This is a genomic window from Pseudomonas sp. NPDC089918 (genome assembly GCF_050280605.1).
GTDB lineage: Bacteria > Pseudomonadota > Gammaproteobacteria > Pseudomonadales > Pseudomonadaceae > Aquipseudomonas.
Map to the genome: position 1 here is coordinate 1 of NZ_JBNNVP010000033.1, position 56,249 is coordinate 56,249.

Below are 56,249 nucleotides of genomic sequence, written 5' to 3' on the forward strand. Positions count from 1 at the left end.
AACACCCGCATCCCTTCCTCGGCCATTCGCGGCGTGATCTGCCCATGCTGTTGCACCGAGCGTGCATACACTCGGTCCCCCAGCTCCATGGCCAGTGCAAACACATCGACATCACTCGGCAGGGTCGGCAATTCGAAGTGGTGGTCGAACAGCTTGTGCATCAGGTCGCCGAGTTCGATGTCGTGCTGGCGGTCGGCCTGGGTGACTTCGGTCAGGCCGTGCTGGGCGAGGATCAGTTGGCGGGCGGCGGCGTCTTCGTCGTAGATGGCGAGCATGCGTTGTTCCACCAGGCGCGACAGATCACGCCAGCCGTTGAGGGCATGGTGATCGATGGGCGCTTGCAGGCAGGCGCGGAATGCGGCGTGGACGTCGGCGGTCAGGGCTTCAAGCAGGGCCGGGACGCTGGCGAAAAAATGGTAGACGGAGGAGGGCGGGATCTCCGCGCGTTCGGCGACGCTGTAGATCGACAGGCTTGCCACGCCCTCGGCGGCCAGCAGCGTGCGGGCGGCATCGAGTATCGAATCGATCCGGGCCTGACTGCGGGCGCGGGGTTTGCGAATGGTGGCGGTGCGCGTCATTGAAGTCTCCTGCGGGGGCAGCGGGCATTGTACGAGCAGGGTTTGATGTTGTCTGCCCGGACGCCTTCGCTAGCAGGCTAGCTCCCACAGGGATTTCCGGTGTACACCGAATGTATGTTCACTGGAGATCAACTGTGGGAGCTAGCCTGCTGGCGATCCGCCGAAGGCGGCCATAAAAAAACGCCGCTGGCTGCGAGAGCCAACGGCGTTTTTTCAGATCGGCAATCCGCTTACACGGTATGCAGGTACCAGTTGTACTCGAGGTCGGAGATGGAGTGTTCGAACTCCTCCAGCTCGCTCTCTTTACAGGCGACAAAAATGTCGATGTATTTCGGGTCGATGTACTTGGCCATGACTTCGCTGTCGTCCAGCTCGCGCAATGCATCACGCAGGTTGTTCGGCAGGCTTTGCTCGTTCTGCTCGTAGGAGTTGCCTTCCACGGGTGCGCCCGGCTCGATTTTGTTGGTCAGGCCGTGGTGTACGCCCGCCAAAACAGAAGCCATCAACAGATACGGGTTGGCGTCGGCGCCGGCGACACGGTGTTCGATGCGCACGGCATCGGAGGAACCGGTCGGTACGCGGATGGCCACGGTACGGTTGTCCAGGCCCCAGCACGGCGAATTCGGCACGTAGAACTGTGCGCCGAAACGACGGTAGGAGTTGACGTTCGGGCAGAGGAAAGCCATCTGCGCCGGCAGGGTCTCGAGCACACCGCCGATCGCGTGACGCAGTGCGGCGTTCTGCTCGGGATCCTCGCTGGCAAAAATGTTTTTGCCATCTTTATCAAGAATCGAGATGTGGACATGCAGACCGTTACCCGCCTGGCCAGGGTAAGGCTTGGCCATGAAGGTGGTGTCCATCTCATGGTCATAGGCGATGTTTTTGATCAGGCGCTTGAGCAGGACCGCATAGTCGCAGGCCTTGATCGGGTCGGCCACGTGATGCAGGTTCACTTCGAACTGTGCCGGGGCACTTTCCTTGACGATCGCGTCGGCAGGGATGCCTTGCTCTTTCGCACCTTCCAGAATGTCCTGGAGGCAGTCGACGTATTCGTCGAGGTCGTCGATCAGGTAGACCTGTGTCGAATGCGGGCGTTTGCCGGAGATCGGCGAGCGCGGTGGTTGTGGGCGGCCGTTCACGTTCTCCTGGTCGATCAGGTAGAACTCCAGTTCGAACGCAGCGCAGATGGTCAGGCCCATCTCGTCAAACTTGGCTACGACTTGTCGCAGGACTTCGCGCGGGTCGGCGAAGAAAGGATCACCTTCGAGTTCGTGCATGGTCATCAGCAGTTGCGCGGTCGGGCGCTTCTGCCAGGGCTCATTGCACAGGGTGTCGGGGATTGGATAGCAGATTCGGTCAGCATCGCCGATGTCCAGGCCCAGGCCGGTGCTTTCCACCGTCGAGCCATTGATATCCAGAGCAAATAGAGAGGCCGGCAGGTTGATGCCTTTCTCGTAAACCTTGTGGAGGCTGGTGCGTTCAATGCGCTTGCCGCGCACCACACCATTCATATCCGCAATCAGAAGGTCAACGTACAGAACCTCAGGATGTTCCTTAAGGAACGCGTTCGCTTCGTTAAGCTGAACGGCACGCGGGGGTACCGACATGATGCAACACCTTTGTTGTTAAAAATATCAATCATTGATCTCTTCGGATTCCAGTCAACCCGAACGGCATGCCGAAGTCAAGCAAGGCCTTTTTTGCCCTAAAAAAGCACTCACGAGGCATTTTTGAGGCACTTTGGGGCGTTTTTTTGCCTTCAGTCGTCTTGGCGCCCGCGAGCTTGAGCGGGCCGTGTTGTATTTTTTACGGGGGTGTTGTGTAAAAAAATGAACAAGGCTAAGCTCGATTTAAACCCATAACAGCAATAATACCGGGGTGCTTCATGTCTCGCCTGCCGTTAATCGGCGTCACCGCCTGCTCAAAGCAGATCGGTCTGCATGCTTATCACATCAGTGGCGACAAATACGTACGCGCCGTGGCTTCAGCTGCCAAGGGCCTGCCGTTGATTCTTCCATCCCTGGCGGATCAGCTGGCGCCGTCCGAAATTCTGGACGCTCTGGACGGCATTCTCTTTACAGGCTCTCCTTCTAATATAGAACCGTTTCACTATAACGGCCCGGCCAGTGCGCCAGGTACTGCTCATGATTCTGCACGCGATGCCACCACTCTCCCGCTGATCCGCGCTGCTGTCGAGGCCGGTGTTCCCGTGCTCGGCATTTGCCGCGGCTTCCAGGAAATGAATGTGGCGTTCGGCGGCAGTTTGCATCAGAAGGTTCACGAGGCCGGTCCATTCATGGATCACCGTGAAGACGACAGCCTGCCGCTGGAAGGGCAGTACGCGCCAAGTCACCCGGTGCACGTTCAGCCGTGTGGTGTACTGGCCGGGCTGGGCCTGGCGAGCGAGATTCAAGTCAATTCGATTCATGGCCAGGGTATCGAGCGTCTGGCGCCGGGCCTTCGTGTGGAAGCCGTGGCGCCCGACGGGTTGATCGAAGCCGTCTCTGTTACCGAAGGCAAGGCTTTTGCTTTAGGTGTGCAATGGCATCCCGAATGGCAGGTAAGCTTGAATCCTGACTACCTTGCGATTTTCCAGGCATTTGGCGATGCCTGCCGCAAGTACGCTCTACAACGCGACGCCGATGCGTCAAACAACGCCTGACTTATAAGAGTCAGGAAACTCAGCCTAAGAGGCATTTATGAGTAACAACCTCGACCAGCTCACCGATTGGTTGAAAGACCACAAGATCACAGAAGTCGAATGCATGATTGGCGACCTGACCGGCATCACCCGGGGCAAGATTTCGCCGACCAACAAGTTCATTGCCGAAAATGGCATGCGCCTGCCCGAAAGCGTTCTGTTGCAGACCGTCACCGGCGACTACGTCGAAGACGACATCTATTACGAACTGCTCGACCCGGCCGACATCGACATGATCTGCCGCCCCGACCAGAACGCGGTGTTTCTGGTGCCCTGGGCCATCGAGCCCACCGCCCAGGTGATCCACGATACCTACGACAAGCAGGGCAATCCGATCGAGCTGTCGCCGCGCAACGTGCTCAAAAAGGTGCTGAAACTCTACGCCGACCACGGCTGGCAGCCGATCGTGGCGCCGGAAATGGAGTTCTATCTCACCAAGCGCAGTGATGACCCGGACTACCCGCTGCAACCGCCGATCGGCCGCTCTGGTCGTCCGGAAACCGGTCGTCAGTCCTTTTCGATTGAAGCCGCGAACGAATTCGATCCGTTGTTCGAAGACGTCTACGACTGGTGCGAACTGCAAGAGCTGGACCTCGACACGCTGATCCATGAGGACGGCACCGCGCAGATGGAAATCAACTTCCGTCATGGCGATGCCCTGTCCCTGGCCGACCAGATTCTGGTGTTCAAGCGCACCATGCGTGAGGCCGCGCTCAAGCACAACGTGGCGGCGACCTTCATGGCCAAGCCCATGACCGGCGAACCGGGCAGCGCCATGCACCTGCACCAGAGCATCATCGACATCGAGACTGGCAAAAACGTCTTCTCCAATGAAGACGGGACCATGAGCCAGCTGTTTCTCAACCACATCGGTGGCTTGCAGAAATTCATTCCTGAACTGCTGCCGTTGTTCGCACCCAACGTCAATTCGTTCCGCCGCTTCCTGCCGGATACCTCGGCACCGGTGAACGTGGAGTGGGGCGAGGAGAACCGCACCGTGGGCCTGCGGGTTCCGGATGCCGGGCCGCAGAATCGTCGGGTGGAAAACCGTCTGCCGGGTGCCGATGCCAACCCTTACCTGGCCATCGCCGCCAGCCTGTTGTGCGGCTTTATCGGCATGGTCGAAGGGCATAACCCGAGTGCTCCGGTCGTGGGTCGTGGTTACGAGCGGCGCAACCTGCGCCTGCCACTGACTATTGAAGATGCCCTGGATCGCATGGAAAACAGCAAGACCATCGAAAAGTACCTGGGCAAGAAATTCATCACGGGCTACATCGCGGTCAAGCGGGCCGAGCATGAAAACTTCAAGCGCGTGATCAGTTCGTGGGAGCGGGAATTCCTGCTCTTCGCCGTCTGATGCGCCGGGCGCCGCTGTTCCTGGCGGCGCCCTCCACTCGAATCTTAGGAGAATTCGCATGACCAGCAACAACCCGCAAACCCGTGAATGGCAAGCCCTGAGCAGCGATCACCACCTGGCCCCGTTCAGCGACTTCAAGCAGCTGAAAGAGAAAGGCCCGCGGATCATCACCCATGCCAAGGGCGTTTACCTCTGGGACAGCGAAGGCAACAAGATCCTCGACGGCATGGCTGGCCTGTGGTGTGTCGCGATCGGTTACGGTCGCGATGAACTGGCCGATGCCGCCAGCAAACAGATGCGCGAACTGCCTTATTACAACCTGTTCTTCCAGACGGCTCACCCGCCGGTGCTGGAGCTGGCCAAGGTGATTGCCGACGTCGCGCCTGAAGGCATGAATCACGTGTTCTTCACCGGGTCCGGGTCCGAAGGCAACGACACCATGCTGCGGATGGTTCGCCACTACTGGGCGATCAAGGGCCAGCCGAAGAAGAAAGTCATCATCAGTCGCAAGAACGGCTATCACGGTTCCACCGTGGCCGGCGCGAGCCTGGGTGGCATGACGTACATGCACGAACAGGGCGACTTGCCGATCCCGGGCATTGTCCACATTGCCCAGCCGTACTGGTTCGGCGAAGGCGGCGACATGACGCCGAACGAGTTCGGTATCTGGGCGGCCAATCAGCTGGAAGAGAAAATCCTGGAAGTCGGCGTCGACAACGTCGGCGCCTTTATTGCCGAGCCGATCCAGGGCGCCGGCGGCGTGATCATTCCGCCAGACAGCTACTGGCCGCGCATCAAGGAAATCCTCGCCAAGTACGACATTCTGTTCGTGGCCGACGAAGTGATCTGCGGTTTCGGCCGTACCGGTGAGTGGTTCGGCAGCGATTTCTACGACCTCAAACCTCACATGATGACCATCGCCAAAGGCCTGACCTCCGGCTATATCCCGATGGGTGGCCTGATCGTGCGCGACGATGTGGTCGAGGTGCTCAACGAAGGCGGTGATTTCAACCACGGTTTCACGTATTCCGGGCACCCGGTGGCCGCTGCGGTGGCGCTGGAAAACATTCGTATCCTGCGCGATGAGAAAATTGTCGAGCGCGTGCGCACAGAAACGGCACCTTATTTGCAAAAGCGTCTACGGGAACTGAGCGATCACCCGTTGGTGGGGGAAGTGCGTGGGGTCGGTCTGTTGGGGGCCATCGAACTGGTTCAGGACAAAGCCACCCGCAAACGTTACGAAGGCAAGGGTGTTGGCATGATCTGCCGCACGTTCTGCTTCGAAAACGGCCTGATCATGCGCGCCGTCGGCGACACTATGATCATTGCTCCGCCACTGGTGATTACACCGGCTGAAATCGACGAGTTGGTGACCAAGGCACGCAAGTGTCTGGACCTGACCCTGAGTGCGTTGCAGGGCTAAGTGCTAGGCTCTGAGCGAGGTGCGAAGATTGCACTTCGCTCAGTGCAAACAAAGGATGGGTCTTTCCTTGAAAGCCTGCCTTGGATCTTGCCAGACTACCGGTTGTTCGGATGCCCAGTAACAGGCCGCTGAGCACGTGGTTAAAAAGAAAAATTGGAGCATTACCCATGAAGGCATTAGGTATGAAGATAGCTGGCAAGACCCTCCTCGCCATGTCCCTGATGGGCGTGATGGCGGGCGCCGTTCAGGCCGACGACAAAGTGCTGCACGTGTACAACTGGTCCGATTACATCGCGCCGGATACCGTCAAGAAGTTCGAGGCCGAGTCGGGTATCAAAGTCGTCTACGACGTGTTCGACAGTAACGAAACCCTTGAAGCCAAGTTGCTGGCAGGCAAGTCCGGCTATGACATCGTCGTGCCGTCGAACAACTTCCTGGCCAAGCAGATCAAGGCCGGCGTTTACCAGAAGCTGGACAAGTCCAAGCTGCCTAACTGGAAAAACCTGAACACGGACCTGCTTAAAGCAGTATCGGTAAGCGACCCGGGTAACGAACACGCGTTTCCTTACATGTGGGGTTCGATCGGTATCGGTTTCAACGCCGAGAAGGTCAAGGCTGCACTGGGTGCCGATGCGCCGACCAACTCCTGGGACTTGCTGTTCAAACCTGAAAACGCTGCCAAGTTGAAGTCGTGCGGTATCAGCTTCCTCGATTCGCCAACCGAGATGATTCCGGTGGCGTTGCATTACCTGGGCTATCCAACCGACAGCCAGGACAAGAAACAACTGGCTGAAGCCGAAGCGCTGTTCCTGAAAATCCGTCCTTCGGTGGGCTACTTCCACTCGTCCAAGTACATCTCCGACCTGGCCAACGGCAACATCTGCGTCGCCGTGGGTTACTCGGGTGACATCTACCAGGCCAAGGCTCGCGCCGCTGAAGCCGGTGACAAGGTGAAAGTCAGCTACAACATTCCGAAAGAAGGTGCTGGCAGCTTCTACGACATGGTCGCCATCCCTAAAGATGCCGAAAACGTCGAAGGCGCCTACAAGTTCATGACCTTCCTGCAGAAGCCGGAAATCATGGCTGAAATCACCAACGCCGTACGTTTCCCGAACGGTAACGCGGCGTCTACCGCACTGGTTGATAAAGAAATCACCAGCGATCCAGGCATCTACCCGCCAGCGGAAGTGTTGGCCAAGCTGTACGCGATTGCCGACTTGCCGGCCGCGACCCAGCGGATCCTGACTCGCAGCTGGACCAAGATCAAATCCGGTAAATAAGTAATAAACCCTGTAGCAGCTGCCGCAGGCTGCGTTGAGGTCCGAAAGGACCTCCGCTTTTCGACGGCACAACTGCTTCGCAGTTGAACGCAGCCTTCGGCAGCTGCTACAGGATCTTCATAAAGTTTGCTGGAACGGTTTTTCGAGGGTAAGTTGCGCGCCGGTTTTGTTGCCAGGCAGCCATGGCTGTCATGTAACGCGGGGCAACTTGGGCCCAACTAATTTTAGAGGACCTCCACTTGCCTATTTTTTCTTTGTTGCGCAATGCCCTGCTGGTCGGCGCCGGGCTGACACTCGCTGTCAGTGTTCAGGCCGCTGGCACAGTGCATATTTATAATTGGTCTGACTACATCGGTGAGACCACCCTGGCCGACTTCCAGAAAGAAACCGGCATCAAGCCGGTATATGACGTATTCGATTCCAACGAAACCCTGGAAGGCAAGTTGCTGGCCGGGCGTACCGGTTATGACGTAGTCGTGCCGTCCAACCACTTCCTTGGCAAGCAGATCAAGGCCGGGGCTTTCCAGAAGCTCGATAAATCGAAGCTGACTAACTATTCCAACCTCGACCCGGTACTGCTCAAGCGCCTGGAACAGAACGATCCGGGCAATCAGTACGCCGTACCGTATCTGTGGGGCACCAACGGCATCGGTTACAACGTCGACAAGGTCAAGGCAGTGCTGGGCCTCGACAAGATCGATTCGTGGGATGTGGTGTTCGAGCCGCAGAACATCAAGAAGCTGCACAGCTGTGGCGTGGCGTTCCTCGACTCCGCCGATGAAATGATGCCCACGGTCCTCAACTACATGGGCCTGAACGCCAACAGCACCAACCCTGAAGACTATAAAAAGGCCGAAGCCAAGTTACTGGCGGTGCGCCCTTACGTGACGTACTTCCATTCGTCCAAATACATCGCGGACCTGGCCAACGGTGACATCTGCGTGGCGATCGGTTTCTCCGGCGATATGTTCCAGGCCAAGGCCCGCGCGGCTGAAGCCGGCAAAGGCATGAACATCGCCTACTCGATTCCGAAAGAGGGCGGCGCGCTCTGGTTCGACATGCTGGCGATCCCCAAGGATGCCGCCAACGCCAAGGAAGCCCATGCCTTCATCAACTATTTGCTGAAACCCGAAGTGATTGCCCAGGTCAGCAATTCCGTAGGCTACGCCAACCCGAACCCCGGGTCGGACAAACTGATGGAACAATCCATACGCACCGACGCATCGGTCTATCCACCGCAAGCGGTCCTCGACAAGACATACGTCTCCATCGAGTTGCCACCGAACATTCAACGTTTGATGACACGCAGCTGGACCAAGGTCAAGTCGGGCAAATAGCTTCAAACTATCCAGGTTCGCCACGTTGAGCGAACTGCAAATTCTGTTGGGAGTTTCGTAAATGGCAGTTGCCTCCGGCGCCTATAAGAAAGCCCTCGAGGGCGACCAGACACCTAAACAGGTGCTGGTCAAAATCGACCGGGTCACAAAAAAGTTCGACGAGACGATTGCCGTGGACGACGTGTCCCTGGAAATCAAGAAAGGCGAAATCTTCGCCCTGCTCGGCGGCTCGGGTTCGGGCAAATCCACCTTGCTGCGGATGCTGGCAGGTTTCGAACGGCCCACGGAGGGGCGCATTTACCTCGATGGCGTAGACATCACGGACATGCCGCCGTACGAGCGGCCGATCAACATGATGTTCCAGTCCTACGCCTTGTTCCCGCACATGACCGTGGCGCAGAACATCGCCTTCGGCCTCAAGCAGGACAAGCTTCCCGCCGCTGAAGTCGATGCACGTGTGGCCGACATGCTCAAGCTGGTGCAGATGAGCCAGTACGCCAAGCGCAAGCCGCATCAATTGTCCGGTGGCCAGCGTCAGCGTGTGGCGCTGGCGCGTTCTTTGGCCAAGCGACCGAAGCTGTTGCTGCTCGACGAACCGATGGGTGCGCTGGACAAGAAGCTGCGTTCGCAAATGCAGCTGGAACTGGTCGAGATCATCGAGCGGGTCGGCGTGACCTGCGTGATGGTGACCCACGACCAGGAAGAGGCCATGACCATGGCCGAGCGTATCGCGATCATGCACTTGGGCTGGATCGCCCAGATCGGCAGCCCGATCGACATCTACGAAACCCCGACCAGCCGCCTGGTCTGCGAGTTCATCGGCAACGTCAACATCTTTGACGGTGAAGTGATCGACGACGCCGAAGGCCACGCGATCATCACCTGCAAGGACCTGGACCGGCAGATTTATGTGGGCCACGGCATCAGCACTTCGGTGCAGGACAAATCCGTGACCTACGCGATCCGTCCAGAAAAACTGCTGGTGACGCCGACCATGCCGACCTGTGAATACAACTGGTCCAGCGGCAAAGTGCATGACATCGCCTACCTCGGTGGCCACTCGGTGTTCTACGTCGAGCTGCCGAGCGGCAAGATCGTCCAGTCGTTCGTCGCCAACGCCGAGCGCCGTGGCCAGCGGCCGACCTGGGGTGACCAGGTCTACGTGTATTGGGAAGACGATAGTGGCGTGGTACTTCGCTCATGAACCTGCGCAAATTCAAACGCCGCCTCAATCGAATAATTCCCGGTGGCCGTCAGCTGGTCATCGGGGTTCCGTTCATTTGGCTGTTCATGTTCTTCATGTTGCCGTTCTTCATCGTCTTGAAGATCAGCTTCGCCGAAGCCGACGTGGCCATTCCGCCGTACACCGAGATCTACAGCTTCATCGACCAGAAGCTCCAGGTGCTGCTTAACCTGAGCAACTACGCGATGCTGGGCGATGACGAGTTGTACATCGCCGCTTACCTCGGTTCGCTGAAGATGGCGCTGATCAGCACCGTTCTCTGCCTGTTGATCGGCTACCCGATGGCCTACGCCATTGCCAGTGCCCGCAAAGAACTGCAGACGGTGTTGGTGTTGCTGATCATGATGCCGACCTGGACCGCGATCCTGATCCGCGTGTATGCGTGGATGGGCATCCTCAGCAACAACGGCCTGCTTAACGGCTTTTTGATGAGCATGGGCTGGATCGACGAGCCGCTGCAGATCCTCAACACCAACCTCGCGGTTTACATCGGGGTCGTTTACTCCTATCTGCCGTTCATGATCCTGCCGCTCTACGCCAACCTGGTCAAACACGACACCAGCCTGCTGGAAGCCGCGTCGGATCTCGGTTCGAGCACCTTCAACAGTTTCTGGAAGATCACCGTGCCGCTGTCGAAAAACGGCATCATCGCCGGCTGCATGCTGGTGTTCATCCCGGTGGTGGGTGAGTTCGTGATCCCGGAACTGCTCGGCGGTCCGGAAACCCTGATGATCGGTAAAGTGCTCTGGCAAGAGTTCTTCAACAACCGTGACTGGCCGGTGGCTTCTGCCCTGGCGGTGGTGATGCTGGCGATCCTGATTGTGCCGATCATTCTGTTCAACCGTAGTCAGGCCAAAGAAATGGAGGGCAAGGAATGAAGCGCTTCCGTTTCTCAAGTTTCATGCTGGTAGCGGGTTTGCTGTTCATCTACGCGCCGATGCTGATCCTGGTGATCTACTCGTTCAACGCCTCCAAACTGGTGACGGTGTGGGGCGGTTGGTCGATCAAGTGGTACGTGGGGTTGATGGACAACACCCAACTGATGGGCTCGGTGGTGCGCTCGCTGGAAATCGCTTGCTACACCGCGATTGCAGCAGTGGCACTGGGGACGCTGGCGGCGTTCGTGCTGACCCGTATCACCCACTTCAAGGGGCGCACGCTGTTCGGTGGTCTGGTCACCGCGCCGTTGGTGATGCCGGAAGTGATCACCGGTCTGTCGCTGTTGCTGCTGTTCGTGGCCATGGCGCAGATGATCGGTTGGCCGCAGGAGCGCGGCATCGTCACCATCTGGATCGCCCACACCACGTTCTGTGCGGCGTATGTGGCGGTGGTGGTGTCGGCGCGCTTGCGTGAGCTGGACCTGTCCATCGAAGAGGCGGCCATGGACCTTGGCGCGCGGCCGTGGAAGGTGTTCTTCCTGATCACCATCCCGATGATCGCGCCATCGCTGGCGGCGGGGGGCATGATGTCGTTTGCCCTGTCGCTGGATGACCTGGTGCTGGCGAGCTTCGTGTCCGGTCCGGGTTCCACGACGCTGCCGATGGAAGTGTTCTCCGCGGTGCGCCTGGGCGTGAAGCCTGAGATCAATGCCGTGGCCAGCCTGATTTTGCTGGCGGTGTCGCTGGTGACGTTCCTGGTCTGGTACTTCAGCCGTCGTGCCGAAGAGATTCGCAAGCGAGCGATCCAGCAGGCCATCGAAGAGGGCGCCGCCGATTCCTGGAAACAACCGGACGTGCGCCGGGCCCAGGCGCCGGAAGCGGCTTGAGCTTGATGCCGGGTTGACCACGTCTGTGTGGCCAACCACAGATCCAATGTGGGAGCGAGCCTGCTCGCGATAGCATCACCTCGGTATCTTAGTTGCACCGAGTTGCCTGCATCGCGAGCAGGCTCGCTCCCACAGGATCTGTGGCAGACACAAAATTTATGTTCACTGAAGATCCCTTGTGGAAGCGAGCCCTGCTCGCGATGAGGCCCGCCGTCACACCACAAAACTAATGAGCAGCCCTGGCCGGCAACAGCTTCAACGTACTACGGGTATTGGCCGTCACTTCTTCATCATTGAAATGCGCCTGGTAGTAAACCCCTTCGATATACGCCTCGGCCTGATCGGCATAGTGACTGTCGAACGGCACTCCGCTCTGGCCGACCGGGTTGATGGTCAGGCTGTGGGCCGGGTCGGCGAAGTCGATCAGCCGCCGCGTCGACGGGCCGTAAGTCACAGGCCACGGCGCCGGGCCGATCTTGGCCGAGAGGTTGTTCGGCACTTCGTGGGTGCCGGGCGCCGCGAACGGCCCGACGTTGAAGATCCGCTCCAGCGGTTTTTGCGTCCCCAGCGGATGGCCGTGAGTCAAGGTGTGCGCCTTGCCCCACTGCCATTGTGTGGAGTCGTCGCCCAGGGTGGTTTTGAGGTGAGCCATGCTCGCTTGCCAGGCCACCTTGACCGTATCGGCGCGGGTTTCCTTGCCGGGGGTGTTGCGATTGTCCCACCACGGTGAGTCGGCGGAGGCCGCCAAACGCGGTAGTGCGGCATCGATCACCCGGGTCGGCAGCAGCGTTTCGAAGAAGTCATTGCCCAGTTCATCGCGCATCGCCGCGTCGGCAAGGTTGAACAGAAACTGGTTGAACAGCGTGGCGCTGATGGAGTCCAGCGGGTAATCGCCGCTCCACTGCGCCAGTTGTTCCACCAGTTTGAGCTCGGCGGGATCGCTCACCCCTTCACGCAGTACCGGTAGCAACGGCGCGAGTAAACGCGGACCGTATTCGGTGGTGGTGCCCAGTTGCAGCTTCTGGTTGGACTCGTTGTCCCACTTCACATTCTTGTCGCTGAGCTGGCGATTGAGCTGCTGACCGCGATCGGCGAGGTTGTAATAACCGGGAATCTCCATGCCGGTCGGCGACACCGGTTGGAAGTTGGCCGAGACGATATAGCCCCGCGCCGGGTTCTCTTCCTGTGGGTTGGCGCTGAACGGGTAAAAACCTTCCTTGTCCGCCTGAGGAGTGCTGCCGTCGAGGATGAAACCGGGCTTCACCCCGACCGGGCGCTTGGGCAGCAGCGCCGAGGCCCACCAGCCGATGTCGCCCTTGGCGTTGGCGTAGACGATGTTCAGCCCCGGTGCCTGAACCTTGGCCGAGGCGGCGCGGGCCTTGGCCAGGGTGTCGGCGCGGTTGAGCTGGTAGAAGCCGTCGAGGATCGGATTCGGGGTCTCGAGGAAGGCCCACCACATGGCGACCGGTGTCTTGCCGGCGGCAGTGCCGAGCGCATCGTTGATGATCGGGCCGTGGGGCGACTGGCGCAGGGTCAGCGTGACCGGTGACTGGCCTTTGACCGCGATCTGTTGTTCGGTGTTGACCATGTCGACCCACTGGCCGCGATACCAGACCTGGTTCGGGTTGTCCGGGTTGACCTTCTCGGCGATCAGGTCCAGATCGTCGTTCTGGAACATCGTCAGGCTCCAGCCGAAGTCCAGGTTGTGGCCCAGAAACGCAAACGGCACCAGCGCCTGATGGTAGCCATACAGCTCGAAACCCGGCGCTGACAGATGCGCTTCGTACCACACCGAAGGCACCGAGAAGCGAATGTGCGGGTCACCGGCCAGCAGTGGCTTGCCGCTTTTGCTACGGTTGCCGGAAATCACCCAGGCATTGCTGCCTTCGAATTGCGGCAGGCCATTGTCGGCCAGGGCTTGCTCACTCAAACGGGCGAGGGCGTTCAGCCCCTTCCAGTCATTGGCGGTGAGGGTCGGCGCAGGGTTGGCGCGCCCTTTGGCCAGCACGCCCTTGGGCTGCCAGTCGAGATCGAAGATGTTCAGGTACTCGGCGCCCAGTTGGTCACGCACGTAAGTCAGCAAGGGTTCGGTGCGAAACGCCGCGGCAAAGCTGTAGGCCATGTAGCCGGCGATGCTGATGCTGTCTTCGGCGGTGAAAGGGCGCTTGGGGATCCCCAGCACATCGAACTCTACCGGCGCAGCGTGGCTGTCCTGATATTGATTGATGCCGTCCAGATAAGCTTGCAGGGCCTTCCACGCCGGCGACTGACGATCCAGCGCGGCGACGTAGCTTTCAGCCCGCTCGCGGATGCGCAGGCTGCGAAACAGTTTGTCGGTGTCGACCAGTTTCGGGCCGAGGACTTCGGCCAGCTCTCCACGGGCCAGGCGCCGCATGGCTTCCATCTGGAACAGCCGGTCCTGGGCGTGCACATAGCCGAGGGCGCGGTAGAGGTCGGTTTCGTTTTCGGCACGGATATGCGGCACACCGCGCACGTCGTAGCGCACGGTCACCGAACCTTGCAGGTGCTGCAATTGCACCTGGCCCTGGCGCGTCGGTTGCTTGCTGTACACATACCAGCCGCCCCCAGCGGCGAGTACGACGATCAGCAAGGCAAGTACGGTCAGGACGCGTTTCATGGTGACTCCTTGTTCTTTCGGGATTGCCGCCCGTGGGGGCTGCAAACGTGTAGCACAGACCTCCTGTGCCGAGCATCGCGGTCCTGGAAAAGTCAGGAATGCCTTACTTCACCTCGGCAGGCCACGGACAGTAGCAACCCACCGCCAGCGTGTGGGTGGCGTTCACCGCCCGGCCTTCATTCAGCGCTTGCAGAATGGGCTCGATAAAGCTGTTGCTCGAATTGCAGGTCAGACCTTCGCTGTACGGACCGAAATACGCCAGCTTGCCACTGCGGTCCCAGATCGCCACCGCCGGGCTGGCAGGGATCTGTTCGGAACCAGGCAGGACAGTAATGGTTTTAAGGCGGCTCAATGTGCCGGGCAATTGACCGTGGCTGCCGGGCTTTTGGACCGCATAGAACTCGACGCCCTGCGGTACATACTGCTCGACCAGTTCGGTCAGGTGTTGTTGGTTGCCGACATTGCACGGGCAGGCCGGGTCCCAGAAATGCACCAGGCGAATGGCGCCGGGCCCGGCAAGTTCGTCCGGCAGGCGCAATGGGTCGCCGGAGAACACCGCAGTGTGCGAGCTGAAGGCGCGCAAGTAGCGACCCTGAAACCAGTCGTAGGCGGCCCACAGCACGCCGGCACACACAAGGGCGAGCAGGCTGGCAAGCAGTGTGGTGCGGTAGGCCGGACGCATGGGTTTCAATCCTCGAAGGTCGGCTAGCTTGCCATGCTTGCCGCGACAGATGAATATCGCAGGCCCATAAAGTCCGTTTCGCGCTCTGGAATAGCCCATGTCTGCCACTTTCGACCCCGATCATTTGCGTGCCAGCCTGCGGCCATTGGCCGAGTGGCAGCCGCTGTCGACCGAGGCCATGGCCTATCAGCATTTTTATGGGCTGGATTTCCCCCGGCGAAACCTGCGCAGTGGCCTGGGGCGTTTCGAGGTCGATGGCTATGAAGTGGTCAGCCAGCTCTGGTGGCCCGAGCAGGCGAAGGCGACGCTGTTTTTGTTTCATGGCTTCTACGATCACACCGGGCTCTATCGGCATGTGATCGAGTGGGCGCTGGAACAGGGTTTTGCGGTGATCGCCTGTGACCTGCCGGGGCATGGCTTGTCCAGTGGCGAACGGGCGAGCATCAAGGACTTCGCCGAGTATCAGAGCGCGCTGCAAGGGCTGTTGGCCGAGGCGCAATCGCTGGGCCTTCCGCAGCCTTGGCACCTGTGCGGGCAAAGCACCGGTGGGGCGATCGTGATCGATCATGTGCTCAATCAGGGCGCGAGCAGTCCGGCCCAGGGGCAGGTGATTCTGCTGTCACCCCTGGTTCGGCCGCGAGCCTGGGGCTGGTCGCAGCTCAGCTATTACCTGCTCAAACCGTTCGTAAAAGGCATCGCCCGGCGTTTCAGCGAGAACTCCAACGACCCTGACTTCCTCGCATTCCTGCAAGCCGATCCGCTGCAGCCGTTGCGTCTGCCGACGGCCTGGGTCGGTGCGCTGGGGCGGTGGATCAAGCGCATCGAAGCGGCACCAAGCAGCCCACGGCGGCCGCTGATCGTGCAGGGGCAGGCGGACATGACCGTGGATTGGAAGCACAACCTTGATGTATTGCGAGGTAAGTTCGATCGACCGCAGGTGCTGATGCTGCCTGAGGCGCGGCATCATCTGGCGAATGAGTCAGCGGGATTGCGGCAGGAGTATTTCGGGTTTTTGAGCAAGCGGATGAAGGGGCGGAATCTCTAGCGGTCGTTCGGGCCTCTTCGCGAGCAAGCCCGCTCCCACATTAGATCTCCAGCGGATACAGAATTCATGTACGCCAGAGATCAAGTGTGGGAGCGGGCTTGCTCGCGAAAGCGATCGTCCAGACGCTGCAGATTACTGAGTAAGGCTCGACGTACTCTGCCCCACCGCCAACCCCGCCCGAATCGCCGCCAAGGCCGCTTGATAGTAAGCCTTGCCTTCACTGGACTCGGCAAACGTGGCGAACTCTTCCAGCTCGTCATCCGACAGGTCGCGATAGACATACAGCAGCGTATTGTTCAGGTCGGCGCCGATCTGCTCCATCAGGCGCTGGCGCTGGCCGTTCAGCATGCCTTGTGCCTGACCGCCACCGAGCAGGCCGGGGATCATCGAGCTCAGGCTGTCGGCCGCCACGCCCGCTATTGCCAGGCTGACTTCAGCGCCGGCCTCGCGGGCAGGCAGGGCTTGGGCCAGGTGACCAATGATCAGCTGACGGGTATCGCTGGCCTGCATTTTCGGCAAGCCCTTGGCGTTTTTCGCCAATTGATCGCGACGGGTCGCCAGCAGTTCGGCGGCGACGATTTTCTTGCCCAAGGGCGATTGAAAGAAGGTCAATGCAGGTTTCGGATCGGCTAGCTTTTTGCGCAGCTGCGTTTCGGCACGCTGGTCCATGGCCTTGGGGGCGAAACGCTGATTACTGTTGTTGACCAGGGCCTGAAACACCGCCGGCGGCAGGCTGTTCTGGTAACGCTGCTGAGCGGCGGAGAGAGCATCGTTGAAATGCGCGCGTTGTTCTGGCCAACCGGCGACCTTGTACAACTGGTCGTGGCCGTCCGCCCAGGCGGGCAAAACACAGAACATCAGCAGTGAGAAAAGCAAACGGCGCATAGGGACTCCTGTCAGCAGGCGACTATTCTCCGTGCGGCATTCGCACTTGTCGAGAATTCGTATCAGGTTGCGTGCCTTATCCGACCAATACTCCGCTGCGCGGCTCTGTCGGATTTGCGGGCACAGGAATACTATGCGCGCCATGCAAATATCCTCTGATCATCCGCTGCTGTTACGTATCGTCGACGACCTGGCTGAGCGCGGCTGGTCGCAGCAGAATATTTTCCTGCCTCTGGATCTGACCCGGGCGCTGGCGGCCGAGTGCCGCAAACGTGCCGCCGAGGGTGAGCTCGCCCCGGCCGCCGTCGGGCGCGGGCCGTTTTCGGAGATCCGCGAGGGCATTCGTGGCGACCATATCCAGTGGCTCGAACCCGGTCAGGTCGAGGCCTGCGACAGTTATCTGGGGTTGATGAACAGCCTGCGTGAGGCGATGAATCGCAGTTTGTTTCTGGGCCTGGAAGATTTCGAAAGCCATTTCGCCCTCTACCCGCCTGGCGCTTTCTACCTCAAGCATGTCGACCGTTTCCGCGACGACGACCGGCGCATGGTCTCGGCGGTGATCTACCTCAATGACGGTTGGCTGCCCGAGCATGGCGGTCAGTTGCGCATGTACCTGAACGAAGGCGTCGAACACGATGTGGTGCCCACCGGCGGATGCCTGGTGGTCTTCCTGTCGGGCGAAGTCCCCCACGAAGTCCTGCCCGCAACCCGAGATCGCCTGTCGTTGACGGGCTGGTTCCGCCGTCGTGGCAACGAGCCGTTCTGATCATGCAAAAGATTCTGGTAAGCCGCTGTTTGCTCGGTCACCGCGTCCGTTACGACGGCGGCGCCAGTGGGCCATTCAATCTGCTGGAGCAGTGGATTGCCAAAGGCCGAGTGGTGCCGTTGTGCCCGGAAGTCGCCGGAGGTTTGCCGACGCCAAGGGCCGCGGCGGAGATTCCGGGCGGGCAGGGCGGTGAAGTGCTTGATGGCCTTGCGTCGGTCATCACCACCGAGGGCGAGGACGTCAGTGCCGAGTTTCTTTCGGGGGCTTATCAGGCTCTGGAGCTGGTGCAACAGCACGGCATCCGCATTGCCGTGCTCAAGGCCAACAGCCCGTCTTGCGGGAATCTGTTGACCTATGACGGGACGTTCAGTGGCGTGAAGGTCAGCGGTGAGGGTGTCACCGCGGCGTTGCTCAAGCGTCATGGCGTGCAGGTGTTCAGTGAGCTGGAGTTGGCTGAAGCGGCGCAGGCACTGGCAACCCTCGACTAACGACAAACCCAAATCCACTGTGGGAGCGAGCCTGCTCGCGATAGCGGTCTTACATTCAACATCAATGTTGACTGTTATGACCCCATCGCGAGCAGGCTCGCTCCCACAGGTTTCTCCGCGATTTCAGGGTTTCGGCGCCACACTCGCATCCGCCCCGAACCATTTCTGTTCCAGCGCCTCCAGCCGGCCATCAGCCTTGATTCGCTGCAAGGCGTTTTCCAGGCTGGCGTGAAACGCCGGGTTACCCTTCTGAAACGGAATGGCCAGGCTCACAGCCGGGGCGGCTTTCGGCTTTTCTTCCGTCAGCGACTGCACCAACAGGATTGAACGCGGCTGCTCTTCTTTCTGCGCGATCAATTGCGCATTGGTGTGAATGTAAGGTTCGGTGAAGTCGAAACGATCCTTAAGGTCCGGGGTCTGTGCTATGTGATTGATGGCGACGTCGTACTTGCCGCTTTCGACGCCGGTCAACAGATCGCCGGAATCGGTGACGACGAAGTCGGCCCGTACATCCAGCTCGCCGGCCAGCAGTTGACCCAACTCGACCTCGAAGCCGGTCAGTTTGTCGTCATCCTTGAAATTGAAGGGCGGTGTATTAGCCTCAAGGGCAATGCGCAATTCGCCGCGGTCGTTTACATCGTCCATCAGTTCGGCATGAGCCAAAGGGCTCAAAAGGGGTAGCAGGCAGATCAGGCCAGGCAAAAAGCGCATGGTCACTCCTTTGAATTCATTTATCGCGACGCGCTGTTCAGGCTCGCTTTGCTATGGTTGTCGTGTGCCTTCGACAACGAATGGCCGTGAAGTTGTCACGGTCGAGCGAATTTTACGGAAAAAGTGGAGAAGAGAATGAAAAGCTTTATGTCACGTGCAGCGTGGGCTGGCCTGTTATTGAGTGCTTCGATGCTGGCAATGGCTGCCACACCTGCTCCCAAAGGTGCACAAGCGTCCATCGTTTCTCCTGCGGACGGAGCCACGGTTCCGCAAACTGTCGTCGTCAAGTTCGCTGTCGAGAACATTGCGCTGGCGCCGGCGGGTGATATCACCAAGAACACCGGCCATCACCATTTGTTGATCGATGTCGATAAGCTGCCAGCCGCTGGCGCCCCGATTCCGAACGATGCCAACCATTTGCACTTTGGCAAGGCGCAGACCCAGGCTGAAGTTAAATTAACACCGGGCAAGCACACCTTGCAGCTCGAGCTGGGCGACAGCGGTCACATGCCGTTCGATCCGCCAATCGTTTCGAAGAAAATCACCGTGAATGTGAAATAACATTTCCACAGGGCATGAAAAAGCAGCCATGAAAAAGCGGCCATGAAAAAGGGAGCTCCGAGGAGCTCCCTTTTTTGTCGCTCAAAATGCGATCAGAACAACACGCGGCAACGAATGGTGCCGTTGATGTGCTGCAGCTTCTCTTGCGCCATTTCCGAGTATTCGGCATCGACGTCGATCACGACGTAGCCGACTTTCTCGTTGGTCTGCAGGAACTGACCGGAAATGTTGATGCCGTTTTCGGCGAAGACCTTGTTGATCTCGCTCATCACACCCGGAATGTTCTCGTGGATGTGCAGCAGACGGTGCTTGCCAGGGTGAGCCGGCAGAGCCACTTCCGGGAAGTTCACGGACGATACCGACGTACCGTTGTCGCTGTACTTGACCAGTTTTTCCGCCACTTCCAGACCAATGTTGGCCTGCGCTTCAGCGGTGGAACCACCGATGTGCGGGGTCAGGATCACGTTGTCCAGGCCGCGCAGCGGGCTTTCGAACTCTTCTTCGTTGGAGCGCGGCTCCACCGGGAATACGTCGATGGCCGCGCCGATCAGGTGCTTGTCCTTGATCGCGTCCGCCAGGGCGTCCAGTTCTACAACAGTGCCGCGAGCAGCGTTGATCAGAATGCCGCCCTTCTTGATGGCGCGGATTTCCTTCTCGCCGATCATCCACTGGGTGGCTGCGGTTTCCGGAACGTGCAGGGTGACGATGTCGGACATGCCCAGCAGCTCGTGCAGGTTGCCGACCTGGGTAGCGTTACCCAGTGGCAGCTTGGTCACGGTGTCGTAGAAGTACACCTGCATCCCCAGGCCTTCAGCCAGAACCGACAGTTGGGTGCCGATCGAGCCGTAACCGACGATGCCCAGCTTCTTGCCACGGATCTCGAAGGAGTTGGCTGCGCTCTTGATCCAGCCGCCGCGGTGGCAGGAAGCGTTCTTCTCAGGAATGCCGCGCAGCAACAGGATCGCCTCGGCCAATACCAGCTCGGCTACGGAGCGAGTGTTGGAGTACGGCGCGTTGAATACCGCGATGCCGCGTTCGCGAGCCGCGTTGAGGTCGACCTGGTTGGTGCCGATGCAGAAACAGCCGACAGCCACCAGTTTCTTCGCGTGATCGAAGATCTCTTCGGTCAGCTGAGTGCGGGAGCGAATGCCGATGAAGTGAGCATCAGCGATCTTTTCCTTGAGCTGGGCTTCCGGCAGAGAACCTGTGAGGTACTCGATGCTGGTGTAGCCCGCCGCCTTGAGGACGTCGACAGCCGATTGGTGGACGCCTTCGAGAAGAAGGAACTTGATCTTGCTCTTATCGAGAGAAGTCTTGCTCATCTGCGTAAACCTGTATCCCGGAGAAAAATGGCAGGAAATGGTCAACAGATGCTGACCCGGACGGCAAGAAAGCCGTCGCCGCAGGACAGCCGTTGGGCACTATGCTGCGGGGTCGATATGCTAGCATATGCACCCCGCTAAACACTCATTCCTGCGACGTGAAGCGTTCTCAGGATGACCATGAATTGTTCGAGAGTTCTGTCGATGACCGATCCTGCGCTGATTGATGAGCTGAAGACCCTGGTTGAGCCTGGCAAGGTCCTGACCGACGCCGACTCCCTGAATGCTTACGGTAAGGATTGGACCAAGCATTTCGCCCCGGCCCCGACGGCCATTGTGTTTCCCAAGACGACCGAGCAGGTCCAGGCCATTGTCCGTTGGGCCAATGAACACAAGGTTGCGCTGGTGCCGTCTGGCGGTCGTACCGGGCTTTCGGCTGCGGCCGTGGCAGCCAATGGCGAAGTGGTCGTGTCCTTCGACTACATGAACCAGATCCTCGACGTGAACCTGACTGATCGCACGGCCGTTTGTCAGCCGGGCGTGGTCACCGAGCAATTGCAGAACAAGGCCGAAGAGCACGGTCTGTACTACCCGGTGGATTTCGCTTCGGCAGGTTCCAGCCAGATTGGCGGCAACATCGGCACCAATGCCGGCGGGATCAAGGTGATTCGCTACGGCATGACCCGCAACTGGGTGGCCGGCATGAAAGTCGTCACCGGCAAGGGCGATCTGCTGGAGCTGAATAAAGATCTGATCAAGAACGCCACCGGCTACGACCTGCGTCAGCTGTTCATCGGCGCCGAAGGCACCCTGGGTTTTGTGGTCGAGGCCACCATGCGTCTGGACCGTGCGCCGAAAAACCTCACCGCGATGGTCCTCGGCACTGCCGATTTCGATTCGATCATGCCGGTATTGCACGCGTTCCAGAGCAAGCTTGACCTGACTGCCTTCGAATTCTTCTCCGATAAAGCCTTGGCCAAGGTTATGGCCCGCGGTGACGTACCGGCGCCGTTCGAATCCGATTGCCCGTTCTACGCGCTGCTGGAATTCGAAGCGACCACCGAAGAAGTGGCCAATCATGCCCTGGAAACCTTCGAGCACTGCGTCGAGCAGGGCTGGGTACTGGACGGCGTGATGAGCCAGAGCGAAACCCAGTTGCAGAACCTTTGGAAGTTGCGCGAGTACATCTCCGAAACCATCTCCCACTGGACGCCGTACAAGAACGACATTTCGGTCACTGTGTCGAAAGTCCCGGCGTTCCTGAAAGAAATCGACGCGATCGTCGGCGAACATTACCCGGATTTCGAAATCGTCTGGTTCGGCCACATCGGCGACGGCAATCTGCATTTGAACATCCTCAAGCCGGACAACCTGAGCAAGGACGAGTTCTTCGCCAAATGCGCGACCGTCAACAAATGGGTGTTCGAAACCGTGGAGAAGTACAACGGTTCGATTTCCGCCGAACATGGCGTGGGCATGACCAAGCGTGATTACTTGGCCTACAGTCGCTCGCCGGTTGAGATCGAGTACATGAAAGCCGTCAAAGCGGTGTTCGACCCGAACGGCATCATGAACCCCGGCAAGATTTTCGCTGTTTGACTTGGAATTTAAGAGCTACGAAACAGGAGTCGGTAATGAGCTATCAGCACCAGTATGTCGACGGTACGCGTATTCATTTCCCGTTGGGGAAAGTGGTGTGCATCGGCCGTAACTACGCCGAACACGCCAAGGAACTGGACAACCCGGTGCCTACTGAGCCACTGCTGTTTATCAAACCGGGCAGTTGCGTGGTGCCGCTGGAAGGCGGTTTCAGTATTCCGACCGAACGTGGCTCGGTGCATTACGAAGCGGAAATCGCCGTGTTGATCGGCAAGCCACTGTCGACCAAGCCGAGCCGTGAAGAAGTACTGGATGCCATCTCCGGCATCGCCCCTGCTCTGGACCTGACCCTGCGCGACAAACAGGCCGAGCTGAAAGCCAAGGGCCTGCCGTGGGAAATCGCCAAGTCCTTCGACGGCGCGGCAGTGATTGCGCCGTTCGTGGCTGGCAGCACCTTCGCCGACCTGACCGACATCGGTATCCGCCTGACCATCAATGGTGAAGTGCGCCAGGATGGCAACAGCAAGGACATGCTGAATCCGATCGTGCCGATGATCCAGTACATGGCCGGTTGCTTCTCGCTGCAGGCCGGTGACGTGATCCTCACCGGTACGCCGGTGGGTGTTGGCCCGCTGAATGTCGGTGACGAACTGGTGCTCGAACTGCCAGGCGCCAGCCGCTTCACCAGCAGCGTGCGCTAGCACACAAACACCGCAAAACCTGTGGGAGCGAGCCTGCTCGCGATGAGTCCATAACATCCAACATCTATGTTGGCTGTTACACCGCCATCGCGAGCAGGCTCGCTCCCACATTGGTTTTCGTGATCGCCCACGCAGGGCAATCCCGCCATTTCCCGTTTTTTTCACATACTGTCCGGATAATTCCGGGGCTTCTGGCGTCTGAGCCAGTCCCAATGTGCTATTACCCATAGCCTGAATTTCTGGAACACATCCCTGCATGGCCACCCAACCGCTGTCCAAGCTGAAAACTGCCCGCCGCTCGCGCTTTGTCATGCGTTGGTATTCCTGGCTTTTGCTGGTAGCGGCTGCTGTGTATGGCCTCGTGTTTGCGATGCACTGGGATGATCGCGGCGTGCTCTGGGTGATGGAGCGCTTTGAAAGCCCGGCCGAACGAAAAGAGAGTATCTGGCTGCCGGACTACCGGGCGGTGATCGACGCCAAGTTGCTGCCGGGCATGGAGAAGGATGAAGCGTCAGATGTTTCTTATGACCCGCAGACCAAAACCCTGTTTGCGGTGATGGGCAAGAAGCCGTTTCTGGTCGAGCTGACATTACAGGGCGATGTGTTGCGCAAGATGCCGCTGGTGGGTTGGGGCAACCCGGAAGCGGTAGCGGTCATGGGCAACGGTTTGCTGGCAATTACCGATGAGCGCAAACACCTGCTTTCCATCGTCAAGGTCGATGCCGATACCCGGGAACTGAATATCGCCAGTTTCCCGAAATACGACCTGGGCCCGTCGAAAAACCAGAATAAGGCCTTCGAGGCGATCGTTTGGGATGCGCGTAACCAGCAACTGCTGCTGGGCGAAGAGCGTCCGCCGGCGCTGTTCAGCTGGAAAAGCGATGGCAGCCAAATCCTCAAGGGCGACAAGCAAAAGCTGTCCAGCGACGAACTGGATATCCGCAACCTGTCGGCCTTGGCCATCGATCCGCGCACCGGCCATACCTTGGTGCTGTCCGCCGACTCTCACTTGTTGCTGGAATTGGACGAAAACGGCGAGCAGGTCAGTTTCATGACTCTGCTGGGTGGTTTCAATGGTCTGAAAAAAACCATTCCTCGTGCCGAAGGCGTGACGATGGACGAAGCGGGCACGCTGTACATTGTGAGTGAGCCGAACCTGTTCTATCGCTTCGAAAAACAACCGTAGGCGTTCGGCAATTGTCGTCAAAGGCCATTGGCCATTAAGCTTGAATTCATACTGCCGTGGTATTTCATCCACCCGTCTTGTTTCCGAGCCCGCCTGAATGCGCCGACTTGCCCGTCCCAAACCCCTGATACTGATCCTGTCGGTCATTGCGCTGATCATGCTGGTTGCCGTCGGCCAATACCTGCGCCTGTTCGAGCGCACCTGGTTCAATGTGCAGACGTTATGGCAGCCGATGAATGCCCAGTCGATTGGCCTGGATCAATATCAGGTAACGATCGAGGCGCAAGTCATTGACGGTCTGGATGACGATGTTTCGGCGCTGACCTTCGATCCCGTGCGCAAAAGCCTGTTCACGGTTACCAACAAAAATGCCGAACTGATCGAATTGTCCCTGGAAGGCAAAATCCTGCGGCGTGTGGCACTGATCGGGTTTGGCGACCCGGAGGCAGTGGAGTTCATCAGCGCTGACACTTACGTGATCACCGACGAGCGCCAGCAACGGTTGATCAAGATTCATCTGGAGGCGGACACGACGTTCCTTGATGCCGCCGACGCTGAACAGATCACCCTCGGCGTGCATATGCGTGGCAATAAGGGTTTCGAAGGGTTGGCCTATGACTCGGTGGGCAAGCGCTTGTTCGTTGCCAAGGAGCGCGATCCGATGCTGATCTACGAAGTGCAGGGCTTCCCGCACTACAACCCGGAGAAGTCCTACGCGGTGCATGTGGTGAACAACCCCAAGCGCGATGCCGGGATGTTCGTGCGAGACCTGTCGAGCCTGCAATACGATGAGCGTAGCGGCCATCTGCTGGCGCTGTCCGATGAATCGCGACTGATTCTGGAGCTGGACGTTGACGGGCGACCGCTGACCACCCTGTCACTGAGCAAGGGGCGTCAGGGATTGCAGAAAACTGTACCGCAAGCGGAAGGCATCGCCATGGACGACGACGGCACCCTGTACCTTGTCAGCGAGCCAAATCTGTTCTACGTCTTCAAAAAACCACCGCAACCCTGATGGGCACCCAACAACCAATGTGGGAGCGAGCCTGCTCGCGATAGCGGTCTATCATTCAGCATTGATGTTGAATGATATGGCCTCATCGCGAGCAGGCTCGCTCCCACAGGTTTTGTTTTGTGTATGCCTTATTGGGCGCGCAGGGTTTTCACGCCTTCGCTCGTCCCCAACAGCAGCAAATCGGCCGGGCGGGCTGCGAACAAGCCGTTGGTGACCACGCCGACGATGGCGTTGATCTGTGTTTCCAGCTCCACCGGGTTGGTGATCTGCATGTTGAACACGTCGAGGATGATGTTGCCGTTGTCGGTCAGCACGCCTTCACGGTAGACCGGGTCGCCGCCGAGCTTCACCAGTTGGCGGGCCACGTGGCTGCGGGCCATCGGGATCACTTCCACCGGCAGCGGGAAGGCGCCAAGCACCGGCACCAGTTTGCTGGCGTCGGCGATGCAGATGAAGGTCTTGGCCACGGCCGCCACGATCTTCTCGCGGGTCAGGGCCGCGCCGCCGCCCTTGATCAGGTTCAGGTGCGCGTCGCTTTCATCGGCGCCATCGACGTAGAACTCCAGGTCGCTGACGGTATTGAGCTCATACACCGGAATGCCGTGGCCTTTGAGGCGGGCGGCGGTGGCTTCGGAGCTGGCGACCGCGCCATCGAACGCGCCTTTGTGCTTGGCCAGGGCATCGATGAAGCAATTGGCGGTGGAGCCGGTGCCGACCCCGACGATGCTCTTGTCGTCGAGTTTCGGAAGGATGAAGTCGACGGCGGCCTGAGCCACTGCCTGTTTGAGTTGATCCTGGGTCATGCGGGCTCCGAAGTGCCGAAGAGGGGACGAAAGGCCGGCATTATAGGCCTCGCGATGGGGAAGGTCATTGCCCGATTGGCAGGCGGCGCGCGTTGGCTTTTGTGGCGAGGGGGCTTGCCCCCGTTGGAGTGCGAAGCGCTCCTCTGCATTCTTCCAGCCGCACCGGATTCATAGGTTTTACGACTGCTTCGCAGCCGAACGGGGGCAAGCCCCCTCGCCACAGGTATTGCGTCTGACCTTAAAACCACCTGTTTAGTGTGGTCGCCCGCCCAAAAGCCGGGTTAGACTCCTTGGCCCTGCCCAACCCGCTCAGTGATGCTTTCCGATGCTCGAACAGTACGTCAAAAAGATCCTCACCTCGCGCGTTTATGACGTTGCCGTAGAAACCCCATTGCAGACTGCCCGCCAGCTCTCCGAGCGGCTGGGCAACGATATCTGGCTCAAGCGTGAAGACTTGCAGCCGGTGTTTTCGTTCAAGATTCGCGGCGCCTATAACAAGCTGACGCAACTGAGCGATGATGAGCGCGCTCGCGGCGTGGTCACCGCGTCGGCGGGCAACCATGCGCAAGGCCTGGCCCTGGCGGCCAAGGTTCTGGGCGTGAAAGCGACCATCGTGATGCCCAAGACCACCCCGGAAATCAAGGTCGAAGGTGTGCGCTCGCGTGGCGGTAAAGTGGTGCTGCACGGGGATTCGTTCCCGGAAGCCCTGGCCTACTCGCTGAAACTGGTCGACGAAAAAGGCTACGTCTACATTCACCCTTACGATGATCCCCACACCATTGCCGGGCAGGGCACGGTGGCCATGGAGATTCTGCGCCAGCACCCGGGGCGTCTGGATGCGATCTTCGTTCCGGTGGGCGGCGGCGGGCTGATCGCCGGGATTGCGGCGTACGTGAAATACCTGCGCCCGGACATCAAAATCATCGGCGTCGAACCGGATGACTCCAACTGCCTGCAAGCCGCCATGGCGGCCGGCGAGCGCGTGGTGCTGCCGACCGTGGGGCTCTTCGCCGATGGCGTTGCCGTGGCTCAGATCGGCCAGCACACTTTCGACATCTGCAAAGACTACGTAGACGAAGTGATCACTGTCAGCACCGACGAGATCTGTGCGGCAATCAAGGATATCTACGACGATACCCGCTCGATCACTGAGCCTGCCGGCGCCTTGGGCGTGGCCGGGATCAAGAAGTATGTCGAGCAGCGCGGTGTCACCGGCCACACCTTCGTGGCCATCGATTCCGGCGCCAACGTCAACTTCGACCGCTTGCGCCACGTGGCCGAACGCGCTGAACTGGGCGAGGGTCGCGAAGCCATCATCGCCGTGACCATCCCCGAGAAACCGGGCAGTTTCAAGGCGTTCTGCGAAGCCATCGGCAAGCGCCAGATCACCGAATTCAACTACCGCTACAACACCGGCAGCGAAGCGCACATCTTTGTCGGCGTGCAGACGCATCCGGAAAACGACCCGCGCAGTGCGCTGCTCGCCAGTCTCTCCGAACAGGGTTTCCCGGTGCTCGACCTGACCGACAACGAACTGGCCAAGTTGCACATTCGCCATATGGTTGGCGGGCGTGCTGTCCATGTGGTCGATGAAGTGGTGCTGCGCTTCGAGTTCCCGGAGCGTCCGGGTGCGTTGTTCAACTTCCTCAACAAGCTCGGCGGGCGCTGGAACATTTCGATGTTCCACTACCGCAACCACGGCGCGGCCGATGGCCGTGTAGTCGCGGGCCTGCAAGTGCCGCACGACGAGCGTCATCTGGTACCGGCCGCGCTGGAAGAAATCGGCTACCCGTACTGGGACGAAAGCGACAACCCGGCCTATCAGCTGTTTCTCGGCTGAGCGGCTACGCTGATCGGCAGGCCATAAGGAAATCGAACAATGGAAACGTTAACCGCCCTCAAAATCGCTCATGGCGTGGCGACGGTATTGCTGTTGATCAGCGCACTGGGGTTGGCGATCTGGGTCTGGCGCGCCCGCCGTAACGGCGACGCGAGCGCTCACGCTCGTACTTTGCAACGACCGCTGGTGTTCATCTGGCTATTGATGGGGCTGGCACTGTTGAGCATGCCGTTCACCGGTTGGTGGATGGTGCATCTGGTGGGCTGGCCGTTGGGGCAGACCTGGCTGCTGGCTTCCAGTGTGCTCTACACCGTGGCGGCGTTGGGCTGGTTCTGGCTGGTGGTGCGGCTGAATCGGCTGCGCACTGTTCCGGGAGGCAATGGCAAGTTTACCTTCGCCCTCGCATTGTTCAGCGTTGTTTGTTTTATCGCGATTGCGGGGCTGATGGGCGCCAAGCCGGTTTAAGGTTTCCGATCGAGTCGACCCCTTCGCGAGCAAGCCCGCTCCCACACTAGATCTTCAGCGAACACAGATTTTGTGTACGACGCAGATCAAATGTGGGAGCGGGCTTGCTCGCGAAAGCGGTTTCAGTCGCGCAGGCTAATCACCGGCCAGCCACGCTTCTCGGCCTCGGCCCGCAAATTAGGATCCGGATCAACAGCAATCGGATTCGCCACCTGTTCCAGCAACGACAAGTCATTCATCGAATCACTATAGAAATAGCTGTCTTCCAGATTGTGGCCAGTCTCTTGCAGCCAACGATTCAACCGGGTCACCTTGCCTTCACGGAAGCACGGAACGTCGGTGCTGCGCCCACTGTAACGGCCGTCGATCATTTCGCATTCGGTGGCGATCAGGGTTTCAACGCCTAAACGTGCTGCAATCGGCCCGGTCACAAAGCGGTTGGTGGCGGTGATGATCACCAGTTTGTCGCCGGCCTCACGGTGCTTGGCCAGCAGTTCGATGCCTTTGGGCAGCACGATCGGTTCGATGCAGTCGCGCATGTAGTCCAGGTGCCATTGATCCAGCGTGGCCATCTCGGTGCGGCCGAGAACTTCCAGGCAGAAGTTCAGGTACGCGTCGTTATCCAGCTTGCCGGCCAGGTAATCCTGATAGAACTCGTCGTTGCGTGCCTTGTAGGCGACGGCGTCGAGGAAACCGCGTTCGCACAGATAGTCGCCCCAGGCGTGGTCACTGTCACCGCCCAGAAGCGTGTTGTCCAAGTCGAATAAAGCCAGCCGCATTACAGTTACTCGCTGAAAAGTCTGTAGAAAGGTGTCCAGAATACGGACTTTTCACAAGAGTGCACATAAGGTAGGTCGGCTCGTTGCTGCTTTCACAACCTTTGTGGAACAATGCGACGACATGCGTTTGCGAGGTTGTTGCCGTGATCGACCCCGATGGTTTCCGCCCCAATGTCGGGATCATTCTGACGAATGATGCCGGCCAGGTGCTATGGGCTCGCCGTATCAATCAAGATGCCTGGCAGTTTCCACAGGGAGGGATCAACCCCCAGGAGACGCCGGAAGACGCCTTGTACCGCGAGTTGAACGAAGAAGTGGGCCTGGAGCGCGAAGATGTTGAAATACTCGCCTGCACCCGGGGCTGGTTGCGCTATCGTTTGCCGCAACGTCTGGTCAGGACGCATAGCCAACCGCTGTGCATCGGCCAGAAGCAGAAATGGTTTCTCCTGCGCCTGATCTCCAACGAGCAGCGGGTGCGGATGGATTTGACCGGTAAACCGGAATTCGATGGCTGGCGTTGGGTCAGTTATTGGTATCCGTTGGGCCAGGTGGTGACATTCAAGCGCGAGGTTTATCGCCGCGCTCTCAAAGAGCTTGCCCCGCGCCTTTTAGCGCGCGACTGACGACGGAGTTCGACCCCGAGCCATGCTCAATACGCTGCGCAAGATCGTCCAGGAAGTTAACTCCGCCAAGGATCTCAAGGCGGCGTTGGGGATTATTGTGTTGCGCGTCAAAGAGGCCATGGGCAGCCAGGTCTGCTCGGTCTACTTGCTTGACCCCGAGACCAATCGCTTCGTGCTGATGGCCACCGAGGGCTTGAACAAGCGCTCGATCGGCAAAGTCAGCATGGCACCCAACGAAGGTCTGGTCGGCCTGGTCGGCACGCGTGAAGAACCCCTGAACCTCGAAAACGCCGCGGATCACCCGCGCTACCGTTACTTCGCCGAGACCGGTGAAGAGCGCTACGCCTCGTTCCTCGGGGCGCCGATCATTCACCACCGTCGCGTTGTCGGCGTGTTGGTCATTCAGCAAAAAGAACGCCGCCAGTTCGATGAAGGTGAAGAAGCCTTCCTCGTGACCATGAGCGCGCAACTTGCCGGCGTTATCGCCCACGCCGAGGCCACCGGTTCGATCCGTGGCCTGGGTCGGCAGGGCAAAGGTATCCAGGAAGCAAAGTTCGTCGGTGTACCGGGTTCGCCGGGCGCGGCGGTCGGAACCGCGGTTGTCATGCTGCCGCCGGCCGATCTGGATGTGGTGCCGGACAAGACCATCACCGACATCAATGCGGAACTTGGCCTGTTCAAGACCGCCATCGAAGGTGTGCGCGCCGACATGCGGGCCTTGTCCGCCAAGCTGGCGACCCAACTGCGGCCTGAAGAGCGGGCGCTGTTCGACGTTTACCTGATGATGCTCGACGATGCCTCGCTCGGCAGCGAAATCACCACGGTGATCAAGACCGGTCAGTGGGCTCAGGGCGCGTTGCGTCAGGTGGTCACCGAACACGTCAACCGATTCGAATTGATGGACGACGCCTACTTGCGTGAGCGCGCCTCGGACGTCAAGGATCTCGGGCGGCGCTTGCTGGCTTATCTGCAGGAAGAGCGGCAGCAGACCCTGGTCTACCCCGACAACACCATTCTGGTCAGCGAAGAACTGACGCCGGCGATGCTCGGCGAGGTGCCGGAAGGCAAGCTGGTGGGTCTGGTGTCGGTACTCGGCTCCGGCAACTCCCACGTGGCGATCCTGGCGCGCGCCATGGGTATTCCGACGGTGATGGGCCTGGTCGACTTGCCGTACTCCAAGGTCGACGGCATCCAGATGATCGTCGACGGCTACCACGGTGAGGTCTATACCAACCCCAGTGACGTGCTGCGCAAGCAGTTCGCCGAAGTGGTCGAGGAAGAGAAACAGCTGGCCCTCGGGCTGGATGCATTGCGGGACTTGCCGTGTGTAACGGTCGACGGCCACCGCATGCCGCTGTGGGTCAACACCGGTCTGCTGGCGGACGTGGCGCGGGCGCAGAAGCGCGGTGCCGAAGGCGTGGGTCTATACCGCACCGAAGTGCCGTTCATGATCAACCAGCGCTTCCCGAGCGAAAAGGAGCAGCTGGCAATCTATCGCGAGCAGCTCGCCGCGTTCCATCCGCAACCGGTGACCATGCGCAGCCTGGACATCGGCGGCGACAAGGCGCTGTCGTACTTCCCGATCAAGGAAGACAACCCGTTCCTCGGCTGGCGCGGCATTCGTGTGACCCTCGACCATCCGGAAATCTTCCTGGTGCAGACCCGCGCCATGCTCAAGGCCAGCGAAGGTCTGAACAACCTGCGTATTCTGCTGCCGATGATTTCCGGCATCCATGAACTGGAAGAAGCCCTGCACCTGATTCATCGGGCCTGGGGCGAAGTTCGCGACGAAGGCACCGACGTGCCGATGCCGCCGGTTGGCGTGATGATCGAGATTCCGGCGGCGGTGTATCAGACCAGGGAACTGGCGCGACAAGTGGACTTCCTGTCGGTCGGCTCCAACGACCTGACCCAGTACCTGCTGGCCGTGGACCGCAACAACCCGCGGGTGGCCGATCTCTACGACTACCTGCACCCGGCAGTGTTGCAAGCCTTGCAGAACGTGGTGCGTGATGCTCATGCCGAAGGCAAGCCCGTAAGTATCTGCGGCGAAATGGCCGGTGACCCGGCGGCGGCGGTGTTGTTGATGGCGATGGGCTTCGACAGCCTGTCGATGAACGCTACCAACTTGCCGAAAGTGAAGTGGATGCTGCGTCAGATCAACCTGAGCAAGGCCAAGGAATTGCTGGCTGAGCTGATGACCATCGACAACCCGCAAGTTATCCACAGCTCGCTGCAACTGGCGCTGAAGAACCTTGGGTTGGCGCGGATGATCAATCCGGCTTCGGTCAAAACCCTTTAAAAGGCTGAGGGCCTGTGGCGAGGGAGCTTGCTCCCGTTCGGCTGCGAAGCAGTCGTAATCCGGCCGATGCGATCTTTCTGAAAGAACGCATTGGCCGGATCGGGAGCGCTTCGCACTCCAGCGGGAGCAAGCTCCCTCGCCACAATTAATAGCCCGAGCTTCAAATCCTGATCTCTACCTCCCCCAAATGCCCCCCATACGGCCCGAAACTCCTTTCGACCATATGCCTTCCCCCATCCGCCTGAACAATCAACGCCGTGCTCGCCCGTGTCCCGTAAGTCGGGCTCTTGATAAACACGCTCGACAACAACGTCTCGGTGGCCTGTCCCACGCCAGTGTCCGGCAGTTCGGCAAGCGGTGCCGTCTGCGGGTCGCTCAGCAAGGCTAACAGCGCCTGCGGCTGCGGATCGCCCAATACTTCGCTCAATGCTGCCTTCGCCTTGAGCACTTTCGGCCACGGCGTATCAAGCCCCGCGTTCGATAACCCATAAATGCCCGGCTGGAGCATGACCGCCTCCGTCTCCCGGGCATTGAAGTGCCATAGCTCGTTGGCATTGCCAATCAACAGATTAAACCCGGCATATTCAGGCGAACGTCCGACAACGTCCTTTAAATAGTCGTCAATCGACATGTCCCCGCTGAGAAACTGCGCCACCAGTTCGCCTCGCGACTTGCGCGCCGGCGGCTGAAGGGGATCACGGATGTTGGTCAGCGCGGCGAAGCGCCCATTGGCGCCGACCCCGAGCCACGTACCGCCAGCCTCAAGGTCGCGACCGGCATACACGTGCGGGGCTTGCGGCCATTGCGCCAGGGGCAGGCTGGGCCGGGCATAGAATTCGTCGCGGTTGGCCGCCACGATCAGTGGCTGGGCATGACCCGGTCGCCAGGCAAAAACAATCAGGCACATAAGGTGGTCCTTGTGTGTTTTTTGCTCACTCTACGCAGACATCGCTCATCGATCCATCGCCATCCACAGTGGAGCCCGAGGCCATGCTTCCGTTACCATGCCGCTCCTGATTCGGGATGCTTGGGGATGCGGCCATGGAATTTCTGCTCTATCTGGCGCTGGGCGCCTGTGCGGGCGTGCTGGCCGGGCTGTTCGGGGTAGGCGGCGGGATCATCATTGTCCCGGTGCTGGTGTTCAGTTTCACCTTGCAGGGATTTGATGCGTCGATCCTGACGCATCTGGCAGTCGGCACCTCGCTGGCGACGATCATCTTTACGTCGGTCAATGCGGTTCGCGAGCACCATCGCCGCGGCGCCGTGCGTTGGCCGATTTTTGCCTGGATGACCCTTGGCATTCTGATCGGTGCCGGTTTCGGCGCGCTGACTGCCGAAGCGATTTCCGGGCCGAATTTGCAGAAGATCATTGGTGTATTTGCGCTGATCATCGCCGTTCAACTCGCTTTGGACTTCAAACCCAAGGCCAGCCGAACGGTGCCGGGCAAAGTCGGTCTGACCGTGGCCGGCAGTGTGATTGGCTGGGCTTCGGCGATTTTCGGGATTGGCGGCGGCTCGTTGACCGTGCCGTTCCTGACCTGGCGCAGCGTGCCGATGCAGCAAGCGGTGGCCACTTCGTCGGCCTGTGGCCTGCCAATCGCCTTGGCCAGTGCATTAAGTTTCATGATTCTGGGGTGGCACGATCCACTGCTGCCGGCCCATAGTCTCGGTTTTGTTTATTTGCCGGCGCTGCTGGGGATTGCCCTGACCAGCATGGTATTCGCCCGCCTCGGTGCGCGACTGGCCCACAGGCTGTCGCCGCGCTTGCTGAAAAGACTGTTTGCCGCTTTGCTGTTTTGCGTCGGCTTGAGCTTCTTGCTCTGACGCGTAGCGCAATCCTGGCTTAATCCTGGCGTGACAGCGTTGCCCGGGAATTTGAAGGTTTCAACTCTAACGAGGAGTCGCAATGCTGCCTTACCCGCAGATCGACCCGGTGGCCCTGGCCATCGGTCCGCTGAAAATCCACTGGTACGGCCTGATGTACCTGATCGGCATCGGCGGCGCGTGGTGGCTGGCATCACGCCGGCTGAACCGCTTCGACCCGACCTGGACCAAGGAGAAACTCTCCGACATGGTCTTCTGGATGTCGATGGGTGTCATCGTTGGTGGACGTTTGGGTTATGTGCTGTTTTACGATCTGAACGCCTATCTGGCCAACCCGACCCTGATCTTCGAAGTGTGGAAGGGCGGCATGTCGTTCCATGGCGGGTTTATCGGTGTAATGCTGGCGGCGCTGTGGTTCGGTAAAAAGAACGACAAGTCGTTCTTCCAGCTGATGGACTTCGTCGCGCCGATGGTGCCGATCGGCCTGGGTGCCGGGCGTATCGGTAACTTCATCAACGCCGAGTTGTGGGGCAAGGCGACCGACGTGCCGTGGGCGATGGTCTTCCCGACTGATCCGGCGCAACTGGCGCGTCACCCGTCGCAGCTGTACCAGTTCGCGCTGGAAGGTGTGGCGCTGTTCGCCATCCTCTGGCTGTTCTCGCGCAAGCCGCGGCCGACCATGGCGGTGTCCGGGATGTTCGCGCTGTTCTATGGCATCTTCCGCTTCATCGTCGAATTCGTTCGCGTGCCAGACGCGCAACTGGGTTATCTGGCCTGGAACTGGCTGACCATGGGCCAAGTGCTGTGCGTACCGATGATCGTCGGCGGGCTGTTCCTGATCTGGCTGGCTTATCGGCGCGCCCCGGCGGCCCCCGCAGCTGCTGTATAAGAAGCAGGCGCTATAAATTCGAACCCTGGGGCGATGGTCCCGGGTTCAAGGACACAGGTAATTCATGAAGCAATATCTCGAACTGGTCGCCCACGTCATCAAGAACGGCACCAAACAGGCCAACCGCACCGGCGTGAACACCATCAGCTTTCCGGGCGCGATGCTGCGCTTCGATCTGCAGGAAGGTTTCCCGGCGATCACCACTCGCAAGATGGCCTTCAAATCCGCCATCGGCGAGATGTGCGGTTTTCTGCGCGGGGTGAACAACGCCGCCGAATTCCGGGCGCTGGGCTGCAAGGTCTGGGACCAGAACGCCAACGAAAACGCGCAGTGGCTGGCCAACCCGTTCCGTCAGGGCGAAGACGACCTCGGCGAGATCTACGGCGTGCAATGGCGCAAATGGCCGGCGTACAAGCAGATTCCGGTCAGCAATCAGGCCGCCATCGAGCAGACCCTGAGCCAGGGTTATCGTCAGATTGCCGAAGGCGAAGAAGACGGTCAGGCCTATGTGGTGCTGTACAAGGCGATCGACCAGATCCGCCAGTGCGTCGACACCATCATCAAGGACCCAGGCAGCCGTCGCATCCTGTTCCACGGCTGGAACGTTGCGCAGCTCGACGAAATGGCCCTGCCACCGTGCCACTTGCTGTACCAGTTTCACCCGAATGTCGAGACCAGGGAAATCTCCCTGACCCTTTACATCCGCTCCAACGATCTGGGCCTGGGCACGCCGTTCAACCTCACCGAAGGCGCCGCGCTGCTGAGCCTGATCGGTCGCCTGACCGGTTACACACCGCGCTGGTTCACCTATTTCATCGGTGACGCCCACGTCTACGAAAACCACCTGGACATGCTCAACGAACAGCTCAAGCGCGAGCCGTTCGCCATGCCGAAGCTGAAGATATCCGACCGCGTGCCGGAGTTTGCCAAGACCGGTGTTTATCAGCCGGAATGGCTGGAGTTGATCGAGCCGAGCGATTTCTCGCTCGAAGGCTATGAGCACCACGCGCCGATGACCGCGCCGATGGCGGTTTAAGATTTAGCGCAATCCATGTGGGAGCGAGCCTGCTCGCGATGGGGTCGTCACATTCAGCATTATTGTTGACTGTCAGGCCGCCATCGCGAGCAGGCTCGCTCCCACATTTGATTTGTGGTGTTCTTAGTGGCCGTGGCTTCGGCCGACATGAGAATGCTCAACCTCCGTCGCCACAACCCCGCCGCTCACTTCCAGCCGCTGCAAAATCCCGCACTGATCGATATCCGGCCCTTCGCTGCAGCGTTGGCGCAGGTCGAGCAATTGTGTCTGCAAGGCCAGCAAGCCGTCGATTCGAGCCTTCACATGGTGAATGTGTTCGTCGATCAACGCGTTGACGTTTTCGCATTGATCCTGCGGGCTGTCGCGCAGGGCCAGCAGGCTGCGGATTTCCTCGAGGGTCATGTCGAGGGTGCGGCAGTTGCGGATGAAGGTCAGGCGCTCGGCGTGGGCCTGGGTGTAGACGCGGTAATTGCCGTCGCTGCGGGCCGGCTCCGGCAGCAGGTTTTCGCGCTCGTAGTAGCGGATGGTTTCCACGGCGCAGTCGGTGAGTTTCGCCAGTTCTCCGATTTTCATCGCGACAATCTCCAAAAGGGTGCTTGACCCTATAGTGGCTACAGGGTCTTTACTTGGCAACAGGCACCTTCATGGACGCGACCAATGAGCGATTCTCTTCACACCCACAAACCCGGGCACGATCACAGCCACAAGCTGCAGCCTGTGTCCAAGCATGACCATGGCGGCCACGGGGATTCCTGCTGTTCCTCCAAAGCAGCAGCGCCGTCGCTGATCAAGTTGAGCGAAACGCCGACCGCCGGTGCGCGGCTGAGCAGTTTCCGCATCGAGGCCATGGACTGCCCGACCGAGCAGACGCTGATCCAGAACAAACTCGGGAAGCTGTCGGGTGTGCAGCAACTGGAATTCAACCTGATCAACCGGGTGTTGGGCGTGACCCATGACCTGCCAGGCACCGCGCCGATCATCGATGCGATCAAGTCCCTCGGCATGCACGCCGAGCCGCTGGAGCCGGGCGTCGAAGCGCCAATCCCGGCGCCTGAGAAAAAGCCCTGGTGGCCATTGGCATTGTCCGGCGTTGGCGCGCTGGCAGCTGAAGTTATCCATTTCACCAACGCGGCGCCGAACTGGGTAGTGGCGGTTATCGCGCTGATCTCGATCCTCAGTGGTGGCCTCAGCACTTACAAAAAGGGCTGGATCGCCCTGAAAAACCTCAACCTGAACATCAACGCGCTGATGAGCATCGCAGTGACCGGCGCGATTCTGATCGGTCAATGGCCGGAAGCGGCGATGGTGATGTTCCTGTTCACCGTGGCCGAGTTGATCGAGGCCAGGTCCCTGGACCGGGCGCGCAACGCCATTGGCGGGCTGATGCAGATGACCCCCGAGCAAGCCACGGTGCAGCAGGCCGACGGCAGTTGGGTCGCACAACCGGTTAAAAACATCGAACTGGGCGCGCGGGTGCGGGTGCGTCCCGGCGAGCGGATCGGTCTGGACGGCGAAGTGCTGTCCGGCAGCTCGACCATCGACCAGGCGCCGATCACCGGTGAAAGCCTGCCGGTGGAGAAAGCCATCGGCGACAAAGTATTCGCCGGCACCATCAACCAGTCCGGTTCGCTGGAATACACGGTAACCGCGGCGGCGAACAATTCGACCCTGGCGCGGATTATTCACGCCGTGGAACAGGCTCAGGGTGCACGCGCCCCGACCCAGCGTTTCGTCGACAGTTTCTCGAAAATCTACACCCCGGCAGTGTTCATCCTGGCCCTGGCCGTAGCGGTGATTCCGCCGCTGTTCATGGATGCGCTGTGGTTCGACTGGATCTACCGGGCGCTGGTGTTGCTGGTGGTCGCCTGCCCGTGCGCATTGGTGATTTCTACCCCGGTGACCATCGTTAGCGGTCTCGCGGCTGCGGCGCGCAAAGGGATTCTGGTCAAGGGCGGCGTCTATCTGGAGCACGGCCACAAACTCGATTACCTGGCCCTCGACAAGACCGGCACCCTCACTCACGGCAAACCGGTGCAGACCGACTATTTGTCCCTCGACCCAATCGCGGATGAAATAGCCCCGGCCATTGCGGCGGCACTGGCCGGTCGTTCGGATCACCCGGTGTCGCTGGCCATCGCCAATGCGGCTGCGGATAAACATCCGGTGCCGCTGATTGTGGATAACTTCGAAGCCCTGGCGGGTCGTGGCGTGCGCGGCGAGCTCAACGGTGAGCTCTACCACTTGGGCAACCACCGTCTGGTGGAAGAGTTGGGCCTGTGTTCACCAGCGCTGGAAGAGCAGCTGTTTGCTCTGGAGAAACAGGGCAAATCCGTGGTGCTGTTGCTCAATAAGTCGGGCCCCCTGGCGCTGTTCGCCGTGGCGGACACCGTGAAAGCGTCCAGTCGCGAAGCGATCCAGCAGTTGCATGAGTTGGGCATCAAAACCCTGATGCTGACCGGCGACAACGTTCACACCGCCCAGGCCATCGCCGCCCACGTGGGCATCGATCAGGCGCAGGGCGATCTGTTGCCGACCGATAAGCTGCAAGCCATCGAAACGCTTTATGCCCAAGGCCATCGGGTCGGGATGGTCGGCGACGGCATCAACGACGCCCCGGCACTGGCGCGGGCCGAGATCGGTTTCGCCATGGCGGCCGCCGGCACCGACACCGCCATCGAAACCGCTGATGTCGCTCTGATGGACGACGATCTGCGCAAGATTCCGGCCTTCATCCGCCTGTCGCGGCAGACCTCGAATATCCTCAAACAGAACATTGCCCTCGCATTGGTCATCAAAGCGATCTTTCTTGGGGTAACCTTCGCCGGGCTCGCCACCATGTGGATGGCGGTGTTCGCTGACATGGGCGTGAGCCTGTTAGTGGTGTTCAACGGTTTGCGCCTGTTGCGCAAATAGACGATGAGGGAAGGGTGTGCTGAGTGCCGAGCTGAAGGCGTTTTACATGGTTGCCCCGGTTGGGCAGTATTACCCTGGCGGCGAAAAAACTCGGCCTGAGCCAACCGACGGTAACGACCCAGATTCGGCATCTGCAGCAGGAGGCCGACATTGAGTTCTTCCTGCGCAACAGCGGTCAGGTCCAGGGCACGTTACGCATCGCCGCCACGGCGCCGTATTACATCCTCGACCTGGTGAAGACCTTTCGCGAGCGCTTGCCGCAAGTGGAGGTGTCGGTGGAAATCGGCAACTCCCAACAGGTGCTCGAGGCGCTGGAGGATTACCGGGTCGATGTCGCGGCGTCCTCGCAGTTGCTGGACGATGCGCGGCTGATCCGCCGCGTGCTCGGCAGTGATCCGTTGGTGCTGGCGGTGCATCGCAATCATCCGCTGGCGGTGCATGATCATGTGCCGCTCAGTGCGTTGGCGGGGCATACCTTGTTGATGCGCGAATCGGGCTCGACCACTCGGCGCTTGACCGAAGAGTTGCTGGCCAGCGCCGGGGTGCGTTTCGGGCCGTTGCTGGAGATTGGCAGCCGCGAGTCGATTCGTGAGGCGGTATTGCGCAACATTGGTATCAGCATCATTGCTCGGCAGGAAGTGCCTCACGATCCGCAATTGCGGGTGCTGACCATCGAAAATGCGCCGCAGATTCCTGAGTATCTGTATTGCCTCAAGGAGCGAAAAGGTGCGCGGCTGCCGGCGGCGTTTCTCGGGTTGGCGCAGGAAATGGCTCCGGCTTAAGTCCTGCGGTGACTGTGCCGGCCCCTTCGCGAGCAAGCCCGCTCCCACATTTGATCTTCAGTGATTAGAGATTTTGTGTACGACGCAGATCCAATGTGGGAGCGGGCTTGCTCGCGAAGGGGCCCGCCTGAACAGCACATCACTCGGGCTCTACAACTGCTGCGCCAACACCTCAACCTGCTCTTGGCGCTCCCCCTGACTCAACTTCGAATTTGGATTAAGCGACGACCACTGCGGATGCGCCCGCGCCTTGTTCAGCGCTTCGGGCAGTTTGCCTTCGCGCCAGGTTTTGTCTTGTGGCGTGGCGACCTGAATGCTGTCCATCGCCGCATGCCCACGCTGGTTCAGAGCTTGCAGCAATTGCCGCTGGCGCAAGGCCAACAGCCGTAGCACGCCGTCGTCGACGGTCAGTTCTCGCTGTCCTTTGATCTTGCCCAGCAGACGGCTGCCGTAACTGCGGGCGGTTTGCAGGGCGCCGCCGGCAATCGCTCCGGCCAGTGCCGCGGCGCCGAGGGTCAGGCCGCCCACCAGCAGATCGACCCCGGCCCCGGCCGCCGCGCCAGCCGCGATGCCGCCGCCGACCCGCACACCGAGCTGCTTCAGGGTTTCCGGGTTGAACAGGTCATCGCCCCAGCGACCATCGAGCAGCGGCAAGTCACTGGCCGCCGCGTCTTGTGGGCGGAAGGCATAGAGCTTGAGCAAGGCCTCGACACAGCGTTGTTCGCGCTGACGCACTGCTTTGCGCAGTTCGCTGATCGCCTGCTGTTCCTGCGCCGCCTCGCTGACCACACTGCGGCGACAGGCGGCGCAATCGATCAATAAATCGGCAATCAGCCGTGCTGCACTCTGCTGACGGGCCAGGCGTTGGGCCTGCTGGTCGGCGATCAAGCGCTCCAGTTGTTCGCGGGAGTTTTCCAGCAGCAGCGCGAGGCTTTCATAGAGTCGACGCTCGCCATCTTCCGGTGGCGCGACGCTGTCGAAACGCACCAAGGCATGTAAGCCGAGACGCGCCAGGGCTTCACGCCAATCAGGTTCGCGATGCTGGGCGCTGCTGACAAAATTCAGCACCGGCAGCAGCGGTTTGCCGCAACTGGCCAACACTTCCAGTTCGTCGCGGTACTTGGCCAGCACCGGTTCCCGGGCGTCGATCACATAGAGGCCGGCGTCCGAGGCGAGCAGTTGCCGCAGCACCTTGGCTTCCTGTTCGAAGCGCTGCCGGGCTTCGCTGCCCTCCAGAAAACGCGCCAGTCGTGCCGGGCCGTCGAGGCGTTCGCCGGGACGTTCCAGGCGCTCGAGGTAGTCGAGCAGGGCGATGGCGTCTTCCAGACCCGGAGTGTCGAACAGATCGAGCAACGGCTCGCCGTCTACCGACAATCGCGCGCCTTCGACGTGGCGAGTGGTGCTGGGGCGATGGGACACTTCGCCGAAGCCGACGTCTCGCGTCAGCGTTCGCAGCAACGAGGTTTTGCCGACATTGGTGTGGCCGACCACGGCGAGCTTCAAGGGCTGTTTCCAGGCATCAGTCATGACCCGTCTCCAGCCAGTTCAACGGCGCGCAATCGGCGAACGGCAGGTCCAGTTGTCGTAGCGCAACATGCCAATCGCCCAGGCGTTCGGCATCCAGCGCTTCGCCGGGCGGCGCTTGCAACAACCACACGCGGGTGGCGGTAGCGCTGCGAGACAGTTCGGCAATCAGCGCCAGACTGCCACGGTCCGGCGAACGCCGTGGATCGCAGGCGATGGCCAGCCGGGCCGGGGGAAAACGACTCAACTGTTCGAGCAGTTTGTGCCGGGATTCGCGGCTGTCGAGGACGCCAGCGTTGTTGACGTTTTTCGGCAACTGCGGCGGCCAGGGGCGTTGGTCGTCCAGCTCGATGGCCACCAATAGCGAGCCATCGCTTTGCAGATCGCTGGCAGCGCTTTCAACCCGATGAAGTTGTTCTGGCGCAGCATCGCTGATGCCCAGGCGTTCGCTGGTGGGCATCAGCCGTTCGCGCAGTTGGGCGTAGCCGGGCAGGTTCAAATCCAGATGCAGGGCTGCTTGACCGGTTTTCCAGCGCCACAGGCAGAACAATGCGAGCAGCAATCGCGGTAAAACACCGTACGCCAGCAGCACCCCAACCAGCCACGCCGCCCAGGCCTGGCGGGCACTTTCGATGTTCAGCGCAGCATCGCCGCTGGCGCGGATCATCTCCACGCTGGGCACACTGAAACCGAGCAAGGCCGGCAGGGCGCCGAGGGCTTGGGTCATGGCGACGAAGGTGTCGCCGCCGAGAAGGGTGGTTTCCCAGACGAAACCGTAGCGCCGGGTCGCCATCAGCGTCAGCACCATTACCAAGGCGCTGAGCATCGCCAGCAACCACAACCCGTTGACCAGCACGCCCAGCGCCCAGCGATTGAGTTTCTGTCGTTGCAGCAACAGCAGCAGGGCCGGGGCCAGTTGCGCGGCGTTGGCATCGCGGGCGAGTTTTTCACTGAGCCACAGCCATAAGCGTCCGAGGGCGGCGCCTTGTTCTCCGGCGAACACCAGGCCCAGGGCCCAGCTCAGCAATAGAATCAGATTCAGCCCGAGCAGACTGCCCAACGCCCAGAACACATTGACCGGGGACTGGCCGTCGCCCAACGCGGCAAACGCCAGGCCGGCGCCGCTGATCACGGCCAGAACGGCCAGCACGATCAGCGCCAGTCGCGCGCCTTGCAGCCAATGTTTGAGGGCGTGGGTCTGTCCGTCGCGCTCGGCCAGCCACAGGGCGCGGCGTTGAATGCGCGTCGGCAGGTCGCCGCCGGCGCTACGGGCGATTCGATTGGCTTCCAGATCGTCCAAGGGGCCTGCGTGTTCTTCACGCAGGCGCACGGTTTCGCTCAGCCAGAGGTTTTGCAGTGGGGTCAGTTCAGTCACGCGGCATCCCGTCGCTTAATTGAGCGGTGAGCATAACCGCTGTGACGCTTATCGGGGTAAGGGAGGCTCTGGTATCCTCGCCGACATGACTAAATCACTCCCCCTCAGCCTGATCGCAGCCCTCGGTGAAAACCGTGTGATCGGCGTCGACAACAGCATGCCCTGGCACTTGCCGGGGGACTTCAAATACTTCAAGGCCACCACTCTTGGCAAACCGATCATCATGGGGCGCAAGACCTGGGATTCCCTCGGTCGTCCGCTGCCGGGCCGGTTGAACATCGTGGTCAGCCGTCAGGCGGATCTGCAGCTGGAAGGCGCGGAGGTTTATCCGTCGCTGGAGGCTGCCGTCGCTCGGGCGCAGGAATGGGCGAACGAGCAGGGCGTCGATGAGGTGATGCTGATTGGCGGGGCGCAGTTGTATGCGCAAGGGTTGGCACAGGCTGATCGGCTGTACCTGACCCGCGTGGCGCTGAGCCCGCAAGGGGATGCGTGGTTTCCGGAGTTTGATTTGAACCAGTGGAAGCTGGTGTCGAATGTTCCGAATCCGGCGGAAGGCGACAAGCCGGCGTATAGCTTTGAGGTGTGGGAGCGCACGTAGATCGTTCCCACGCTCTGCGTGGGAATGCAGCCCGTGACGCTCCGCGTCACTGGACGCGGAGCGTCCCTTGAGGCATTCCCACGCGGGAGCGTGGGAACGATCAGTACGGGTTAAGCGTGAGCCAACTCCGAATGCTCATCCGCATCCAGCAGTGCTTTATCGGTCTGCTGCATGATCTGGCTGGTAATCGCCCCAGCGGTGATAGAACCACTCACGTTCAACGCCGTACGACCCATATCAATCAGCGGCTCAACCGAAATCAGCAACGCCACCAGTGACACCGGCAAACCCATGGCCGGCAGCACGATCAATGCGGCGAATGTCGCGCCGCCACCGACCCCGGCCACCCCCGCCGAACTCAGCGTCACAATCGCCACCAGCGTCGCGATCCACAGCGGATCCAGCGGGTTGATGCCCACAGTCGGCGCGACCATCACCGCCAGCATTGCCGGGTACAGACCGGCGCAGCCGTTCTGGCCAATGGTCGCGCCGAACGAGGCGGCGAAACTGGCGATGGACTGTGGAATCCCCAAACGGCTGGTCTGGGCTTCGATGCTCAGCGGAATGGTGGCGGCGCTGGAGCGGCTGGTGAAGGCAAACGTCAGCACCGGCCAGATCTTGCGGAAGAAGCGCAGCGGGTTGATCCCGGCAGCTGACACCAGCATGCCATGGACCACAAACATCAAGCCCAGGCCAATGTAGGACACCACCACAAAACTGCCGAGTTTGATGATGTCTTGCAGGTTGGAGCCGGCGACCACTTTGGTCATCAGCGCCAATACGCCGTACGGGGTCAGCTTCATCACCAGGCGTACCAGACGCATCACCCAGGCTTGCAGGGTGTCGATGGCGTTGATCACTTTCTGACCTTTCTCGACATCATCCTTAAGCAGTTGCAACGCTGCGACCCCAAGGAATGCTGCGAAGATCACCACGCTGATGATCGAGGTCGGCTTGGCGCGAGCCAAGTCGGCGAACGGATTCTGCGGGATGAACGACAGCAACAGCTGCGGCACGTTCAGGTCGGCGACCTTGCCCGCGTAGTCGCTCTGAATGGTTTGCAGGCGAGCCATTTCCTGGGTGCCGGCGACCAGGCCTTCGGCGGTGAGGCCGAACAAGTTGGTCAGGCCGATGCCGATCAGCGCCGCGATAGCGGTGGTGAACAGCAGCGTGCCGATGGTCAGAAAGCTGATCTTGCCCAGCGACGAAGCGTTGTGCAGGCGCGCCACAGCGCTGAGGATCGAAGCGAACACCAGCGGGATCACGATCATTTGCAGCAACTGCACGTAACCGTTGCCCACCAGATCGAACCAGCCGATCGAGGCTTTCAGTACCGGGTTGCCCGCACCATAAATCGTGTGCAGAGCGACACCAAATACCACGCCCAGTACCAGCGCGAGCAGAACCTTTTTCGCCAGGCTCCAGGTGGTGTGACGGGTTTGCGCCAGGCCAAAGAGCAAGGCGAGGAACACCAGCAGATTGAGGATCAGCGGCAGATTCATAGAAGCTCCATAGACTTGTGCCAGCCACCTTCGTGTGTGACTGCGAACCGGTAAGCCTAACAGCTTGATATGTAATGATTTAATATCAAAAACAGCGGTGAACTGTCGTTTTTGGAATAAGCCGATGCCGCTGTGAGGAATGCAGTTGGCGGAATCAGGATGCAAGCGGTCGCGGGCAGGCGGGGACTGTCATACAGATTTGTTAGCGTCGATATCTTTGAATCAGGGAGAAACGCAGATGAAGCTCGCACCGAAATTTCTGGCTGCCGCACTGAGTTTGGGACTGGGCCTTGCCGGCCAGGTCTTCGCCACAGATTTGAAGCACTGGCCAGCCGATCAGGCCAAGGCGCTGGACGCAATGATCGCGGCCAACGCCAACAAAGGTAACTTCGCGGTGTTCGACATGGACAACACCAGTTATCGCTACGACCTCGAAGAATCGTTGCTTCCGTTCATGGAAAACAAGGGCCTGATCACTCGCGAGTCACTCGATCCCTCCCTGAAACTGATGCCGTTCAAGGACACCGCCGACCATAAGGAAAGCCTGTTCAGCTACTACTATCGCCTCTGCGAATTAGACGACATGGTTTGCTATCCATGGGTCGCCCAAGTGTTTTCCGGCTTCACGCTTCAGGAACTCAAGACCAACGTCGACGAGCTGATGGCGTCAGGCAAACCGGTGCCTAGCACTTATTACGATGGCGACGTGGTCAAGACCATCGATGTCAATCCACCGAAAATCTTCACCGGTCAGAAAGAGCTCTACACCAAGCTGATGGAGAACGGCATCGAGGTCTACGTGATGACCGCCGCCTCCGAAGAACTGGTGCGAATGGTCGCCTCCGATCCGAAGTACGGCTATAACGTCAAACCGCAGAACGTGATCGGCGTGAGCCTGTTGCTCAAGGACCGCAAGACCGGCGAGTTGACCACCGCGCGCAAGCAGGTCACCGCGGGCAAGTATGACGAGAAGGCCAACCTGGGCCTCGAGCTGACGCCGTATCTGTGGACCCCGGCAACCTGGATGGCCGGCAAGCAGGCGGCGATTCTGACCTACATCGATGAATGGAAAAAACCGGTCCTGGTGGGCGGCGATACCCCGACCAGCGACGGCTACATGCTGTTCCACAGCGTCGACGTGTCCAAGGGCGGTATCCATTTGTGGGTCAACCGCAAAGACAAATACATGACCCAGATTAACGGCATGATGGCCAAAAACGCAGCAGCCCAGGCGAAAGAAGGATTGGCGGTGACGGCGGACAAGAACTGGGTGATCGTCAAGCCTGAAGAGATTCAGTAGGACCGAGGATCTAAATGTGGGAGCGAGCCTGCTCGCGAAGGCGGTGTGTCATTCAGCATTGGTGTTGACTGACCCGGCGCTTTCGCGAGCAGGCTCGCTCCCACAGTTGATCTCCAGTGTTTGATCGTTCCCACGCTCTGCGTGGGAATGCAGCCCGTGACGCTCCGCGTCACTGGACGCAGAGCGTCCCTTGAGGCATTCCCACGCGGGAGCGTGGGAACGATCAAAAAATGCCCCGCACTTGGCGGGGCATTTTTTTTGTTCGACGGTTAAGTATTACAACCCGTCGAGCATCGCCTTGTTACGTACCGCACCCTTGTCGGCGCTGGTGGCCAACAGGGCATAGGCTTTGAGCGCCGTGGTCACTTTACGTGGACGCACTTCCACCGGTTTCCAGCCTTTCTTGTCCTGCTCGGCACGGCGGGCGGCCATTTCTTCATCGCTGATCAACAGGTTGATCGAGCGGTTCGGAATGTCGATCAGAACCTTGTCGCCATCCTGCACCAGACCGATCGCGCCACCGGCAGCGGCTTCTGGCGAAGCGTGGCCGATGGACAGGCCCGAAGTACCGCCAGAGAAGCGGCCGTCGGTGAGCAGGGCGCAGGCTTTGCCCAGGCCTTTGGATTTCAGGTAAGACGTCGGGTAGAGCATTTCCTGCATGCCCGGGCCGCCTTTCGGGCCTTCGTAACGAATGATCACGATGTCGCCGGCCTTCACTTCGTCGGCGAGGATGCCGCGTACGGCGCTGTCCTGGCTTTCGAAGATCTTCGCGTTGCCTTCGAAGACGTGGATCGACTCGTCGACGCCGGCGGTTTTCACCACGCAGCCGTCCAGAGCGATGTTGCCGTACAGAACGGCCAGGCCGCCTTCTTTCGAGTAAGCATGTTCGACACTGCGGATGCAGCCGTTTTCACGGTCGTCGTCCAGGGTTTCCCAACGGGTCGACTGGCTGAACGCGGTTTGCGTCGGGATGCCCGCCGGGCCGGCCTTGAAGAAGTGATGCACGGCTTCATCGGTGGTCTGGGTGATGTCCCACTTGGCGATGCCTTCAGCCAAGGACTTGCTGTGCACGGTCGGCAGGTCGGTGTGCAACAGACCGCCACGGGCCAGGGAGCCGAGGATGCTGAAGATCCCGCCGGCACGGTGCACGTCTTCCATGTGGTACTTCTGGATGTTCGGCGCGACCTTGCACAGTTGCGGCACATGGCGGGAGAGACGGTCGATATCGCGCAGGTCGAAATCGATCTCGGCTTCCTGGGCCGCGGCCAGCAAGTGCAGGATGGTGTTGGTGGAACCGCCCATGGCGATATCCAGGGTCATGGCGTTTTCGAACGCCTTGAAGTTGGCGATGTTGCGCGGCAACACCGACTCGTCGTTCTCGCCGTAGTAACGCTTGCACAGCTCGACGATGGTGCGGCCGGCCTGCAGGAACAGCTGTTCGCGGTCGCTGTGGGTGGCCAGGGTCGAACCGTTGCCCGGCAATGCCAGGCCCAGGGCTTCAACCAGGCAGTTCATCGAGTTGGCGGTGAACATGCCGGAGCAGGAGCCGCAGGTCGGGCAGGCGCTACGCTCGTACTCGGCGACTTTCTCGTCGGAGGCGCTGGAGTCGGCGGCGATCACCATGGCGTCGACCAGGTCGAGACCGTGGCTGGCGAGTTTGGTCTTGCCGGCTTCCATCGGGCCGCCGGACACGAAAATCACCGGGATGTTCAGGCGCAGGGCGGCCATCAGCATGCCTGGGGTGATCTTGTCGCAGTTGGAGATGCAGACGATGGCGTCGGCACAGTGGGCGTTGACCATGTATTCGACGGAGTCGGCGATGATCTCGCGGCTCGGCAGCGAATAGAGCATGCCGTCGTGGCCCATGGCGATACCGTCGTCCACGGCGATGGTGTTGAATTCTTTGGCGACGCCCCCGGCCCGTTCGATTTCGCGAGCGACCAGCTGCCCCAGGTCCTTGAGGTGCACATGGCCCGGTACGAACTGGGTAAAGGAGTTGGCAATGGCGATGATCGGCTTCTTGAAGTCGTCATCTTTCATCCCCGTGGCGCGCCACAGTGCGCGGGCACCGGCCATGTTGCGGCCGTGGGTGGATGTTTTCGAGCGGTAATCAGGCATGAAGCACTCCGGGCGGCTAATCAGGTATCAAAAGGGGAAGTGAGCTTCTATTGACGTCTGGAACACTCGGAAATGGCCGTGTGCCCGGAAGTTGCCGATAACTTTGCGGGATCGCCGCGCGCTTCAGCTTGAGCTCATAAACCCGCCGGGGGATGAATGGCGATGAATCTCGCGATTCTACACCGCTGGCGTCAGGAGGGAATGCCGGAAAACGTTGATCCAGCGCCGATGAAGCGTGTGGGGTGACGATCGGCGGGGTTATTCGACGCTTGGACTGGCTCTTGGGCTTTTGGCTCGTTGATTGATACGACTGTTGAGCGCCAGCGCCATGCTGCTCAGGATGACGAAGCTGTATCCAAGGGTGGATTACAGGTTGGCCGGCCCCAAGCTGATGAGCGCACTGATCAACCCGCCGCAGATGAAAATCACTGTGCTGCCGGCCGACGCCGAGGTTCCCGCACTTTCAGGGAACAGGCTCATGGCTTTGGAGGTGGCGGCCGGTCGGGCAATGGTGGTGCCGGCGGTGCAGATGAGCATCGGTACCAGGACGGTGACCGATGACAGTGCAACGTGGTTTGAAAGGGAAAGCATGATGAGGCCGGACAGCAGGATCAGGCTCAGCCCGCTGATGATCTGATGACGGGGACTGATGCGTTTGCCCAGCACAATCGCAGCCATGCCGCCGACGATGTAGGCGCCGCCGTATACCAGCAGGATCAGCGAGTAGTCATAGGCCGATAACTGGAGTTGGTCCATGAAGATCAGCGGCGAAATAACGATGAATGAGAAATGGCAGGCGAAAGCAAAGCCTGAAATCAACCAGTAGGGCAGGAAGTCGGCATCACGCAGGACCCCACAGTAGGACTGGAGGATGTTCGGCCGCGCGCGGGTTGCTGCCGGGCGGGTATTTTCGAGAAACAGCCAGGCTTTGAGCAGTACCACGCCGGCCAGTGCGGTAAACACCCAGAAGCTGCCCTGCCAGCCCAGCGTGGCTTGCAGGAATGTACCGGCCAACGGCGAGACCGAGATGAAAATGCCGGTGGCGGTGACCATCAGGATCCGCAACCGGTCACGTTCCTCACCCTCGAACAGATCCTGAATCAGTGCTTGTGACAGCACGAAACACCCGCAGCCGAGCGCCTGAATGACACGAAGCAGCAGGAAATGGACATAGTCCGTGGTCAGTACGCAGCCCACCGCCCCCAGCATCGAAACGGTGATTCCGGCGAGCAACAACCTTTTGCGTCCGATCACATCCGACAGCGGCCCGATCAGCAGTTGAGAGGCTGCTATACCGCCGGCAAACAGACTGATCGACAGCGCAATGTCGGCGGGCGTGCTGCGAAAGTGTTCGGTAAGTGCAGGGAACGAGGGAAGCAGGACATCCAGCGGGAATACGCCAAGCAGCACCATCGCCAACAACAGGCTGACTGCCCCCCGACGCTGTCTGGCGGTTGCCGCAGAATGTCCTTCATTCATCGATAAGTCCTGCCTTCATGAACAGCTGCTGGTTGTATGGCAGGGCGAAGAATCCGGCTTTTTTCAAAGCATCAAGCGTCGCGCCACTGCCGGATCGCGCACGCTGAAGGGTGGCTTGGCGGCTAGTCAGTTCTCCGAGAATCTGTGTGACGGCGGTCTCGTCGATACCCGCGCTGCGCAGGCTTTCCCGCATCCATCGCTCATCGGCTTCGAAGAAAATCCGGACGATGTTCAGCAGCAGCCTGCTGGCGAACGTGCGTTGAAGGCTGTTCAGGGTCAACCACAGGTAATGGAACACTTCAGAGAAATAGCGGCTGTGAAGCGCCTCGTCCGAGAGATGGTCCCTGAGCATTGCCTGAACGCTGGACACCAGGTCGTCACGGCAGATGTCGAGCAGATCCTTGGCAATGATCGTCTCCGACACGAACCCGACGAGAAACCAGGCCAGTGCCCTGTTTTTTTCAGGTGTGCGGTCGAGCAAGGTGTTCAACCGCGTGATGCGGTGAGGCATGACCGGACGCGGACTGATCCCGTAAACCCCGGCAACCTGCTCGGCAAGGCTGTTGGAGAACAGGGCGTGATAACCCTCGTCGGTATAAAGCTGAAGTGCGGCGGTCTTCATCCGCGGGGGGACGCAGGCCTTCAGTTCACCGTGGATGATGGTTTCCACGGATCGGTTGACGATGCGGTGTTCGAGCAAGGTGGTGTAGTCGAGGAAATACACCAGATGATTGGCCGACAGCCGATGGATGACGGTTTGGCCCAGCGCTTCGATAGCCGGGTGCTTCAGGTACGCGAGGAAGGCCGGAGGAAACCAGTGGCGCGTTTCCAATTGTTGTTCCAGGTCTGGCGGCAATAGATAGTCGTGCTCGCTGGTTCGCACCGACGCGCGGGTATTCCAGTCGCCGAGGGTGAAACGCCGCGCCCAGGAAAAGGGGCGATCTACCGGCGCAATGATGGGGGCGGTCATTGTTGCGGCTCCCGACTGCTCAGCAGATCCTTCAATTCCTTGCACATCACTTGTCCGTCGCTGTGGCCACAGCCAACAAAAAACAAGGGTTGTTCTGGATTGTTCTCAAGCCCCAGCAATGTTTCGACCTGATCGTCCGTCAGAGCTCCTGTCAACCATGTGTTCAGCCCCAGTGCAGTGGCCACCAGTTGAAAGGTCTGGGAAATATGCCCCGCCTCCACGAAGGCCATTCGGTAGGCTCGCGAGTGTTCATATTTCCACCATAACTTGTCGAAGCAAGCGGTAATGAACAGACCCACCGGCAGGTTATTGATGAAATGTTGGCCACACAGCAACTGCCCCAGGGGCGAGTCAGGTGCCGGGTTGATGAAGCTCAGTGCATGGTCGACGGGATGATAGGCGTAGAACCCGGGTTCAAGGCCGCTGACGTTTTGTACATGAAGAAAGCCTTCGCAGGCATTCAGCCCGCCGCCGGACGGGCTGCTGCGCCGGGCACCGAGACCTTCGACAATGGTTTCGTCGACGTCATTTTCGCGTTCATGCAAGTAGCCCAGGGACAGGTAAAGCAGTGTGCCGACATCTTCTAGCGAAACCGCTTCATCCGTGAAGGTGCGGCAGGTTTTTCGGCCGGTCAGGACGTTGGCAAGGGAGCTCTCCGGCAGGCAGGAGGGTTTTGGCAGGGCAATCAGCTCGCGCGCCTGGTGTTCTTTGAGCCTGGTGCCCGGCGCGGGTGCGGCCAGTACTTCGGTGCAATGGTCCAGATAGTGCCTCGACCATTCATGAATGTTCTGAGGGACATGTTCGCAGGGAATGTTCTTGGTGCCGATATGGAATATCTTCGACAGTTCATCCCAACCCCATTCAATAGAGTCTTGTATTGAATGGGTCAATATTCCGGAGTTCAGAAGTTGAGTGTCTACTCTGTTGTTGTCGTCATACAGTTTGGGGTTGTTGATAAGTTGTGCAAGCCGGGTTGAATATTCCAGGTTAAGTTCAAATTGTTTATGGTTTTTGTAATCCCAGACTATTTGGCCGGGCGTACGAGGAAGTATGAATAAGTATGGGTTTATCTGCATGATGGACGGTTCGCTCTGGACGTAGCTATAGAAAACGCTGGGTAGCCGGCACTCCCCAGCGTTTCATTTACTTAGCGGGTTTTTGGCGCAACCAGAAAAGCCAGGTTGGCGATTTTGTTTGTTTCCAGAGTAATTGCTTTCATGTTTTTGACTCCTTGTCATTGATAGTGAGTGTCACTTCGCGGTGACAACTCAATCATAGGCTGTAATGAGTCCTTATCAAGGGGATATTAAGTAGGAAGATTCTAGTAATTTTGTCGGAGCGATCTGGCGGTAGGCGCAAGTTTGTAAGTTATATTCTTTTAAGTAAGAGATGCAGGGAAACGTCCTGCAAGTCAGTAGGACCGCAAGAGTAAGACGCAGAGGCTGAAGAGTGGATGGTGTGGCGTTAAAACGGCTGACGGAGAGCCTGTTGGCTCCCCGTCAAACCAGCGTACTCAGCTGTTTGGCAGCAGACGGCAGGTGATGCTCTTGATGTAGCGAGTCTCGGCAATCGCTGGGTGTACCGGGTGATCCGGGCCCTGACCACCGCGCTCCAGCATCTGGATGTTGCGGTCCAGGTGACGGGCGCTGGTCAGCAGGATGTTCTGCAGATCGTCTTCCGGCAGGTGCATCGAGCACGAAGCGCTGACCAGGATGCCGTCCTTGCTAAGCAGGCGCATGGCTTGCTCATTCAGGCGACGGTAGGCGCCTTCACCGTTTTTCATGTCTTTCTTGCGTTTGATGAAGGCAGGAGGGTCGGCCACGATGACGTCGAAACGCTCTTCGCTGGCTTTCAGTTCCTTCAGGGCTTCGAATACGTCGCCTTCGATGCAGGTCATTTTTTCGGCGACGCCGTTCAGTGCGGCATTGCGCTCGACGCCGTCGAGGGCGAAGGCCGAAGCATCGACGCAGAACACTTCACTGGCGCCGAAGGCAGCCGCTTGAACGCCCCAGCCGCCGATGTAGCTGTACAAGTCCAGTACGCGTTTGCCTTTGGCATAAGGGGCCAGACGCGCACGGTTCATGCGGTGGTCGTAGAACCAGCCGGTTTTCTGTCCCTGGATGACTGGCGCTTCGAATTTCACGCCGTTCTCTTCCAGCGCGACCCACTCCGGTACCAGGCCGAATACGGTTTCGACGTAGCGGTTGAGGCCTTCGGCATCACGGGCAGCGGAGTCGTTCTTGAACAGAATGCCGCTTGGCTTGAGCACTTGGGTCAGTGCCGCGATCACGTCGTCTTTGTGAGCTTCCATGGTCGCCGAGGCGATCTGGACGACCAGGATGTCGCCAAAACGGTCGACCACCAGGCCTGGCAGCAGGTCGGAGTCGCCGTAGACCAGGCGATAGAACGGCTTGTCGAACAGGCGATCGCGCAGGGACAGGGCAACGTTCAGGCGATGCACCAGCAGCGACTTGTCCAGCGGCAACTTGATGTCACGCGACAGCAGGCGGGCGCAGATCAGGTTGTTCGGGCTCATGGCAACGATGCCCAGCGGCTTGCCGCTGGCGGCTTCGAGGATCGCCTGGTCGCCGGCCTTGAAACCGTGCAAAGGCGTAGCGGCTACATCGATCTCGTTGCTGTAGACCCATAGGTGGCCGTTTCGCAGGCGACGGTCGGCGTTGGCTTTAAGGCGCAGGCTAGGCAGGGACATGACGTCGCTCCGGAAAAAAGAGCGGGAGTATAGCGTGTTGAGATCCCGGATAGGCCGGCGAGTGGACATGTGGCGAGGGAGCTTGCTCCCGCTGGATGGCGAAGCCGTCCCATAAGCGGTAGTTGCAGTGCACTCGGGCAAACCGCATTCGCTGGATTTGCGACTGCTTCGCAGCCGGACGGGAGCAAGCTCCCTCGCCACAGGAGGTTGTTTTGTACCCGGGAGAGGGCCCTGAGTATTTGCTGATGAAACTTCAAGCGATGTGCCGGCCAAAGGTGTCAGATCCATCTTTTTAAGGGTTAGAATCCCCGCCTGACCCGGAGTGTGTACTTATGTCCCAAGAGTTGACGACCGAACAGATTCAACAGTCCTTGCAAGGCATCAGTGTGCCGCCCCAGCCGCAGATCATGGTGGATCTGCAGATGGAGCAGTACATGCCCGACCCGGATCTGGAAGTGATCGCGAAGCTGATCTCCCAGGACCCAGGCCTTTCCGGCGCCTTGCTGAAAATCGTCAATTCGCCGTACTACGGCTTGAGTAACAAGATCACTGCGATCCAGCGGGCAGTGAATCTGTTGGGCAGCCGCTCTATCATCAACCTGATCAATGCGCAGTCGATCAAGGGCGAGCTTAACGATGATGCCATCGTTACACTCAACCGTTTCTGGGATACGGCGCAGGACGTGGCGATGACGTGCCTGACCCTGGCCAAGCGTGTCGGTGTTCAGGCCGGTGATGAAGCCTATGCGCTGGGTCTGTTCCACGATTGCGGCATCCCGTTGATGATCAAGAAATTCCCCGACTACATGAAAGTGCTGGAACAGGCCTATGCCAATGCCAGTGCCGAATGCCGGGTGGTGGATACCGAAAACAAGCAATACAACACCAACCACGCCGTGGTCGGGTATTACACCGCCAAGTCCTGGCGCCTGCCGGAACATGTCACCCAGGCCATTGCCAACCATCACAACGCCCTGGCCATTTTCAGCGATGAATCGTCACGCAACACGCCGCTGAAAAACTTGCTGGCGATCCTGAAGATGGCCGAACACATTTGCGCCTCCTTCCGGGTACTGGGCAACCAGTCCGAAGACCACGAATGGAACAGTGTCGGGCCTCTTGTGCTCGATTACATCGGCCTATCGGAATACGATTTCGAAACCCAGAAACAAGAGATTCGCGACCTCGCCACGCGTTGAGTGTCGAACCTCGCCTGATTCGAGAGCCCCATGCCTGAACTGCCGGAAGTCGAAACCACCCGCCGCGGGATTGCACCGCACCTGGAAGGCCAGCGCGTCAGCCGGGTGATCGTGCGTGAGCGCCGTCTGCGCTGGCCGATCCCCGAAGACCTGGATGTGCGGCTGTCCGGTCAGCGCATCGTGCTGGTGGAACGGCGCGCCAAGTACCTGCTGATCAACGCCGAAGTCGGCACGCTGATCAGTCATTTGGGGATGTCGGGGAATCTGCGGCTGGTGGAAGTCGGCCTGCCGGCGGCCAAGCATGAGCATGTGGACATTGAACTGGAATCGGGCCTGGCCCTGCGCTACACCGACCCGCGACGGTTTGGCGCGATGCTCTGGAGCCTGGATCCGCTGAACCATGAACTGCTGATTCGCCTCGGGCCGGAGCCGTTGACCGATCTATTTGACGGCGAGCGGCTGTTCCAGCAATCCCGCGGGCGTTCCATGGCGGTCAAACCGTTCATCATGGACAACGCGGTGGTGGTCGGCGTCGGCAATATCTACGCGACCGAAGCTTTGTTTGCCGCCGGCATCGACCCGCGCCGTGAAGCCAAGAGCATTTCCCGGGCACGCTATTTGAAGCTGGCGATCGAGATCAAGCGCATCCTTGCCCTCGCCATCGAGCGCGGAGGCACTACGTTGCGGGACTTTATCGGTGGCGACGGTCAACCGGGTTACTTCCAGCAGGAGCTGTTCGTGTACGGCCGTGGCGGTGAGCACTGCAAGGTCTGTGGCACAGGGCTGCGGGAAGTCAAGCTTGGGCAGCGCGCCAGCGTCTTTTGTCCGCGCTGTCAGAGCTGATACCGGCTACGGTCTATAGTCAGTGTTCTCACTGCCTAGCCGAAGGACCGTGCCATGAATCCGTTTCGAACCCTTGTTGTTGCGCTGCTGCTGAGCGTCGGTGCGTCCGCGCTGGCGGCTGAGAACGGCAGCGGCGATCCGCGCTACACCATCCAGAACCCACCGGCCTACGCCATGCTTGGCGACTTGCTGATTGCTCGACCTTTGTTGGTGGCGGCGACGGTTATCGGTGCCGGGGCATTTGTGCTGTCGTTGCCGTTTACCGCACTGGGCGGCGGCATTGGCGATGCGGGACAGGCGTTGGTGGTCGATCCGGCGAAAGCCGCATTTGTGCGGTGCCTGGGGTGTATCGGGGAGGGGTTTGAGCAGCGGGAGTGAAGCAGTTAAGTATTTGGTGTTGCTGATGACGCCTTCGCGAGCAAGCCCGCTCCCACATGAAATTTGTGAACGACGCAGATTCAATGTGGGAGCGGGCTTGCTCGCGAAGAGGCCCGGGAAGACAACACAAAACGGTCAGGCTCAAGCCTTGCCGGTAATCTTGCGGTACTTCTCCATCAACTGTTCTTCAGTCTCCGGATGAGCCTCGTCCAGCGGGATGCAATCGACCGGGCAGACCTGCTGGCACTGCGGTTCGTCGTAGTGGCCGACACATTGTGTGCACAGGTTCGGGTCGATCACGTAGATCTCTTCGCCTTGGGAGATGGCGGCGTTCGGGCACTCGGGCTCGCAGACGTCGCAGTTGATGCAATCGTCGGTGATGATCAGGGACATGCTAACTCCAGCCAGGGCAGCAGGCCCGGGCGCAATAAATCAATGCGCACAATTGTGCCGCATTGGCGCCCGCAGTGCACGCGGGCGCGATCAAGTGCAGCGTTCGAAGATTGCGGTAGCCGTAAAAGATCGCAGCCTTCGACAGCTCCTACTTTTTAAATCGTAGGGTGAGGGCGTCGGCCACCGCCGGGTGGACGAACTTGGTGATATCGCCGCCCAAGGCCGCGATTTCACGCACCAGCGTCGAGGAAATGAACGAATAACGCTCGGACGGCGTAAGAAACAGGCTTTCCACATCCGGTGCCAGTTGGCGGTTCATGT

General features: G+C 59.7%; 50 protein-coding genes and 1 pseudogene (1 of these 51 running past the window's edge). 30 read left to right on the forward strand and 21 right to left on the reverse strand.

What is annotated here, in order from left to right:
* Both ACQKPC_RS21440 and ACQKPC_RS21445 read right to left on the reverse strand, forming a co-directional pair.
* Nucleotides 1-578, reverse strand: a 578-nt coding sequence (locus ACQKPC_RS21440) for a TetR/AcrR family transcriptional regulator (RefSeq protein ID WP_427626179.1), incomplete at its 3' end; no start/stop codon positions are given.
* A 230-nt stretch (nucleotides 579-808) separates the two neighbouring features.
* Entirely contained in the window at nucleotides 809-2,185 is a 1,377-nt protein-coding gene (locus tag ACQKPC_RS21445) for a glutamine synthetase family protein (RefSeq protein ID WP_007897683.1), read from the reverse strand.
* 278 nt (nucleotides 2,186-2,463) lie between these two features.
* On the opposite strand from ACQKPC_RS21445, the gene ACQKPC_RS21450 reads away from it, so the two are divergent.
* The 8 genes from ACQKPC_RS21450 (at nucleotide 2,464) to ACQKPC_RS21485 (ending at nucleotide 11,684) form a co-directional block, all read left to right on the forward strand.
* Complete coding sequence (locus ACQKPC_RS21450) at nucleotides 2,464-3,240, forward strand: gamma-glutamyl-gamma-aminobutyrate hydrolase family protein (RefSeq protein ID WP_427626180.1); 777 nt, start codon at nucleotides 2,464-2,466, stop codon at nucleotides 3,238-3,240.
* A gap of 37 nt (nucleotides 3,241-3,277) precedes the next feature.
* On the forward strand, nucleotides 3,278-4,636 hold the full coding sequence (locus tag ACQKPC_RS21455) for a glutamine synthetase family protein (protein WP_427626181.1): 1,359 nt from the start codon (nucleotides 3,278-3,280) through the stop codon (nucleotides 4,634-4,636).
* Between the two features lie 58 nt (nucleotides 4,637-4,694).
* A complete protein-coding gene (locus ACQKPC_RS21460) occupies nucleotides 4,695-6,059 on the forward strand; it encodes an aspartate aminotransferase family protein (protein ID WP_427626182.1) in 1,365 nt (454 codons plus the stop codon).
* Between the two features lie 182 nt (nucleotides 6,060-6,241).
* Nucleotides 6,242-7,339 carry a polyamine ABC transporter substrate-binding protein gene (locus ACQKPC_RS21465; RefSeq protein ID WP_217857542.1) on the forward strand — a complete coding sequence of 366 codons (1,098 nt, stop codon included), beginning with the start codon at nucleotides 6,242-6,244 and terminating at the stop codon, nucleotides 7,337-7,339.
* Nucleotides 7,340-7,578: 239 nt separating this feature from the next.
* A complete protein-coding gene (locus tag ACQKPC_RS21470) occupies nucleotides 7,579-8,676 on the forward strand; it encodes a polyamine ABC transporter substrate-binding protein (RefSeq protein WP_427626183.1) in 1,098 nt (365 codons plus the stop codon).
* Between the two features lie 61 nt (nucleotides 8,677-8,737).
* Nucleotides 8,738-9,880, forward strand: a complete 1,143-nt coding sequence (locus tag ACQKPC_RS21475) for an ABC transporter ATP-binding protein (RefSeq protein ID WP_008067988.1) — start codon at nucleotides 8,738-8,740, stop codon at nucleotides 9,878-9,880.
* A 35-nt stretch (nucleotides 9,881-9,915) separates the two neighbouring features.
* The gene (locus ACQKPC_RS21480) at nucleotides 9,916-10,797 is read left to right on the forward strand and encodes an ABC transporter permease subunit (RefSeq protein ID WP_177319477.1); all 882 of its coding nucleotides are present in this window, start codon (nucleotides 9,916-9,918) and stop codon (nucleotides 10,795-10,797) included.
* Nucleotides 10,794-11,684, forward strand: a complete 891-nt coding sequence (locus ACQKPC_RS21485) for an ABC transporter permease subunit (RefSeq protein WP_007897694.1) — start codon at nucleotides 10,794-10,796, stop codon at nucleotides 11,682-11,684. The genes ACQKPC_RS21480 and ACQKPC_RS21485 overlap by 4 nt, the downstream gene beginning before the upstream one ends.
* 226 nt (nucleotides 11,685-11,910) lie before the next feature.
* On the opposite strand, the gene ACQKPC_RS21490 is transcribed toward ACQKPC_RS21485, so the two are convergent.
* Together ACQKPC_RS21490 and ACQKPC_RS21495 are read right to left on the reverse strand one after the other, a co-directional pair.
* A complete protein-coding gene (locus ACQKPC_RS21490) occupies nucleotides 11,911-14,322 on the reverse strand; it encodes a penicillin acylase family protein (protein ID WP_427626184.1) in 2,412 nt (803 codons plus the stop codon).
* Nucleotides 14,323-14,425: 103 nt separating this feature from the next.
* Complete coding sequence (locus ACQKPC_RS21495) at nucleotides 14,426-15,004, reverse strand: DUF6436 domain-containing protein (RefSeq protein ID WP_427626185.1); 579 nt, start codon at nucleotides 15,002-15,004, stop codon at nucleotides 14,426-14,428.
* Nucleotides 15,005-15,101: 97 nt separating this feature from the next.
* On the opposite strand from ACQKPC_RS21495, the gene ACQKPC_RS21500 reads away from it, so the two are divergent.
* On the forward strand, nucleotides 15,102-16,049 hold the full coding sequence (locus ACQKPC_RS21500; protein ID WP_427626186.1) for an alpha/beta hydrolase: 948 nt from the start codon (nucleotides 15,102-15,104) through the stop codon (nucleotides 16,047-16,049).
* 132 nt (nucleotides 16,050-16,181) lie between these two features.
* On the opposite strand, the gene ACQKPC_RS21505 is transcribed toward ACQKPC_RS21500, so the two are convergent.
* A complete protein-coding gene (locus tag ACQKPC_RS21505) occupies nucleotides 16,182-16,934 on the reverse strand; it encodes a DUF2059 domain-containing protein (protein WP_427626187.1) in 753 nt (250 codons plus the stop codon).
* A 133-nt stretch (nucleotides 16,935-17,067) separates the two neighbouring features.
* On the opposite strand from ACQKPC_RS21505, the gene ACQKPC_RS21510 reads away from it, so the two are divergent.
* Nucleotides 17,068-17,700, forward strand: a complete 633-nt coding sequence (locus tag ACQKPC_RS21510; RefSeq protein ID WP_427626188.1) for a 2OG-Fe(II) oxygenase — start codon at nucleotides 17,068-17,070, stop codon at nucleotides 17,698-17,700.
* 2 nt (nucleotides 17,701-17,702) lie between these two features.
* Nucleotides 17,703-18,188, forward strand: a complete 486-nt coding sequence (locus tag ACQKPC_RS21515) for a DUF523 domain-containing protein (RefSeq protein WP_427626189.1) — start codon at nucleotides 17,703-17,705, stop codon at nucleotides 18,186-18,188.
* 123 nt (nucleotides 18,189-18,311) lie between these two features.
* Here the strand turns inward: ACQKPC_RS21515 and ACQKPC_RS21520 are convergent, their stop codons facing one another.
* Complete coding sequence (locus tag ACQKPC_RS21520; RefSeq protein WP_427626190.1) at nucleotides 18,312-18,899, reverse strand: transporter substrate-binding domain-containing protein; 588 nt, start codon at nucleotides 18,897-18,899, stop codon at nucleotides 18,312-18,314.
* A 135-nt stretch (nucleotides 18,900-19,034) separates the two neighbouring features.
* On the opposite strand from ACQKPC_RS21520, the gene ACQKPC_RS21525 reads away from it, so the two are divergent.
* On the forward strand, nucleotides 19,035-19,460 hold the full coding sequence (locus ACQKPC_RS21525; protein WP_427626191.1) for a DUF4399 domain-containing protein: 426 nt from the start codon (nucleotides 19,035-19,037) through the stop codon (nucleotides 19,458-19,460).
* Nucleotides 19,461-19,552: 92 nt separating this feature from the next.
* On the opposite strand, the gene serA is transcribed toward ACQKPC_RS21525, so the two are convergent.
* Entirely contained in the window at nucleotides 19,553-20,782 is a 1,230-nt protein-coding gene (gene serA / locus ACQKPC_RS21530) for a phosphoglycerate dehydrogenase (RefSeq protein ID WP_007897715.1), read from the reverse strand.
* Nucleotides 20,783-20,986: 204 nt separating this feature from the next.
* On the opposite strand from serA, the gene ACQKPC_RS21535 reads away from it, so the two are divergent.
* The 4 genes from ACQKPC_RS21535 to ACQKPC_RS21550 all read left to right on the forward strand — a co-directional run bounded on the left by ACQKPC_RS21535 (nucleotide 20,987) and on the right by ACQKPC_RS21550 (nucleotide 25,283).
* Complete coding sequence (locus ACQKPC_RS21535) at nucleotides 20,987-22,381, forward strand: FAD-binding oxidoreductase (protein ID WP_427626216.1); 1,395 nt, start codon at nucleotides 20,987-20,989, stop codon at nucleotides 22,379-22,381.
* A gap of 35 nt (nucleotides 22,382-22,416) precedes the next feature.
* Nucleotides 22,417-23,082, forward strand: coding sequence for a fumarylacetoacetate hydrolase family protein (locus tag ACQKPC_RS21540; protein WP_008007329.1), 666 nt, complete (start codon nucleotides 22,417-22,419; stop codon nucleotides 23,080-23,082).
* Between the two features lie 256 nt (nucleotides 23,083-23,338).
* Entirely contained in the window at nucleotides 23,339-24,268 is a 930-nt protein-coding gene (locus ACQKPC_RS21545) for an SdiA-regulated domain-containing protein (RefSeq protein WP_427626192.1), read from the forward strand.
* A gap of 97 nt (nucleotides 24,269-24,365) precedes the next feature.
* Nucleotides 24,366-25,283: an SdiA-regulated domain-containing protein gene (locus tag ACQKPC_RS21550; RefSeq protein ID WP_192344953.1), complete on the forward strand. Its 918-nt coding sequence runs from the start codon at nucleotides 24,366-24,368 to the stop codon at nucleotides 25,281-25,283.
* A gap of 128 nt (nucleotides 25,284-25,411) precedes the next feature.
* On the opposite strand, the gene rpiA is transcribed toward ACQKPC_RS21550, so the two are convergent.
* Nucleotides 25,412-26,086 (reverse strand): ribose-5-phosphate isomerase RpiA, encoded by a 675-nt coding sequence (gene rpiA, locus ACQKPC_RS21555; protein ID WP_427626193.1) that lies wholly within the window; start codon nucleotides 26,084-26,086, stop codon nucleotides 25,412-25,414.
* A gap of 325 nt (nucleotides 26,087-26,411) precedes the next feature.
* Here rpiA and ilvA point away from each other — a divergent pair, with 325 nt between their 5' ends.
* A complete protein-coding gene (gene ilvA, locus ACQKPC_RS21560; protein ID WP_427626194.1) occupies nucleotides 26,412-27,926 on the forward strand; it encodes a threonine ammonia-lyase, biosynthetic in 1,515 nt (504 codons plus the stop codon).
* A gap of 39 nt (nucleotides 27,927-27,965) precedes the next feature.
* Entirely contained in the window at nucleotides 27,966-28,391 is a 426-nt protein-coding gene (locus ACQKPC_RS21565; protein ID WP_427626195.1) for a DUF2269 domain-containing protein, read from the forward strand.
* Nucleotides 28,392-28,513: 122 nt separating this feature from the next.
* Here the strand turns inward: ACQKPC_RS21565 and ACQKPC_RS21570 are convergent, their stop codons facing one another.
* On the reverse strand, nucleotides 28,514-29,170 hold the full coding sequence (locus ACQKPC_RS21570; protein ID WP_427626196.1) for an HAD family hydrolase: 657 nt from the start codon (nucleotides 29,168-29,170) through the stop codon (nucleotides 28,514-28,516).
* Between the two features lie 143 nt (nucleotides 29,171-29,313).
* Between ACQKPC_RS21570 and ACQKPC_RS21575 the strand changes: the two genes are divergently transcribed.
* On the forward strand, nucleotides 29,314-29,793 hold the full coding sequence (locus ACQKPC_RS21575; RefSeq protein ID WP_007897732.1) for an RNA pyrophosphohydrolase: 480 nt from the start codon (nucleotides 29,314-29,316) through the stop codon (nucleotides 29,791-29,793).
* Between the two features lie 22 nt (nucleotides 29,794-29,815).
* Complete coding sequence (ptsP, locus tag ACQKPC_RS21580) at nucleotides 29,816-32,095, forward strand: phosphoenolpyruvate--protein phosphotransferase (RefSeq protein ID WP_008068020.1); 2,280 nt, start codon at nucleotides 29,816-29,818, stop codon at nucleotides 32,093-32,095.
* Nucleotides 32,096-32,255: 160 nt separating this feature from the next.
* Here ptsP and ACQKPC_RS21585 read toward each other — a convergent pair whose 3' ends face one another.
* A complete protein-coding gene (locus ACQKPC_RS21585) occupies nucleotides 32,256-33,002 on the reverse strand; it encodes an NRDE family protein (RefSeq protein ID WP_008068022.1) in 747 nt (248 codons plus the stop codon).
* Nucleotides 33,003-33,136: 134 nt separating this feature from the next.
* Here ACQKPC_RS21585 and ACQKPC_RS21590 point away from each other — a divergent pair, with 134 nt between their 5' ends.
* The 3 genes from ACQKPC_RS21590 to ACQKPC_RS21600 all read left to right on the forward strand — a co-directional run bounded on the left by ACQKPC_RS21590 (nucleotide 33,137) and on the right by ACQKPC_RS21600 (nucleotide 35,844).
* Nucleotides 33,137-33,919: a sulfite exporter TauE/SafE family protein gene (locus ACQKPC_RS21590; protein WP_007897738.1), complete on the forward strand. Its 783-nt coding sequence runs from the start codon at nucleotides 33,137-33,139 to the stop codon at nucleotides 33,917-33,919.
* A gap of 82 nt (nucleotides 33,920-34,001) precedes the next feature.
* On the forward strand, nucleotides 34,002-34,808 hold the full coding sequence (lgt, locus tag ACQKPC_RS21595; protein WP_008007345.1) for a prolipoprotein diacylglyceryl transferase: 807 nt from the start codon (nucleotides 34,002-34,004) through the stop codon (nucleotides 34,806-34,808).
* 64 nt (nucleotides 34,809-34,872) lie between these two features.
* A complete protein-coding gene (locus ACQKPC_RS21600; RefSeq protein WP_008007347.1) occupies nucleotides 34,873-35,844 on the forward strand; it encodes a thymidylate synthase in 972 nt (323 codons plus the stop codon).
* Nucleotides 35,845-35,967: 123 nt separating this feature from the next.
* Here the strand turns inward: ACQKPC_RS21600 and cadR are convergent, their stop codons facing one another.
* Nucleotides 35,968-36,417, reverse strand: a complete 450-nt coding sequence (gene cadR / locus ACQKPC_RS21605) for a Cd(II)/Pb(II)-responsive transcriptional regulator (protein ID WP_007897786.1) — start codon at nucleotides 36,415-36,417, stop codon at nucleotides 35,968-35,970.
* An 84-nt stretch (nucleotides 36,418-36,501) separates the two neighbouring features.
* Here cadR and ACQKPC_RS21610 point away from each other — a divergent pair, with 84 nt between their 5' ends.
* On the forward strand, nucleotides 36,502-38,757 hold the full coding sequence (locus tag ACQKPC_RS21610) for a heavy metal translocating P-type ATPase (protein ID WP_427626197.1): 2,256 nt from the start codon (nucleotides 36,502-36,504) through the stop codon (nucleotides 38,755-38,757).
* 74 nt (nucleotides 38,758-38,831) lie between these two features.
* Entirely contained in the window at nucleotides 38,832-39,539 is a 708-nt protein-coding gene (locus tag ACQKPC_RS21615; protein WP_427626217.1) for a LysR substrate-binding domain-containing protein, read from the forward strand.
* A gap of 150 nt (nucleotides 39,540-39,689) precedes the next feature.
* On the opposite strand, the gene ACQKPC_RS21620 is transcribed toward ACQKPC_RS21615, so the two are convergent.
* Together ACQKPC_RS21620 and ACQKPC_RS21625 are read right to left on the reverse strand one after the other, a co-directional pair.
* Nucleotides 39,690-41,066: a GTPase/DUF3482 domain-containing protein gene (locus tag ACQKPC_RS21620; RefSeq protein ID WP_427626198.1), complete on the reverse strand. Its 1,377-nt coding sequence runs from the start codon at nucleotides 41,064-41,066 to the stop codon at nucleotides 39,690-39,692.
* Complete coding sequence (locus tag ACQKPC_RS21625; RefSeq protein WP_427626199.1) at nucleotides 41,059-42,438, reverse strand: DUF2868 domain-containing protein; 1,380 nt, start codon at nucleotides 42,436-42,438, stop codon at nucleotides 41,059-41,061. Before ACQKPC_RS21625 ends, ACQKPC_RS21620 begins: the two co-directional genes overlap by 8 nt.
* An 85-nt stretch (nucleotides 42,439-42,523) precedes the next feature.
* Here ACQKPC_RS21625 and ACQKPC_RS21630 point away from each other — a divergent pair, with 85 nt between their 5' ends.
* Nucleotides 42,524-43,036 (forward strand): dihydrofolate reductase, encoded by a 513-nt coding sequence (locus ACQKPC_RS21630; protein WP_427626200.1) that lies wholly within the window; start codon nucleotides 42,524-42,526, stop codon nucleotides 43,034-43,036.
* 110 nt (nucleotides 43,037-43,146) lie between these two features.
* On the opposite strand, the gene ACQKPC_RS21635 is transcribed toward ACQKPC_RS21630, so the two are convergent.
* A complete protein-coding gene (locus ACQKPC_RS21635) occupies nucleotides 43,147-44,538 on the reverse strand; it encodes an L-cystine transporter (RefSeq protein ID WP_427626201.1) in 1,392 nt (463 codons plus the stop codon).
* 238 nt (nucleotides 44,539-44,776) lie between these two features.
* Here ACQKPC_RS21635 and ACQKPC_RS21640 point away from each other — a divergent pair, with 238 nt between their 5' ends.
* Nucleotides 44,777-45,838 carry a hypothetical protein gene (locus ACQKPC_RS21640; protein WP_007897832.1) on the forward strand — a complete coding sequence of 354 codons (1,062 nt, stop codon included), beginning with the start codon at nucleotides 44,777-44,779 and terminating at the stop codon, nucleotides 45,836-45,838.
* A 276-nt stretch (nucleotides 45,839-46,114) separates the two neighbouring features.
* On the opposite strand, the gene ilvD is transcribed toward ACQKPC_RS21640, so the two are convergent.
* From ilvD to ACQKPC_RS21665, 5 genes and pseudogenes are all read right to left on the reverse strand, one after another.
* The gene (ilvD, locus tag ACQKPC_RS21645) at nucleotides 46,115-47,956 is read right to left on the reverse strand and encodes a dihydroxy-acid dehydratase (RefSeq protein WP_123719714.1); all 1,842 of its coding nucleotides are present in this window, start codon (nucleotides 47,954-47,956) and stop codon (nucleotides 46,115-46,117) included.
* A 258-nt stretch (nucleotides 47,957-48,214) separates the two neighbouring features.
* A pseudogene (locus ACQKPC_RS21650) lies at nucleotides 48,215-49,435 on the reverse strand (MFS transporter).
* Complete coding sequence (locus ACQKPC_RS21655) at nucleotides 49,428-50,405, reverse strand: diiron oxygenase (protein WP_427626202.1); 978 nt, start codon at nucleotides 50,403-50,405, stop codon at nucleotides 49,428-49,430. Before ACQKPC_RS21655 ends, ACQKPC_RS21650 begins: the two are co-directional and overlap by 8 nt.
* Nucleotides 50,402-51,481 (reverse strand): SagB family peptide dehydrogenase, encoded by a 1,080-nt coding sequence (locus ACQKPC_RS21660; protein WP_427626203.1) that lies wholly within the window; start codon nucleotides 51,479-51,481, stop codon nucleotides 50,402-50,404. Before ACQKPC_RS21660 ends, ACQKPC_RS21655 begins: the two co-directional genes overlap by 4 nt.
* A 437-nt stretch (nucleotides 51,482-51,918) precedes the next feature.
* A complete protein-coding gene (locus ACQKPC_RS21665; protein WP_007897847.1) occupies nucleotides 51,919-53,115 on the reverse strand; it encodes a class I SAM-dependent rRNA methyltransferase in 1,197 nt (398 codons plus the stop codon).
* Between the two features lie 386 nt (nucleotides 53,116-53,501).
* Between ACQKPC_RS21665 and ACQKPC_RS21670 the strand changes: the two genes are divergently transcribed.
* From ACQKPC_RS21670 to ACQKPC_RS21680, 3 genes are read left to right on the forward strand one after another with little or no spacing between them, the layout of a single operon-like run.
* Nucleotides 53,502-54,314 carry an HDOD domain-containing protein gene (locus ACQKPC_RS21670; RefSeq protein ID WP_192345012.1) on the forward strand — a complete coding sequence of 271 codons (813 nt, stop codon included), beginning with the start codon at nucleotides 53,502-53,504 and terminating at the stop codon, nucleotides 54,312-54,314.
* Nucleotides 54,315-54,344: 30 nt separating this feature from the next.
* Complete coding sequence (gene mutM / locus ACQKPC_RS21675; RefSeq protein WP_008068069.1) at nucleotides 54,345-55,157, forward strand: bifunctional DNA-formamidopyrimidine glycosylase/DNA-(apurinic or apyrimidinic site) lyase; 813 nt, start codon at nucleotides 54,345-54,347, stop codon at nucleotides 55,155-55,157.
* A gap of 54 nt (nucleotides 55,158-55,211) precedes the next feature.
* Nucleotides 55,212-55,535 carry a hypothetical protein gene (locus ACQKPC_RS21680; RefSeq protein ID WP_008068070.1) on the forward strand — a complete coding sequence of 108 codons (324 nt, stop codon included), beginning with the start codon at nucleotides 55,212-55,214 and terminating at the stop codon, nucleotides 55,533-55,535.
* Between the two features lie 141 nt (nucleotides 55,536-55,676).
* On the opposite strand, the gene ACQKPC_RS21685 is transcribed toward ACQKPC_RS21680, so the two are convergent.
* Nucleotides 55,677-55,928, reverse strand: coding sequence for a YfhL family 4Fe-4S dicluster ferredoxin (locus tag ACQKPC_RS21685; RefSeq protein ID WP_003195146.1), 252 nt, complete (start codon nucleotides 55,926-55,928; stop codon nucleotides 55,677-55,679).
* 148 nt (nucleotides 55,929-56,076) lie between these two features.
* Nucleotides 56,077-56,249: the final stretch of a pantetheine-phosphate adenylyltransferase gene (gene coaD, locus ACQKPC_RS21690; protein ID WP_007897855.1), read on the reverse strand. 307 nt of this gene lie beyond the right edge of the window; only the last 173 of its 480 coding nucleotides appear in the window; the start codon falls outside the window, past its right edge; the stop codon is at nucleotides 56,077-56,079.

What these genes read in the sequence shown, in the direction of transcription:
- ACQKPC_RS21565 (WP_427626195.1), top strand. Translation starts at nt 27,966, where the DNA reads ATGGAAACGTTAACCGCCCTCAAAATCGCTCATGGCGTGGCGACGGTA.
- ilvA (WP_427626194.1), top strand. Translation starts at nt 26,412, where the DNA reads ATGCTCGAACAGTACGTCAAAAAGATCCTCACCTCGCGCGTTTATGAC.
- ACQKPC_RS21660 (WP_427626203.1), bottom strand. Translation starts at nt 51,481, where the DNA reads ATGCAGATAAACCCATACTTATTCATACTTCCTCGTACGCCCGGCCAA.
- ACQKPC_RS21685 (WP_003195146.1), bottom strand. Translation starts at nt 55,928, where the DNA reads ATGTCCCTGATCATCACCGACGATTGCATCAACTGCGACGTCTGCGAG.
- ACQKPC_RS21445 (WP_007897683.1), bottom strand. Translation starts at nt 2,185, where the DNA reads ATGTCGGTACCCCCGCGTGCCGTTCAGCTTAACGAAGCGAACGCGTTC.
- ACQKPC_RS21535 (WP_427626216.1), top strand. Translation starts at nt 20,987, where the DNA reads ATGACCGATCCTGCGCTGATTGATGAGCTGAAGACCCTGGTTGAGCCT.
- serA (WP_007897715.1), bottom strand. Translation starts at nt 20,782, where the DNA reads ATGAGCAAGACTTCTCTCGATAAGAGCAAGATCAAGTTCCTTCTTCTC.
- cadR (WP_007897786.1), bottom strand. Translation starts at nt 36,417, where the DNA reads ATGAAAATCGGAGAACTGGCGAAACTCACCGACTGCGCCGTGGAAACC.
- ACQKPC_RS21465 (WP_217857542.1), top strand. Translation starts at nt 6,242, where the DNA reads ATGAAGATAGCTGGCAAGACCCTCCTCGCCATGTCCCTGATGGGCGTG.
- ACQKPC_RS21505 (WP_427626187.1), bottom strand. Translation starts at nt 16,934, where the DNA reads ATGCGCCGTTTGCTTTTCTCACTGCTGATGTTCTGTGTTTTGCCCGCC.
- ACQKPC_RS21515 (WP_427626189.1), top strand. Translation starts at nt 17,703, where the DNA reads ATGCAAAAGATTCTGGTAAGCCGCTGTTTGCTCGGTCACCGCGTCCGT.
- ACQKPC_RS21460 (WP_427626182.1), top strand. Translation starts at nt 4,695, where the DNA reads ATGACCAGCAACAACCCGCAAACCCGTGAATGGCAAGCCCTGAGCAGC.
- ptsP (WP_008068020.1), top strand. Translation starts at nt 29,816, where the DNA reads ATGCTCAATACGCTGCGCAAGATCGTCCAGGAAGTTAACTCCGCCAAG.
- ACQKPC_RS21680 (WP_008068070.1), top strand. Translation starts at nt 55,212, where the DNA reads ATGAATCCGTTTCGAACCCTTGTTGTTGCGCTGCTGCTGAGCGTCGGT.
- ACQKPC_RS21450 (WP_427626180.1), top strand. Translation starts at nt 2,464, where the DNA reads ATGTCTCGCCTGCCGTTAATCGGCGTCACCGCCTGCTCAAAGCAGATC.
- ACQKPC_RS21540 (WP_008007329.1), top strand. Translation starts at nt 22,417, where the DNA reads ATGAGCTATCAGCACCAGTATGTCGACGGTACGCGTATTCATTTCCCG.
- ACQKPC_RS21550 (WP_192344953.1), top strand. Translation starts at nt 24,366, where the DNA reads ATGCGCCGACTTGCCCGTCCCAAACCCCTGATACTGATCCTGTCGGTC.
- ACQKPC_RS21610 (WP_427626197.1), top strand. Translation starts at nt 36,502, where the DNA reads ATGAGCGATTCTCTTCACACCCACAAACCCGGGCACGATCACAGCCAC.
- ACQKPC_RS21590 (WP_007897738.1), top strand. Translation starts at nt 33,137, where the DNA reads ATGGAATTTCTGCTCTATCTGGCGCTGGGCGCCTGTGCGGGCGTGCTG.
- ACQKPC_RS21475 (WP_008067988.1), top strand. Translation starts at nt 8,738, where the DNA reads ATGGCAGTTGCCTCCGGCGCCTATAAGAAAGCCCTCGAGGGCGACCAG.
- ACQKPC_RS21585 (WP_008068022.1), bottom strand. Translation starts at nt 33,002, where the DNA reads ATGTGCCTGATTGTTTTTGCCTGGCGACCGGGTCATGCCCAGCCACTG.
- ilvD (WP_123719714.1), bottom strand. Translation starts at nt 47,956, where the DNA reads ATGCCTGATTACCGCTCGAAAACATCCACCCACGGCCGCAACATGGCC.
- ACQKPC_RS21600 (WP_008007347.1), top strand. Translation starts at nt 34,873, where the DNA reads ATGAAGCAATATCTCGAACTGGTCGCCCACGTCATCAAGAACGGCACC.
- ACQKPC_RS21500 (WP_427626186.1), top strand. Translation starts at nt 15,102, where the DNA reads ATGTCTGCCACTTTCGACCCCGATCATTTGCGTGCCAGCCTGCGGCCA.
- mutM (WP_008068069.1), top strand. Translation starts at nt 54,345, where the DNA reads ATGCCTGAACTGCCGGAAGTCGAAACCACCCGCCGCGGGATTGCACCG.
- ACQKPC_RS21490 (WP_427626184.1), bottom strand. Translation starts at nt 14,322, where the DNA reads ATGAAACGCGTCCTGACCGTACTTGCCTTGCTGATCGTCGTACTCGCC.
- ACQKPC_RS21635 (WP_427626201.1), bottom strand. Translation starts at nt 44,538, where the DNA reads ATGAATCTGCCGCTGATCCTCAATCTGCTGGTGTTCCTCGCCTTGCTC.
- ACQKPC_RS21665 (WP_007897847.1), bottom strand. Translation starts at nt 53,115, where the DNA reads ATGTCCCTGCCTAGCCTGCGCCTTAAAGCCAACGCCGACCGTCGCCTG.
- ACQKPC_RS21525 (WP_427626191.1), top strand. Translation starts at nt 19,035, where the DNA reads ATGAAAAGCTTTATGTCACGTGCAGCGTGGGCTGGCCTGTTATTGAGT.
- ACQKPC_RS21620 (WP_427626198.1), bottom strand. Translation starts at nt 41,066, where the DNA reads ATGACTGATGCCTGGAAACAGCCCTTGAAGCTCGCCGTGGTCGGCCAC.
- ACQKPC_RS21510 (WP_427626188.1), top strand. Translation starts at nt 17,068, where the DNA reads ATGCGCGCCATGCAAATATCCTCTGATCATCCGCTGCTGTTACGTATC.
- ACQKPC_RS21545 (WP_427626192.1), top strand. Translation starts at nt 23,339, where the DNA reads ATGGCCACCCAACCGCTGTCCAAGCTGAAAACTGCCCGCCGCTCGCGC.
- ACQKPC_RS21455 (WP_427626181.1), top strand. Translation starts at nt 3,278, where the DNA reads ATGAGTAACAACCTCGACCAGCTCACCGATTGGTTGAAAGACCACAAG.
- ACQKPC_RS21570 (WP_427626196.1), bottom strand. Translation starts at nt 29,170, where the DNA reads ATGCGGCTGGCTTTATTCGACTTGGACAACACGCTTCTGGGCGGTGAC.
- ACQKPC_RS21655 (WP_427626202.1), bottom strand. Translation starts at nt 50,405, where the DNA reads ATGACCGCCCCCATCATTGCGCCGGTAGATCGCCCCTTTTCCTGGGCG.
- rpiA (WP_427626193.1), bottom strand. Translation starts at nt 26,086, where the DNA reads ATGACCCAGGATCAACTCAAACAGGCAGTGGCTCAGGCCGCCGTCGAC.
- ACQKPC_RS21485 (WP_007897694.1), top strand. Translation starts at nt 10,794, where the DNA reads ATGAAGCGCTTCCGTTTCTCAAGTTTCATGCTGGTAGCGGGTTTGCTG.
- lgt (WP_008007345.1), top strand. Translation starts at nt 34,002, where the DNA reads ATGCTGCCTTACCCGCAGATCGACCCGGTGGCCCTGGCCATCGGTCCG.
- ACQKPC_RS21640 (WP_007897832.1), top strand. Translation starts at nt 44,777, where the DNA reads ATGAAGCTCGCACCGAAATTTCTGGCTGCCGCACTGAGTTTGGGACTG.
- ACQKPC_RS21495 (WP_427626185.1), bottom strand. Translation starts at nt 15,004, where the DNA reads ATGCGTCCGGCCTACCGCACCACACTGCTTGCCAGCCTGCTCGCCCTT.
- ACQKPC_RS21630 (WP_427626200.1), top strand. Translation starts at nt 42,524, where the DNA reads ATGACTAAATCACTCCCCCTCAGCCTGATCGCAGCCCTCGGTGAAAAC.
- ACQKPC_RS21520 (WP_427626190.1), bottom strand. Translation starts at nt 18,899, where the DNA reads ATGCGCTTTTTGCCTGGCCTGATCTGCCTGCTACCCCTTTTGAGCCCT.